Annotated in this window: 59 protein-coding genes and 1 riboswitch (2 of these 60 cut by a window edge); of the genes, 54 read left to right on the top strand and 5 right to left on the bottom strand. The window is 63.6% G+C overall.

Annotated features, from left to right (window positions below; all coding sequences use genetic code 11):
- The 41 genes from citF to flhB form a co-directional block, all read left to right on the top strand.
- A protein-coding gene (gene citF / locus E8K79_RS12790) for a citrate lyase subunit alpha (protein WP_136515074.1) crosses the window boundary here: on the top strand, positions 1–900 show its 3' portion. It extends 639 nt beyond the left edge of the window; only the last 900 of its 1,539 coding nucleotides appear in the window; its start codon lies beyond the left edge, outside the window; its stop codon occupies positions 898–900.
- The gene (locus E8K79_RS12785; protein ID WP_136515073.1) at positions 875–1,369 is read left to right on the top strand and encodes a citrate lyase holo-[acyl-carrier protein] synthase; all 495 of its coding nucleotides are present in this window, start codon (positions 875–877) and stop codon (positions 1,367–1,369) included. The genes citF and E8K79_RS12785 overlap by 26 nt, the downstream gene beginning before the upstream one ends.
- The gene (locus tag E8K79_RS12780) at positions 1,359–2,165 is read left to right on the top strand and encodes a triphosphoribosyl-dephospho-CoA synthase (RefSeq protein ID WP_136515072.1); all 807 of its coding nucleotides are present in this window, start codon (positions 1,359–1,361) and stop codon (positions 2,163–2,165) included. The genes E8K79_RS12785 and E8K79_RS12780 overlap by 11 nt, the downstream gene beginning before the upstream one ends.
- Positions 2,166–2,246: 81 nt before the next feature.
- On the top strand, positions 2,247–2,540 hold the full coding sequence (locus tag E8K79_RS12775) for a phosphatase PAP2 family protein (protein WP_162604657.1): 294 nt from the start codon (positions 2,247–2,249) through the stop codon (positions 2,538–2,540).
- Positions 2,541–2,542: 2 nt separating this feature from the next.
- Positions 2,543–3,283: a class I SAM-dependent methyltransferase gene (locus tag E8K79_RS12770; protein WP_136515070.1), complete on the top strand. Its 741-nt coding sequence runs from the start codon at positions 2,543–2,545 to the stop codon at positions 3,281–3,283.
- A 139-nt stretch (positions 3,284–3,422) separates the two neighbouring features.
- Positions 3,423–4,316, top strand: a complete 894-nt coding sequence (locus tag E8K79_RS12765) for an ATP-binding protein (protein ID WP_136515069.1) — start codon at positions 3,423–3,425, stop codon at positions 4,314–4,316.
- Positions 4,317–4,628: 312 nt separating this feature from the next.
- Entirely contained in the window at positions 4,629–5,972 is a 1,344-nt protein-coding gene (locus tag E8K79_RS12760) for a TolC family protein (protein WP_136515068.1), read from the top strand.
- The gene (locus tag E8K79_RS12755) at positions 5,969–7,066 is read left to right on the top strand and encodes an efflux RND transporter periplasmic adaptor subunit (protein WP_136515067.1); all 1,098 of its coding nucleotides are present in this window, start codon (positions 5,969–5,971) and stop codon (positions 7,064–7,066) included. Before E8K79_RS12760 ends, E8K79_RS12755 begins: the two co-directional genes overlap by 4 nt.
- Positions 7,067–7,209: 143 nt before the next feature.
- Entirely contained in the window at positions 7,210–7,596 is a 387-nt protein-coding gene (locus E8K79_RS12750; protein ID WP_136515066.1) for an endonuclease domain-containing protein, read from the top strand.
- Between the two features lie 65 nt (positions 7,597–7,661).
- A complete protein-coding gene (locus E8K79_RS12745) occupies positions 7,662–10,871 on the top strand; it encodes an efflux RND transporter permease subunit (protein ID WP_136515065.1) in 3,210 nt (1,069 codons plus the stop codon).
- 9 nt (positions 10,872–10,880) lie between these two features.
- Positions 10,881–11,309, top strand: coding sequence for a C-GCAxxG-C-C family protein (locus tag E8K79_RS12740; protein ID WP_198419818.1), 429 nt, complete (start codon positions 10,881–10,883; stop codon positions 11,307–11,309).
- A 17-nt stretch (positions 11,310–11,326) separates the two neighbouring features.
- Positions 11,327–11,539 carry a YgaP family membrane protein gene (locus E8K79_RS12735; protein WP_129124860.1) on the top strand — a complete coding sequence of 71 codons (213 nt, stop codon included), beginning with the start codon at positions 11,327–11,329 and terminating at the stop codon, positions 11,537–11,539.
- Positions 11,536–12,366 carry an MBL fold metallo-hydrolase gene (locus E8K79_RS12730; RefSeq protein ID WP_135869190.1) on the top strand — a complete coding sequence of 277 codons (831 nt, stop codon included), beginning with the start codon at positions 11,536–11,538 and terminating at the stop codon, positions 12,364–12,366. The genes E8K79_RS12735 and E8K79_RS12730 overlap by 4 nt, the downstream gene beginning before the upstream one ends.
- A 25-nt stretch (positions 12,367–12,391) precedes the next feature.
- Positions 12,392–12,778: a rhodanese-like domain-containing protein gene (locus E8K79_RS12725; protein ID WP_136515064.1), complete on the top strand. Its 387-nt coding sequence runs from the start codon at positions 12,392–12,394 to the stop codon at positions 12,776–12,778.
- 387 nt (positions 12,779–13,165) lie between these two features.
- Complete coding sequence (locus E8K79_RS12720; RefSeq protein WP_136515063.1) at positions 13,166–14,212, top strand: sensor histidine kinase; 1,047 nt, start codon at positions 13,166–13,168, stop codon at positions 14,210–14,212.
- 127 nt (positions 14,213–14,339) lie between these two features.
- Positions 14,340–14,702 (top strand): response regulator, encoded by a 363-nt coding sequence (locus tag E8K79_RS12715; RefSeq protein WP_129124856.1) that lies wholly within the window; start codon positions 14,340–14,342, stop codon positions 14,700–14,702.
- The gene (locus E8K79_RS12710) at positions 14,699–15,208 is read left to right on the top strand and encodes a chemotaxis protein CheX (RefSeq protein WP_407925344.1); all 510 of its coding nucleotides are present in this window, start codon (positions 14,699–14,701) and stop codon (positions 15,206–15,208) included. Before E8K79_RS12715 ends, E8K79_RS12710 begins: the two co-directional genes overlap by 4 nt.
- A 12-nt stretch (positions 15,209–15,220) precedes the next feature.
- A complete protein-coding gene (locus E8K79_RS12705) occupies positions 15,221–16,222 on the top strand; it encodes a response regulator (RefSeq protein ID WP_136515062.1) in 1,002 nt (333 codons plus the stop codon).
- Between the two features lie 226 nt (positions 16,223–16,448).
- A complete protein-coding gene (locus E8K79_RS12700) occupies positions 16,449–18,485 on the top strand; it encodes a tetratricopeptide repeat protein (protein WP_246043818.1) in 2,037 nt (678 codons plus the stop codon).
- Positions 18,486–18,598: 113 nt separating this feature from the next.
- Positions 18,599–19,018, top strand: coding sequence for a flagellar basal body rod protein FlgB (gene flgB / locus E8K79_RS12695; protein WP_136515060.1), 420 nt, complete (start codon positions 18,599–18,601; stop codon positions 19,016–19,018).
- Complete coding sequence (gene flgC / locus E8K79_RS12690; protein ID WP_135869197.1) at positions 19,018–19,455, top strand: flagellar basal body rod protein FlgC; 438 nt, start codon at positions 19,018–19,020, stop codon at positions 19,453–19,455. Before flgB ends, flgC begins: the two co-directional genes overlap by 1 nt.
- 20 nt (positions 19,456–19,475) lie before the next feature.
- Entirely contained in the window at positions 19,476–19,781 is a 306-nt protein-coding gene (gene fliE, locus E8K79_RS12685) for a flagellar hook-basal body complex protein FliE (protein ID WP_136515549.1), read from the top strand.
- Between the two features lie 21 nt (positions 19,782–19,802).
- On the top strand, positions 19,803–21,377 hold the full coding sequence (gene fliF / locus E8K79_RS12680; RefSeq protein ID WP_136515059.1) for a flagellar basal-body MS-ring/collar protein FliF: 1,575 nt from the start codon (positions 19,803–19,805) through the stop codon (positions 21,375–21,377).
- Positions 21,378–21,406: 29 nt separating this feature from the next.
- The gene (gene fliG, locus E8K79_RS12675) at positions 21,407–22,399 is read left to right on the top strand and encodes a flagellar motor switch protein FliG (RefSeq protein WP_135869199.1); all 993 of its coding nucleotides are present in this window, start codon (positions 21,407–21,409) and stop codon (positions 22,397–22,399) included.
- A complete protein-coding gene (locus tag E8K79_RS12670; protein ID WP_136515058.1) occupies positions 22,386–23,096 on the top strand; it encodes a FliH/SctL family protein in 711 nt (236 codons plus the stop codon). The genes fliG and E8K79_RS12670 overlap by 14 nt, the downstream gene beginning before the upstream one ends.
- The gene (gene fliI / locus E8K79_RS12665) at positions 23,086–24,393 is read left to right on the top strand and encodes a flagellar protein export ATPase FliI (protein WP_246043817.1); all 1,308 of its coding nucleotides are present in this window, start codon (positions 23,086–23,088) and stop codon (positions 24,391–24,393) included. The genes E8K79_RS12670 and fliI overlap by 11 nt, the downstream gene beginning before the upstream one ends.
- A gap of 179 nt (positions 24,394–24,572) precedes the next feature.
- Positions 24,573–25,013 carry a flagellar export protein FliJ gene (gene fliJ, locus E8K79_RS12660; RefSeq protein ID WP_136515056.1) on the top strand — a complete coding sequence of 147 codons (441 nt, stop codon included), beginning with the start codon at positions 24,573–24,575 and terminating at the stop codon, positions 25,011–25,013.
- Entirely contained in the window at positions 25,010–25,510 is a 501-nt protein-coding gene (locus E8K79_RS12655; RefSeq protein ID WP_136515055.1) for a MotE family protein, read from the top strand. Before fliJ ends, E8K79_RS12655 begins: the two co-directional genes overlap by 4 nt.
- A gap of 89 nt (positions 25,511–25,599) precedes the next feature.
- Positions 25,600–27,615: a flagellar hook-length control protein FliK gene (locus tag E8K79_RS12650; RefSeq protein WP_136515054.1), complete on the top strand. Its 2,016-nt coding sequence runs from the start codon at positions 25,600–25,602 to the stop codon at positions 27,613–27,615.
- Between the two features lie 13 nt (positions 27,616–27,628).
- A complete protein-coding gene (locus tag E8K79_RS12645) occupies positions 27,629–28,294 on the top strand; it encodes a flagellar hook assembly protein FlgD (RefSeq protein ID WP_136515053.1) in 666 nt (221 codons plus the stop codon).
- 1 nt (position 28,295) lies between these two features.
- Positions 28,296–28,688 (top strand): TIGR02530 family flagellar biosynthesis protein, encoded by a 393-nt coding sequence (locus tag E8K79_RS12640; RefSeq protein ID WP_135869206.1) that lies wholly within the window; start codon positions 28,296–28,298, stop codon positions 28,686–28,688.
- A gap of 97 nt (positions 28,689–28,785) precedes the next feature.
- On the top strand, positions 28,786–29,670 hold the full coding sequence (locus E8K79_RS12635) for a flagellar hook-basal body protein (protein ID WP_136515052.1): 885 nt from the start codon (positions 28,786–28,788) through the stop codon (positions 29,668–29,670).
- A gap of 453 nt (positions 29,671–30,123) precedes the next feature.
- Positions 30,124–30,654: a flagellar basal body-associated FliL family protein gene (locus E8K79_RS12630; protein WP_136515051.1), complete on the top strand. Its 531-nt coding sequence runs from the start codon at positions 30,124–30,126 to the stop codon at positions 30,652–30,654.
- A 10-nt stretch (positions 30,655–30,664) separates the two neighbouring features.
- Entirely contained in the window at positions 30,665–30,799 is a 135-nt protein-coding gene (locus E8K79_RS21600; protein ID WP_281276075.1) for a hypothetical protein, read from the top strand.
- A 12-nt stretch (positions 30,800–30,811) separates the two neighbouring features.
- Positions 30,812–31,789 carry a flagellar motor switch protein FliM gene (gene fliM / locus E8K79_RS12625; RefSeq protein WP_135869209.1) on the top strand — a complete coding sequence of 326 codons (978 nt, stop codon included), beginning with the start codon at positions 30,812–30,814 and terminating at the stop codon, positions 31,787–31,789.
- Positions 31,786–32,091, top strand: coding sequence for a flagellar motor switch protein FliN (fliN, locus tag E8K79_RS12620; protein ID WP_135869210.1), 306 nt, complete (start codon positions 31,786–31,788; stop codon positions 32,089–32,091). The genes fliM and fliN overlap by 4 nt, the downstream gene beginning before the upstream one ends.
- Positions 32,088–32,555 (top strand): flagellar biosynthetic protein FliO, encoded by a 468-nt coding sequence (gene fliO / locus E8K79_RS12615; RefSeq protein WP_136515050.1) that lies wholly within the window; start codon positions 32,088–32,090, stop codon positions 32,553–32,555. The genes fliN and fliO overlap by 4 nt, the downstream gene beginning before the upstream one ends.
- Complete coding sequence (fliP, locus tag E8K79_RS12610) at positions 32,552–33,310, top strand: flagellar type III secretion system pore protein FliP (RefSeq protein ID WP_281276074.1); 759 nt, start codon at positions 32,552–32,554, stop codon at positions 33,308–33,310. Before fliO ends, fliP begins: the two co-directional genes overlap by 4 nt.
- 10 nt (positions 33,311–33,320) lie before the next feature.
- A complete protein-coding gene (gene fliQ / locus E8K79_RS12605) occupies positions 33,321–33,590 on the top strand; it encodes a flagellar biosynthesis protein FliQ (protein WP_129124837.1) in 270 nt (89 codons plus the stop codon).
- Positions 33,591–34,376: a flagellar biosynthetic protein FliR gene (fliR, locus tag E8K79_RS12600; protein WP_136515049.1), complete on the top strand. Its 786-nt coding sequence runs from the start codon at positions 33,591–33,593 to the stop codon at positions 34,374–34,376.
- 9 nt (positions 34,377–34,385) lie between these two features.
- Positions 34,386–35,444 (top strand): flagellar biosynthesis protein FlhB, encoded by a 1,059-nt coding sequence (flhB, locus tag E8K79_RS12595; protein ID WP_136515048.1) that lies wholly within the window; start codon positions 34,386–34,388, stop codon positions 35,442–35,444.
- Positions 35,445–35,454: 10 nt separating this feature from the next.
- On the opposite strand, the gene glgP is transcribed toward flhB, so the two are convergent.
- Genes glgP through E8K79_RS12580 form a run of 3 tightly spaced genes read right to left on the bottom strand, consistent with a single transcriptional unit; the run spans position 35,455 to position 40,881 of the window.
- On the bottom strand, positions 35,455–38,007 hold the full coding sequence (glgP, locus tag E8K79_RS12590; RefSeq protein ID WP_136515047.1) for an alpha-glucan family phosphorylase: 2,553 nt from the start codon (positions 38,005–38,007) through the stop codon (positions 35,455–35,457).
- Positions 38,008–38,023: 16 nt separating this feature from the next.
- Positions 38,024–39,391, bottom strand: a complete 1,368-nt coding sequence (locus tag E8K79_RS12585) for a sigma-54-dependent transcriptional regulator (RefSeq protein ID WP_136515046.1) — start codon at positions 39,389–39,391, stop codon at positions 38,024–38,026.
- A 41-nt stretch (positions 39,392–39,432) separates the two neighbouring features.
- Positions 39,433–40,881 carry a sensor histidine kinase gene (locus tag E8K79_RS12580; protein ID WP_136515045.1) on the bottom strand — a complete coding sequence of 483 codons (1,449 nt, stop codon included), beginning with the start codon at positions 40,879–40,881 and terminating at the stop codon, positions 39,433–39,435.
- Between the two features lie 189 nt (positions 40,882–41,070).
- Here E8K79_RS12580 and E8K79_RS12575 point away from each other — a divergent pair, with 189 nt between their 5' ends.
- A complete protein-coding gene (locus tag E8K79_RS12575) occupies positions 41,071–41,256 on the top strand; it encodes a hypothetical protein (RefSeq protein WP_136515044.1) in 186 nt (61 codons plus the stop codon).
- Here the strand turns inward: E8K79_RS12575 and E8K79_RS12570 are convergent.
- Positions 41,253–42,104 carry an HDOD domain-containing protein gene (locus E8K79_RS12570; RefSeq protein ID WP_136515043.1) on the bottom strand — a complete coding sequence of 284 codons (852 nt, stop codon included), beginning with the start codon at positions 42,102–42,104 and terminating at the stop codon, positions 41,253–41,255. The two genes, E8K79_RS12575 and E8K79_RS12570, sit on opposite strands and share 4 nt — an antisense overlap.
- A 152-nt stretch (positions 42,105–42,256) precedes the next feature.
- On the opposite strand from E8K79_RS12570, the gene yihA reads away from it, so the two are divergent.
- From yihA to E8K79_RS12515, 11 genes are all read left to right on the top strand, one after another.
- A complete protein-coding gene (yihA, locus tag E8K79_RS12565; RefSeq protein WP_136515042.1) occupies positions 42,257–42,892 on the top strand; it encodes a ribosome biogenesis GTP-binding protein YihA/YsxC in 636 nt (211 codons plus the stop codon).
- A gap of 42 nt (positions 42,893–42,934) precedes the next feature.
- Positions 42,935–43,115, top strand: a riboswitch (cobalamin riboswitch).
- Between the two features lie 89 nt (positions 43,116–43,204).
- On the top strand, positions 43,205–43,726 hold the full coding sequence (gene cobU / locus E8K79_RS12560; protein ID WP_136515041.1) for a bifunctional adenosylcobinamide kinase/adenosylcobinamide-phosphate guanylyltransferase: 522 nt from the start codon (positions 43,205–43,207) through the stop codon (positions 43,724–43,726).
- Positions 43,727–43,755: 29 nt separating this feature from the next.
- Positions 43,756–44,808 carry a nicotinate-nucleotide--dimethylbenzimidazole phosphoribosyltransferase gene (gene cobT, locus E8K79_RS12555; RefSeq protein WP_136515040.1) on the top strand — a complete coding sequence of 351 codons (1,053 nt, stop codon included), beginning with the start codon at positions 43,756–43,758 and terminating at the stop codon, positions 44,806–44,808.
- Between the two features lie 15 nt (positions 44,809–44,823).
- Positions 44,824–45,570, top strand: a complete 747-nt coding sequence (cobS, locus tag E8K79_RS12550; protein ID WP_136515039.1) for an adenosylcobinamide-GDP ribazoletransferase — start codon at positions 44,824–44,826, stop codon at positions 45,568–45,570.
- Positions 45,571–45,592: 22 nt separating this feature from the next.
- Positions 45,593–46,186 (top strand): histidine phosphatase family protein, encoded by a 594-nt coding sequence (locus tag E8K79_RS12545; protein ID WP_136515038.1) that lies wholly within the window; start codon positions 45,593–45,595, stop codon positions 46,184–46,186.
- A gap of 13 nt (positions 46,187–46,199) precedes the next feature.
- Positions 46,200–47,582 (top strand): cobyrinate a,c-diamide synthase, encoded by a 1,383-nt coding sequence (locus E8K79_RS12540; RefSeq protein ID WP_136515037.1) that lies wholly within the window; start codon positions 46,200–46,202, stop codon positions 47,580–47,582.
- Entirely contained in the window at positions 47,579–48,886 is a 1,308-nt protein-coding gene (gene thiC / locus E8K79_RS12535; RefSeq protein ID WP_136515036.1) for a phosphomethylpyrimidine synthase ThiC, read from the top strand. The genes E8K79_RS12540 and thiC overlap by 4 nt, the downstream gene beginning before the upstream one ends.
- Positions 48,887–48,990: 104 nt before the next feature.
- Positions 48,991–49,713 (top strand): energy-coupling factor ABC transporter permease, encoded by a 723-nt coding sequence (locus E8K79_RS21510; protein WP_136515035.1) that lies wholly within the window; start codon positions 48,991–48,993, stop codon positions 49,711–49,713.
- Entirely contained in the window at positions 49,706–50,017 is a 312-nt protein-coding gene (locus E8K79_RS21505; RefSeq protein ID WP_136515034.1) for a cobalt ABC transporter permease, read from the top strand. Before E8K79_RS21510 ends, E8K79_RS21505 begins: the two co-directional genes overlap by 8 nt.
- Entirely contained in the window at positions 49,989–50,750 is a 762-nt protein-coding gene (gene cbiQ / locus E8K79_RS12520) for a cobalt ECF transporter T component CbiQ (protein ID WP_136515033.1), read from the top strand. Before E8K79_RS21505 ends, cbiQ begins: the two co-directional genes overlap by 29 nt.
- 9 nt (positions 50,751–50,759) lie before the next feature.
- Positions 50,760–51,611, top strand: coding sequence for an energy-coupling factor ABC transporter ATP-binding protein (locus E8K79_RS12515; protein ID WP_136515032.1), 852 nt, complete (start codon positions 50,760–50,762; stop codon positions 51,609–51,611).
- Positions 51,612–51,644: 33 nt separating this feature from the next.
- Here E8K79_RS12515 and E8K79_RS12510 read toward each other — a convergent pair whose 3' ends face one another.
- Positions 51,645–53,078: a transglutaminase-like domain-containing protein gene (locus E8K79_RS12510; protein WP_136515031.1), complete on the bottom strand. Its 1,434-nt coding sequence runs from the start codon at positions 53,076–53,078 to the stop codon at positions 51,645–51,647.
- A gap of 389 nt (positions 53,079–53,467) precedes the next feature.
- Between E8K79_RS12510 and E8K79_RS12505 the strand changes: the two genes are divergently transcribed.
- Positions 53,468–55,668, top strand: the 5' portion of a protein-coding gene (locus tag E8K79_RS12505) for a sigma 54-interacting transcriptional regulator (protein WP_136515030.1). The gene runs 82 nt beyond the window's last position; the window shows 2,201 of its 2,283 coding nt (coding positions 1–2,201); its start codon is at positions 53,468–53,470; the stop codon falls past the right edge of the window.

Below are 55,668 nucleotides of genomic sequence, written 5' to 3'. Positions count from 1 at the left end.
CCGGCGATTCCCGTTGGCATCCCGCAGACCCTCGTCGACTACGTCGTGGTGGTCGACCGACTGGGGGACCCGGCGAAGATCGTCTCCACTACCACGCGGGTCACCACGGACCCGGTCGGCCTGCAGATCGCGAGCTACGCCTCGCAGGTGATCGAGGCGTCGGGGCTTTTGCAGGACGGTTTCTCCTTCCAGACCGGCTCGGGCGGGATCTCGCTCGCCGTCGCGGAGAAGGTGCGTAACGCCATGCGCAAGGGGTTCATCAAGGGGAGCTTCGGCTGCGGCGGCATCACCGGCTACTTCGTCGAGATGCTCGAGGAGGGGCTTTTCTCGGCGCTCATGGACGTGCAGTGCTTCGACCAGGAGGCGGTACGCTCCATCGGCGTGAACCGCGCGCACCAGGAGATCAGCGCCGACATGTACGCGAACCCCTTCAACGCAGGGAGCGTGGTGAACCGGCTCGACTGCGTCATCCTGGGCGCGACCGAGGTCGACACCGCCTTCAACGTGAACGTGAACACCGAGTCGAACGGCTACCTTCTGCATAACACCGGTGGGCACTCCGACACCGCGGCCGGGGCCAAGCTCTCCATCATCGTCGCCCCCTCGATCCGCGGGCGGCTCCCCATCGTGCGCGACCGGGTCACCACCATCACCACCCCCGGGGACACCATCGGCGTCGTGGTCACCGAGCGCGGCATCGCGGTGAACGACAAGCACGCGGAGCTCAAGGAGGAGCTGATCAGAAGGAAGCTCCCGGTGAAGGATATCGCCGACCTGCAGCGAGAGATTTGCCGCGTCACCGGTACGCCGCGTCCCCTTGAGTTTGCGGACGAGGTGGTGGCGGTCATCGAGTACCGCGACGGGAGCATCATCGATGTCGTCAGACGCGTTAAGGAATAGCCTTCTCGCCGCGCGGGATCGCCGCCAGGAGCTTTTGGACACCCTGTTCCCGACCCCGTTTTCCGCGACGGTGATGCTCTCCTTGAACCTCCCCGGGGCGGAGAAGACCGGCGCGCGGGCCGACCGGCTCTTCGCCTGGGGGGAACGGGCGCTTCTTGCCGCGATGAACGGGAGCGCCGCCGCGCGCGGTCATGACGCCCTCGGCCCCTTCGCGCTGTACCGCACAAGGCTTCTCGCCACCCAGGTGAAGCGCCTTGGGATCGCCCTCGAGGGGGCACACCCGGCGGGAAGGCTCCTCGACCTCGATGTCTACGATCACGCCGGCAACCAGATGGGGCGCGCGGACCTCGATGTCGCCCCCAGAAGCTGCCTCATCTGCCGCGAACCGGCGCTCGCCTGCATCCGCGCCGGGCGCCACTCGAGCGACGAGCTCGCGCGCGCGGCGAGGGCCCTGATCGATGCGCTCTGAGCTCACCCTTTTCTCGCGCAGCCTCGTGCGCGGCGCCTTTATGGAGCTCTACCTCACGCCAAAACCGGGGCTCGTCGACCTGAACGACTCCGGATCCCACCGCGACCTCTCCGTCCCCCTCATGGAAGCTTCCCTCTCCGTCGTCTCCGGGTACCTGCACCGGGTGAGCGCGTCGCTCGCCGCTGGGGAGGAACTCGCGCAGCAGGTGCGTCTGGGGGTGGAAGCCGAGCGGGCCATGCTGGAGGAAGCCGGCACCAACTGTCACCGGGGGTACATTTTTTTGAGCGGTCTGCTGCTCTGCGCGAGCGCACGCATCGGCCGCCGCGACGAGGCGGCGCTCGGCGCGGCGGTGGCGCGGCTTGCCGGGGAACTCTTCGATCCGGCGGACGACTCGGGGAGTAACGGCAGTCGGGCGCGCGGTGCCTACCGGGCCGAGGGGATCCGTGGCGAGGCGCTGCGCGGACTCCCGGCGCTTTTCGGTGAGGCGCTGCCCGCCTTCAGGCGCGAGATGGCAGCGGGCGGCAACCGGGGAAGCGCCACCTTCGCGATGCTGGGGCGGCTCATGGCGAGCGTCGAGGACACCACCGCCCTGCACCGTTGCGGGCGGCAAGGGCTGGAAACGGTGCGCAAAGACGGTGCGACTCTGGAGTGCCTGGTGGCGCAACGCGCCGACTTCATGGCCTTTCTCGCCGAAAGAAACGCCTACTACGTGAGCCGAAACCTTACCATGGGGGGCGTGGCCGACATGCTAGCGCTCTCCTTCGCCTGGCTGAGCCACACCGGAGAGCTTGAGTAGGGGGGGCGCTGCGGTTTGACAAGGCGTCGTTGGTAATCTTTAATATCGCCTATGGTCAAATCCGCCCTGCACCATATCGCGATGGCTCTTCTTCTCACTCCCGCCACGGCTACCCTGCCGGGGCCGGCTGCGGCGCTCCCCGATGCCGCGGGCGTCGCCCGCATCACTGCCGACCACCACTACGCCACCGATGTTCTCGCCGGAGCCGCCACCGTGCTCTTCTCCGGCTACCTCCTTCCGAGACTCCTGCACTACGCCCAACTGCGCCCTTCGGCCACAAAGACTGCGGGCGTCACCTCGCTTTTCAAAAAACTTTCGCTGCGCCCGCAGGTCACCGGCTCCGGCGCCGGCTTGAACTGCGAGCTGAGGTTTTAGCCGTGGCTCCCGGCGACGAGGCGGCAGTAAACGCGAGGGGGCCGTGGGAGGTGGCGCGGGCGCGCGCCGTCGCGACGCTGCTCGGGGGAAATCTGCGCGACGGCATGAGTATCCTCGACGTCGACTGCGGGGACGGATACCTCAGCAGGTCTCTCTGTTCGGTCTCGCCCGGCATTCGCGTCACCGCCGTGGTCAACGACCTTACCGAAGCGACGGTCGCGCGGCTGGTGCCGGCTCGGGGGGTGATCTACGTGCCGGACCTCCCCGCTGCGGGGAGGCGCTTCGAGCTTACCCTGCTGGTGGACGTGCTGGAGCGCGTCGAAGAGGACCGGCGTTTTCTCAAACGGCTGGTATGGCAGCACGTTGCGGCCGGGGGGCATGTCCTCATCACGGTGCCGGCCTTCCCGTCGCTCTTTAGCGGAAGGGACTGGTTCCTCGGTCGCTACCGGCGCTATCGCCTTAAGGAACTGAGGGAGGTCGCTGCAGCGTCCGGTCTCGCCGTCCTCTCATCGGGCTACCTCTTCGGCTCCCTCCTCATCCCGAAGTTCCTGATCGACCGGTGCACCAAATGGGAGGGGACGCGGGACCCGGGCGCTTCCCCCCTCGGCGGACTCGTAAGCAGGCTCCTCGCCTGTCTTTTGCAACTGGAGAACGCCATGATGATCGTTCTTGCCCGCACCGGCCTCGTCCTGCCCGGGGTGAGCGCTTGGGTCCTCTGCCGCAGCCGGGTTCCATCCAATTGACACATTGTTTTAATTTGACACGCCCATGCCCGATAACGTATACAGAATGGACAAAATTACCGGGGGTTACCGGGACGCGGTTGTTTCATGTCAGCAAACAGCCGGTCCGGGACCCACCACACGGGGGACGGAAACGTACATGCTGAATCTGAAACCGGAAGTCGTGGCCCAGCTCGAACGCGTGCTGAGCTCTGTAGAAATGTTACTCCCCAAGGCCGTGAAGGCGGTCAACTGGGAAACCTGCCACGCCGCTAACTGGCGTCGTCACTCCTTTTCGGGTTACCTCGAGGCGGTGAAGGTCACCGACCAGACGAAGCTCGACGACCTTCTCGGGTGCGAGAAGCAAAAGGAGATCATGGTCAGCAACACGCGCCAGTTCGTGAAGGGGCTCCCGGCCAACAACGCACTCCTTTGGGGCTCGCGCGGCACCGGCAAATCCTCCATGGTCAAGGCGCTCCTGAACGAATTCGCCGCTGAGGGGCTGCGCGTGATCCAGGTAGAGAAGGAGGACCTCATCTACCTCTCCGAGATTTTCAGTGCCGTCGAGGATCAACCCTACCGTTTCATCCTTTTGTGCGACGACCTCACCTTCGAGATCGGCGAACTCTCCTACAAGATGCTGAAAAGCGCCCTGGACGGCTCGGTTTACTGCGCGCCGGAAAACGTCCTCATTTACGTCACCTCGAACCGGCGCCACCTGCTCCCCCAATACAACACCGACCTGCTCGGCGGCAAATACGTGAACGGCGAGCTGCAGGAGAGCGAGGCGATGGAGGAGAAGGTCTCCCTCTCGGACCGCTTCGGCCTCTGGGTCGCCTTCCACGTCTTCACCCAGGACCGCTACCTTGACGCGGTGCGCCAGTGCGTCGAGCGCGAGGCTAAGAGCCGCAGCGTCACCATTCCCTGGAGCAAGGAGCTGGAGCTGGAAGCAATCCAGTGGTCACACGACAAGACCAAGCGCTGCGGCCGCACCGCGCTGCAGTTCTCCAAGAACTATGTCGGACACTACCTGCTCGACCAGCCCGGCGCCTGATCCCTCCCGAAAACCGTTAGGACCGGCGCGCTCACCTGCGGAGCGCGCCGTTTTTTTTGTTTGGCTTTCCTAAAATCCACCTCCCCCTTGCGAAAGTTCCCTTTCCGCCACGACTTCCGCCACATTTTTCATGTGGAAAGCGCGGTGCCCTTTCTAAGCTGTTACAATATTTCGGTCGGGAAAACCGACATAGGCTACTTAACCTATGCTTATAAGGTTATTACCTTGACAATTGACCGCGGAGTATATATATAAGAATTCGAATATATCTTAACGCAAAATAGTGACTATGCCCGCAAGGAGGTTTTCCGGGTGAATAGAAGGTTTGCACCGCTGCTCGCACTGCTCTTTTCCGTCCTGACGACGCCCGCCTTTGGTGAGGTGGTGACGTTGCAGCAGGCGGTAAAGCGCGCCCTGGAAAGCAACCATCTGCTCAAGGCCGCCTCGCTGGAGAGGGGGGCCGCGGAAGAGGGCGTTGCGGCGAGCCGTAGCCGTTACCTCCCTCGCGTGTCGCTGGAAAGCGGCGCGGTCCTCTCCAATACCCCGAGCACCGTTTTCATGATGAAGCTGGACGAAGCCCGCATCAGCCCCGCCAAGGACTTCGCCGCCGACACACTGAACAACCCCTCGCCGCGCGGCGACTTCAAAACCGCGGTGACGCTCGAGCAGCCGCTGCTCGATTTCGGCATCTCCAACGGGGTCGCAATGGCCGGCAAGGGGGCCGAGGCGGCGGCGCTGTCCGAAGAGGCACGGCGCGAGGAAATCGCCTTCCGCGTCTACATGGCCTACCTCGAAGTGCGCAAGGCCCAGGCCTACCGCGAGGTTGCGGAGCAGTCCGTCATCAACGCGCGCGAGCACGACCGGCTGGCGGCCTTACGCGAGAAGGACGGCATCGGCCTCAAATCGGAGCGCCTGCGCACGGCAACAGCCGTGGCCGAGGCGGAGCAGCGCGTGGTGGCTGCGAAAAACGGCCTGCTCATAGCGCGCATGCGGCTGAACCTCGTCGTTGGTGGTGCGCAGGGGGGGGCGCTGGACATCGGCGACATGCCGCGCATGGAGGAGCCGTCGCCGGAAATGGAGCAGTTGATCGCCCTCGCGCAAAAAAGCCGTCCCGACCTAAAGGCCGCCGAGAACGCGGTCGAGCGGGGCGAGCTCGCGGTGAAGCAGGCGAAAAACGCCTACCTCCCCACCCTCTATGCCCGCGGCAGCTACCAGTTGAACGACCGCGACATGCCGCTTGGCACCGACAAGGATTCGTGGAACGTCGGCGTCAACCTACGCTGGGAGCTCTTCGACGGCATGCGGCGCTCGCATGAGAAGACGCAGGCGGAGCTCTCCAAGAGAAGCGCCGCCGAGATGCTGGAAAACGAGCGGCGTGAAGTCGCGCTCCAGGTGACCGAGAGCGTGCTGCACCGCCAGGAGGCGATGCTCAAGCTTGAGAGCGCCCGTTCCGCGGTGCGGGACGCCGAGGAGAGCCGCCGCCTGGTGACGCTGCGTTTCGGTAACGGCCTCTCCCCGCTTGTCGAGGTGATGGATGCCGAGACCGCCCTGGACCGCGCCCGGGCAAACCTTGTCGAAGTTGAAAACGCCAGTTACGCCGCCACGGCAGAGGTCTATTTCCGTACCGGCGTCTTAATACAGGAGGTCATGCGATGAAAGCCTACCGGGCAGCCCTTTTTGCCCTTGCCATAGCAACAGGTTTCGGTTGCGGCGCGAAGAAGGAGCAGAGCGTCGCCCCCGCGGCACCACCCGTGGTGCAGGGAGCCACCGTGGTTACCGTGGCGGCCGAGGATCTGGCCGACGTCCAGGAGGCGGTCGGCACGGTGAAGGCACGCAACACCGCGCTCATAGCCGCGCGTATCGCCGGGAGCGTGAGCCGGGTGTACGTGAGGGAAGGGGAGCGGGTCGGTCGCGGCAAGCTTTTGGCCGCCATCGATGCGGTCGAGAGCGGAGCGGCGGCAGCGGGAGCGGTCTCAGGCGTCGAGGAGGCGGCACGCGCGCTCTCCGAGGCGCAGGCCCAGAAGCGGCTCGCCGATGTCACCTTCGAGCGCTACTCCCGCCTCGTCGCGGAGCAGGCGGTGACGCGCCAGGAGTTCGACACGAAAAAGACCGAGCAGGAGGTTGCCGCCCAAGGGGTGGCGCGGGCCGAGGCGAGGCTCGCCCAGGCGCGCCAGGGTGCGAGAGCCGCCGGTGCCGTCGCGGGTTACGGCAGGGTCACCTCCCCCATAGCCGGTGTGGTGGTCGCCAAGCAGGTCGAGGCGGGGCAGACCGTCTTCCCGGGGACGCCGCTTCTGACCGTTGAAGGTGACGACGGGTACCGTCTCGAGGTTTCCGCCCCGGAGACGCTGCTCGGCAAGGTTAAGGCAGGCGAGGAGCTTGGTATCGCGGTAGAGGGGGGGGCGGCGACCGGGCGCGTCTCCGAGGTGGTGCCCGTGGTCGATCCCGCGACGCGGACCTTCACCGTCAAGGTCGATCTTCCCTCCCATGGGCCTCGCTCCGGGAGCTACGGCAAGGCCTTTTTCAAGACCGGATCCAGGAAGGGGATTGCCGTTCCCGAGGCGGCCGTTGTGCAGCGCTCCTCGCTTACCTCGGTCTGGGTGGTGTCGCCCGATGGCTTCGCCCGCTTGCGTCTGGTGAAGCCCGGGCGCGCCCAAGGCGGTCGCGTCGAGATCCTTTCCGGCCTCGCCCCCGGTGAGAAGGTGGTCACCGCCGGGATAGAGAAGATGGTCGACGGCGCGAAGGTTCAGTAAACCTGGGCTGCTGGAGGTTCCCGAGTTCACCAGCCTGAGGCGCGCGACAGGCGCACACGACCTTTGGTGTGTATTGATTGGCAGTGGTTCGTCGTCATCCCCCTCCCTTGACGGGAGGGGGTTAGGGGGTGGGTGAGGCTGCCATGGACAAGACCGTCGCCAAAACCAGATCTCGCCTCCTGCGGAGCAACTGCACGCAGGCGGAAGCCAAGTTGTGGCACTTCCTCAGGCACAGTCAGATCGAGGGCATCAAGTTCCGTCGGCAGCAGGTCATAGAGAACTACATAGTCGATTTCGTCTCGTTTTCTCCAAAGCTGATAATAGAACTCGATGGCGGGCAGCATCAGGAACAAAGAAGCTATGATGCACGGCGCGATTCGTGTTTGCGCCGGAACGGCTTTACCGTACTGAGGTTCTGGGACCACGAAATCTTCAAGAACATCGAGGGGGTGCTGGAGGTGATCCGGGCTCGTTGCCTAGGCCATCTTCCCCCACCCCCCGCCCCCCTCCCGCAAGGGGAGGGGGAGTAGAACCGCAGCCCCTGACTCCTTCTCCGGAAGGGGAGCAGAAAGGTACCGCCATCATCGGAGATAGCATGAACAACCTGGGTTTCGCGGGGAAGATCGCCCGCGCCTTCATAGATTCCAAGCTGACGCCGCTCATCGTGGCCGCTTCGCTTTTGATCGGGCTCTACTCGGTCTTCGCGACGCCGCGCGAGGAAGAGCCGCAAATCAACGTCCCCATGGTGGACATCTACCTCCCCATGCCCGGCTCTTCTCCCAAGGAGGTCGAGGAGCGGGTGGTGACCACCTTCGAGAAGAAGATCTGGGAGATCAACGGGGTCGAGTACATCTACTCGGCAAGCCGCCAGGGGATGGGGATCATCACGGTCCGCTTCCTGGTCGGCGAGAGCATGGAAGACTCCCTCGTCAAGCTCTACAACAAGGTGATGAGCAACCGAAACCTCCTCCCGCCGGGCGCGGGGGAGCCGCTCGTGGTGTCGAAGTCGATCGACGACGTCCCGATCGTTTCGCTCACCCTCTGGTCGGACCGTTACGACCACCATGCCCTGAGAAAGGTGGCCCGCGAACTCTGCGACGACCTCCAGAAGGTGGAGAACGTGGCGCACTCGGAGATCAAGGGGGGACTTTCCCGCGAGCTCAAGGTCCGCCTGGACCCGGTGCGGCTCTCCTCCTACGGGCTCACCCCGCTTGCCGTCGCCTCGGCCCTCGAGAAGGGGAACGTCTCGCAGCGCGCGGGCTCGTTCGCCTCGGGTAACCGCGAGTACAGCCTGGAGGCGGGGGGCTTCATCTCCGACCCCGCCGACGCCGGAAGGCTCGTCGTCAGCGTGAAGGACGGTCGCCCGGTGTACCTCTCGGATGTCGCCACGATCACCGACGGGGTTCAGGAACCGAAGGACTACGTCTTCTTCGGGCTCGGCCCCGCGGCTGCGCAGAAACACCTGAAAGGCGGCGCGGCCGACTACCCGGCGGTCACCGTCTCCATCGCCAAGCGCAAGGGGGCGAACGCGACCTGGGTCGCCGAGGACCTCCTGAAGCGGGTCGAGTTCCAGAAGGGGAAATTGATCCCTTCCGAGATGCAGGTGACCGTCACCAGGAACTACGGCGAAACCGCCAAGGACAAGAACAACGAGCTCCTGTTCCACATGTTCTTGGCCGCGATCTCGGTAACTCTGCTGATCGCCGTCTTCATGGGATGGCGCGCCGGCGCCGTGGCGGCGATCGCGATTCCGGTCACCCTCGCGCTCACCATGTTCATTTTCAACCGGATCGGCTACACGCTGAACCGGATCACCCTGTTCGCACTCATCTTCTCGATCGGGATCCTCGTCGACGACGCCATCGTGGTGGTGGAGAACATCCACCGCTACTTCACCACGACGAAGTTCAAGCCGCTCGAGGCCGCGGTGCGGGCGGTGGACGAGATCGGCAACCCGACCATGCTGGCGACCCTCGCCGTCATCGCCTCCATCCTCCCGATGGGGTTCGTAGGGGGCCTCATGGGGCCGTACATGCGCCCGATCCCGGTCGGCGCGTCCATGGCCATGGTCTTCTCGCTTCTCATCGCCCTGACCGTCACGCCGTACTTCGCCTACCGCTTCATGAAGGGTGAATCGCATTACGGCACCGAGGCGCCGCCGGAAGAAAGCTGGATGACGGGCTTTTATCGCCGCATGATGGGGAGGCTTTTGCACGACAAGAAGGTGCGCTACGGCTTCCTCTCCACGGTGGTGATCCTGCTCCTCGTCTCCTGCTCGCTCATCTACTTCAAGGCGGTTACGGTGAAGATGCTGCCGTTTGACAACAAGAGCGAGCTGCAGCTCATCATCGACGCCCCGGAGGGAACGACGCTCGAGGACAACGCGCGCATGGTGGCCGAACTGGGCGACGCGCTCAGGAAGGTTCCCGAGGTGACCGACTTCCAGAGCTACGTGGGGACGAGCTCACCGTTCAACTTCAACGGCCTCGTGCGCCACTACTACCTGCGCCAGGGGCCGAACGTCGCCGAGATCCAGGTGAACCTGGAAGGGAAGGAGGCGCGCTCCGCCCAGTCGCACGACATCGCGAAGAGGATCCGTCCGACGCTCAAGGCGATCACCGACCGCTACGGCGCGCGCCTCAAGGTGGCAGAGATCCCGCCGGGACCGCCGGTCCTCTCGACGCTCGTCGCCGAGGTGTACGGGCCGGACCAGAAAACCCGCGTAGACATCGCGAAGAAGATCCGGGACATCTTCAAAAACACCGCCGGGGTCGTCGACGTCGACTGGTACCAGGAGGACGACCAACCCACGCTGCGCTTTGAGGTGGACCGTGAGAAGGCGGCACTCTCCGGGGTGGACGCGGCCCAGGTGGTACAGACCCTGAAACTCGCCGTGGGCGGGACCGACGTGGGGATCATGCACGTGCCGCAGGAGAAGGAACCTGTGCGCATCAACCTGCGCCTGCCGGTCGGCTCCCGAAGCGACGTCTCCTCGCTCTCCTCCATCTATGTCGCGGGTAGCAAGGGTAACGTCCCTCTTTCCGAGCTGGTCCGCGTGGTGCGCGGGGTGGAGGAAAAATCGCTCTACCGCAAGAACATGAAGAGCGTGGTGTACGTGATAGGCGACGTGGCCGGGGTGATCGAGGCGCCGGTGTACGCCATCCTCAAGATGCACAAGGACATCGACAACATAGCGCTTCCCGGCGGCTACCACATCGAGCAGCGCGCTGCGACGCAGCCCTGGAGCGAGGAGCGCCCCGGCATCAAGTGGGACGGCGAGTGGCACATCACCTACGAGGTATTCCGCGACCTGGGCGCCGCCTTCGCCGCGGTCATGGTGCTCATCTACGTCTTGGTGGTGGCCTGGTTCAAGGACTTCACCACGCCGCTTGTGATCATGGCGCCGATCCCGCTCACCCTGATCGGCATCCTGCCCGGACACGCCATCATGGGGGCTTTCTTCACGGCGACCAGTATGATAGGCTTCATCGCCCTGGCCGGCATCATCGTGCGAAACTCCATCATCCTCATCGATTTCGCCGAGCTGCGGCGCCGCGAGGGGATGCCGCTGGACGAGGCGATCATCGATGCCGGCGCGGTCCGCTTCCGTCCCATGCTGCTCACCGCCGCCGCCGTTGTGGTGGGGAGCTTCGTCATCCTGTTCGACCCGATTTTCCAGGGGCTCGCCCTCGCCATGATGTGCGGCGAGATCGCCTCGACGACACTTTCCAGGATCACCATTCCGATCCTTTACTTCATGGTGCAGTCCTGGAAGGAAAAACATCAAAAAAAGCTTGCAGCTTAGGAGGTTGTAGTGTTTTGGCTTAAAAAGAACGTTGCTGAGGATGTGGAAGGCGCATCCGTTGCGGAAAAGGTCTCCACCGAGGCCGAAGGGTTCTACCGTTCCGGCAAGATGCATTGCGCCGAGGCGGTGCTCGCTTCGGTGAAAAATGAATTTCTCCCCAATGCTGGGGACGAACTGGTGCATCTGGCTTCCGGTTTCGGCGGCGGCTCCGGGGCGGGATGCATCTGCGGCGCGGTGGCCGGCGGGACCATGGCCATAGGCCTCGTGGTCAAGGACCGGAAGCTTTCCGCCGCGCTCACGAAGGAGTTGCACCACTGGTTCAAGGAGCAGTACCGGGTCACCTGCTGCAAGGCCCTCACCGCCAACGGCAAGAAGCGCTGCGTCGAATTCACCGCCAACACCGCCGGCAAGGTTGCGGAACTCTTGCAGAAGAAGTGACCGGACAAGGAGGTTGTATGTACATCGACAGACTGCTTAGACTCATCGCCGGCACCTTCACCCTGATCTCCCTGGCGCTGGCCCATTACCACGATCCGCGCTGGCTCTGGTTTACCGCTTTCATAGGCCTCAACCTTTTGCAGTCGGGTTTCACCAACTGGTGCCCGATGATGACCATCCTGGACAAGCTTGGCGTCCCGAAGCTCCCTCCCAGGGAGTGCGGTAAATGATCTGCCGCATCAAGGTCCTTTGCGACAACACCGCCGGTGCACTCTCCGGCACGCTGGGCGAACACGGTTTCGCCGCGTTGGTGCAGGCGGGGGACCGCTCCCTTCTCTTCGACACCGGGGCGGGGCACACGCTTTTGCACAATGCCCAGCGCATGAACGTCGACCTGAAGGGGATCGACCAGGTCGTGCTGTCGCACGGGCACTGGGACCACGCAGGCGGTCTCTGGCCGCTTCTGCAGGTTGCCGGCCCGAAAAGGATCCTCGCCCACCCCGGCATCTTCACCCGGCGCTACTCCGTGCGCGAAGGGACCGCCCGCTCGGTGGGGGTACCCTACTCCGAGGAATTCCTGGCCGGTCTCGGGGCCGTCTTCTCCTACAGCGACGCATTCCGCGAGGTGATGCCCGGCGTCTTCCTGACCGGCGAGGTGCCGCGCAGGACCGTTTTCGAGGAAGGTGACGCGGGGCTTTTCTGCGACGAGGCGGGGTGCGAGAGGGACGAGATCCGGGACGACCAGTCGCTCGTCGTCGTGACCGGCAAGGGGCTTTTGATCCTCCTCGGGTGCTGCCATGCCGGGATGATCAACACCATCGAGCATGCCCGTGAGAAGACTGGGGTGGACCGGGTCTACGGGGTCGTGGGAGGGTGCCACCTGGCCTTCTCCTCCCAGCCGCAGGTCGATCAGACCATAAAGGCGCTCAAGAAGTACGGACTGAAGAAGATCTGCCCGGGGCACTGCACCGGGTTTCACGCGGCGGCCCGGCTCGCCCAGGCTTTCCCGGCGGGGTTCAAGCCGATGCAGGTGGGGTACGTGCTCGAAGCAGAATAGATGAATTTATAAGTGAGGATTATTGATGAGACTGTTTGCCGTTTTGATTGCCGTAGTCGTACTAACAGCTTCCCTCTCCCAGGCCGTAGGGCTTGCCAACGTGACCTCGAAGCAGGCTCAGGCCGTGATGTCGAAGAACAAGAAGATGTTCCTGCTCGACGTGCGCACCCCGGACGAGTTCCGTCAGGCGCACCTGAAAGGTTCCGTGCTGATCCCGTTGGGCGAGCTGAACCGCAGGGTGCAGGAGATCCCGCGTGACCGGCCGGTGCTCGTGTATTGCGCCGTGGGCGCCCGCTCCGCCACCGCCGCGAGCTTTCTCGCCTCCAAAGGTTACCGCGAGGTCTACAACATGACCGACGGCATCGTCGGCTGGTACCAGAACGGTCTGCCGCTGCAGTTGGGCGGCAAGTAGTTTTCCCCCTCCCGGGCCCTCCCCCGCCTATGTCACCGCAAGGCTGCGGTCCGCAGGCGGGGGAGGGGACGCCGTCGCCTGCTACGCCTTAGCCGCCGTCGGCGCCACACCCACAGCTAAGCCCACCCCACACCCCACACCCGCCACACCCGCCACGCCACCCACGCCACCCACGCGTCGGCCAGCACTGTCCCGCAGTCGGCAAGCCCCTACCAGCATCGACCAGTCGGACCAGTCGGACCAGTCGGACCAGTCGGACCAGTCGGACCAGTCGGCGGCCGAACCTCCTCCCCAAACTCTGGTAAACTTTTGCGGTCCTTTTGGCTCAAGGTATGCAGACAGGTTCCGATAAGCCCAAGCAGGGCCTACGCCCATGGTGGAGGTAGCATGCAGGAGCAACTTGAAAACATAAACGCTTCCCTGCTTGAGGAGATCGATTCGGGGGTGGTCTACCTGGACGCCGGCGGGAAAGTGCTGCTCATGAACCGCCGGGCGGAGGAGATCCTCCACATCGGCCGCGCCGAGGTGGTCGGCAAAAGGGTGGACATGCTGCCGCTTCGGACGCCGGTCTACCGCGTGCTCAGCGAGAACGTGCAGGACGAGCCGGTGGAGGTGAGCATCGACGGCGCCGTGATCCAGGTCCGCTCCTCCAAGCTTCCCGGCGACACCCCGGGCGAACTCTTCCAACTGCGCGACATCAGCGCGGACAAGAAGGAGAAGCGCCAGCGCGAGGAGTTCGTGGCGATGATGACCCACGACCTCAAGTCGCCCCTCACCGTGATCATGGGGTACATGCAGGCGCTCATCGGGGAGATGCCCACCAAGATGGACCCCTCGCTGCACCTGTTCGTGAAGGAGATGGACAAGAGCGCGGCGAAGATGCTCTCCATGATCGACGACGTCCTTGACGCCTACCGCCTGGAGGCGGGCCTTTTGCAGATAGACCGCCAGCCCACCGACACCCGGGCCCTCCTCGAGGGGTGCTGCCGCGACGGAGAACAGGAGGCTGCGGTGCATGGTTCCTACTTCCTGCACGACCTCTGTGACGGAATCCCGACACTCGATCTTGACGCGAAGCAGATCGCCAGGGTCTTCGCCAATCTGATCGGCAACGCGGTGAAGTTCACCCCGCGCCGCGGCACCATCAGCGTCAGCACCACGGTCGAGGACGACCGCCTGCTCGTGGAGGTCGCCGACACCGGCATCGGCATCCCGGAAAACGAGCTGCCGCGCGTCTTCAACAAGTACTTCCGCTCCTCGGCGGCCCGCGGCTTCAAGGGGACCGGCCTGGGGCTCACCATCAGCAAGGCGATCGTCGAAGCACACGGCGGCAGCATCCGTGTCGAGAGCACCGCCGGCAAAGGGAGCCGCTTCACCGTCTTGTTGCCGCTCAAGGGGGAGCGCACCACCTTCAGGCGCCAATTTAAAGGTTAAAGTTTCCAGCGATGACGGCCGATTAGGCACTCATCGGCCGTAAATGAAAGGCCATGCGGGCCAAACCGCAGCAGCAAAATAAAGCCGCCGTGTGCGCGCATAGATAACAGCCAAGGAGGATAACAGCATGGGCAACGTATTGATAGTGGACGATTCCTCGACCATGAGAAAGATCATTTCCCGCAGCCTGCGCCAGGCGGGGCTTCCGGTAGACGACATCTACGAGGCCGGCGACGGCATCGAGGCGCTCTCCGCCATGGAAGGCAAAACCATCGACCTGATCCTGTCCGATATCAACATGCCGAACATGGACGGGCTCGAATTTATCAAGTGTGTCAGGGGCAAGGGAGTGAACACCCCGATCGTCATGATCACCACCGAGGGTGGCGAGGACATCCTCAAGGAAGCGATCAGCAACGGCGCCAGCGACAGCATCAAAAAGCCGTTCACGCCAGACCAGTTAAACGAGAAGCTCGGAGGACTTTTATGATGTCCCTCAACCAGGAAATCGCTACCGCGACACACCTGCAGGAGGCGGACCTGGCCACTTACGTCATCAACGCCACCAAAGAGGTGTTCGAGACCATGGTGATGATGGCCCTTGAGGATAGCTATCCCCTGAAGGAGCCCGTCACCTCCTTTCACTGCTCGGTCACCGGCATGGTCGGCCTGGCAGGGACCTACACCGGCATCCTCTCCATCCACTGCCCGCAGCACCTGGCACTCAGGATCACCTCGAACATGCTCGGGATGGACGTGGACGAGGTGGGGGAGGACGTGAACGATGCCCTGGGCGAGATCGCGAACATGCTCGGCGGTTACGTGAAGCAGATCCTCTCCAAGGGGGGGCTCGACATCAACCTCTCCATCCCGACGGTCATCTCCGGAGAGGACTATACGGTCAACTCGATGGCCGACAGCGACTGCGTCATCATCCCCTTCACCAACGAGGGTGACCGGTTCCTTGTAGGGCTCAAACTCAGGAAGGAAGTCTAGGCGGTAGATTCAATGGCCGGATTCGAAAAACTACAATCGATGCTGGATGCCGCGATGAAACAGGCGGGCGAAGAGAGCGGCATGCTCTTAGGCCAGGCCATGTCCGTGGCGGCTTCCGATGTCCTGAACACCAACCGCAAGAGCTACCTAGGTGACGAGGACAACCCGATCTACGTGGTCGGGGTGGAGTCGCGCGAGGCGTATCCGGGCTTCTTCTACCTCCTCTTCTCGCTGGGCGACACCATCGTGATGAGCTCCATCCTCCTCGGAATCCCGGGGCCCAGGATCCAGGAGAAACGCAGGCTTTCCATCCAGGAACCGGACGACGTGGACGCCTTCGGCGAGATCGCCAACCAGATCATCGGCTCCTTCAACTCGGTGTTCCAGCCGAACCTCCCCGACAAGGTGCACCTGAAGCTCCTTCCGCCGCAGAAGTACGTGCCGGGGACCGACCCCCTCACCGACGACGTCCCCTTCCCGGACGGTGAATACCTGATGTACCGTGCCCCCCTGCAGATCGAGGGGCATGAGATGAACATGGTGGACATCTTGATCCCGCACCCGCTGGCGAACCTGTTCGATCCGCAGCCGGAAGAGGCGGCGGTCGAGGCGGCCGCGCCCGAGGCTGAGGCGGCGGTCGAGGAGGCGGCTCACGTGGCCTCCATCCTGGTGCTCGGGGACGACGACGGGCGCCGGGAGTTGGTGGAAGGGCTTTCCGACAGTGGCATGAACCTCATCGATGCCCCCCTCGGGGCCGATCTGCCGGGCCTCTTCGCCCAGGGGGAGGTGAGGGTCGCCTTCATCTCGCTCAAAAACATCACCGACCGCGACCTCGCCATCTGCAAGCGGGTGGTGCCGCTCGTGGACCGAAGCGGCGGCGCCGTGCTCCTTTGCGCCCACGAATGGACCAGGACCGCGGTCCTCAAAGCGCTCAAGGCGGGCGTGAAGGGTGTGGTGATGCCCCCCTTCGAGCCGCACGAGCTCACCGAGAAGGTGGCGAAATTCCTGCACTGAGACACGAGTCAAAAAAACATCCCCCGCCGCAGTTTTTTTGACTGGCGCGGCGCGCCGAACCCCCTTTCGGCGCCGCCGGAAAAATCTCCCCAGATAAAACCGTGCAGTATCGGCAGCTTAGCGTGTCGGTGCGTCGCGCACTGCTACGGCATGCCTTTTGCCATGCACTTCTCCTATGATCCGCTTCCCGCGCAAAACCAGACCGTGGCTCCTCCTGGGGCTCGTCATGACGCTCTTCGCCTGCGCGCTCCCGACGGGCGCCTTCGCACAGCAGCAAAATCGACTGCTGCGCATCGCCGTATATCCCCACCAAGGGTTCACCAGGGTCAGCCTCTCTTTCCTCTCTCCACCGGATTACACGCTGCGCGTCCTCCCCGGGCGGGTCCGGCTCGAGGTGCGCGATGCCGACGCCCCGAGCTTCAAAAAGCTGCGCAACCTGAACGACCGTCTCATCGCCGGGGTCAACGCCTCCGAGACGCGCGGCGTACTGAACGTCTCGGTCCCGATGCGCGTGGCCGATGCCACGGCGCAGGCGGTCTCCTGCGCCAACCCGAGCGTCCTTTCCATTGACATTGGGCCGGCGATGAAGCGCGTGAATCCGGTGGACATAGCACCGGGGCGCGAGCCGATTCTCTCCGGCACCGAACGCTTCGTGCGCGATTTCGATGCCGAGCCGGGCGGGGTTCCCTTCTCCCCGACGGACGGGAAACTTCTGAAAGAACTCCTCCCCGAGGGGGAGGCGCTTTTGTTCCAGCAGGGGGAAAGCCTCCTGTACCGGGACCGCGCCGAGGAAGCGGTTAACGTCTTCGCCATGTTCGACAAGAAGGGGGACCGCGTGAAGGCGCTCGCCTCTTTCCGCTTGGGCGAGGCATACGAGAAGCTTGGACGGCACCAGGAGGCGCTTGCCTCCTTCCGCAATGCCGAAGCCCTCTGGCCCGGGTACCTGAACCAGGCGCCCGAGCTCATGCAGCCCTACTCCGACGCTCTAGCACGCACCGGCGACTTCCCCGGTGCGAGGAGGATGCTGCTGCACCTGATGGACCGCTACATCGGCACTCCGTACCAGGCCGAACTTTTGAACCGGCTCGCCGACCTGATCGAACGCAACGGACAGAAGGAGGCGGCGCTCGCCATGTACCGCAGCGTCGTTATGTACGCGCATGGGAGCGCCGCCGCGGGTAGGGCGCGCTTAAAGCTTGCCGACCGGGCGCTCTTCTCAATCTCACGCGACCGGTACCGGCAGCTCCTCACCAAGTACCAGGCCATCTACGGTGAGCCCGGGGACCCCTCCTCCCGTGACGAGGCGCTCTTCAAGATGTCGCTGCTGCTGGCGCTCTACGCCCCCCCGAAGGATGCGCTCGAAGCGGCGGTGACCTACAACCGGCGCTACCCCCGCGGCATCTTCTCCACCGTCCTCAGCAAGATGCGCGAGGAGATCCTGTTCCCCGTCTACCAGGAGGCCGCCGCGGCCGGCAACGACGACGCGCTCGTGCACCTCGCCATGGACAACCGCGAGTACCTCTCCCGCTGCTTCGGCGACGCCGGCTTCGCGCCGCGGCTCTCCCAGGCCTTCGAGAAGACCGGGAAGACGGCGCAGGAGCTGGAGCTCTTCAACTACCTTGACGGAAAGAACTGGGCGGCTTCGAGCGCCCCCTTCATGCTTTCGCGCATGGTGGACGACGCGGTCGTTTTAGGGAACGCGCCGCTGGCCGAGTCGACCGCGCGCGGCTTCCTCGGACGCTACCCGCGCGACCCCAATCTCGGTAAGGTGCGGGAGCAGCTCGGGCGGCTCGCCTTCGAGAAGGGGGACCTCCCCGGGGCGGCGGCGCAGTTAGCCTTCCTGAAGGCGCCAAAGGCCAAGGCCTCTCTCCCCGACAGCGAGTACTACCTCGGCAAGGCGCTGCAGGCCGCCAAAGACCACGGCGGCGCGGTGCGCAGTCTCATCCGTTTCACGACGGGCGCGAAAAGCGGCAATCCCCTTCTCCCGGACGCCTACTACAACCTCGCCGTCGAGCTCGCCGAGGTGAAGGACTACCCGCACGCCCTCGCGGCCTGCCAGGTTGGCGCCAGCGTCGCCGGCGGGGAAATGGTGGGTCAGTTCCTGTTCAAGGCCGGGGAGCTGCAGTTAAAGCTCGGGGCGGTGCGCGAGGCGAAGGCGAGCTGGGAGAAAGCGACCGGCATGGGCGGGACCTGGGGCAAGCTGGCCGGCGAGGCGTTGAACGACCTCAACTGGCGCATGAAGATCGCCGGAGAACTTCCCTGACGCTGTCAGAAATATGACTTTGTCGTTGTCGGCGCGTGCAAGCTGCCGATAACACAGACCTGTCGCGCTGGTACGGCTTTTGCTGCTGCAGCTTGGCGACAAGGAGGAAGCACATGCCTGTACAAGGAATTTTCGGGACGACCGTTGAACTTCTGGGGAAGACCCTGGACCTCAGGGCTAAACGGCAGACGATGATCTCGTCGAACCTCGCCAACGTGGAAACCCCCGGCTATACGCCCACCGACGTCTCTTTCGAGAGCCAGTTGAAGAGCGCCCTCAAGGGAGGGGCGAAGGAGAGCGGGGTCACCAACCCGCGCCACATCCCGCTCAAGGGGCGCGCCGCGTCGCTTGAGAGGGTACAAGGGGACGTGGTCGAGGTCGACACGCGCACCACGGGCCCGGACGGCAACGGTGTAGAGATGGAGACCGAGATGGGGCGTCTGGCCGAGAACCAGATCATGTACAACGCCAGTGTGCAGCTCCTCGGCAAGAAGTTCGATGAGTTGAAGCAGGCGATAAGGGGTACCTTATAATGGACTTTTTCACCTCGATGGACATCAGTGCCTCGGCCCTGGCCGCCGAACGCACCAGGATGAACCTCATCTCCTCCAACCTGGCCAACGTCAATTCCACCAGGACCGCGGAAGGTGGCCCGTATCGGCGCAAGGACGCGGTCTTCACCGCCACTCCGCTCAAGGAGGCCGGCTCCTTCGGCGCAGCACTCTCCCGTGCCAACGACGCCCGCAGCGTCCAGGTGACCCAGGTAAACGAGGACCAGCGCCCCCCGAGGCTGCAGTACGAGCCGGGGCACCCGGACGCGGACCCGAACGGGTACGTGGCTTATCCCAACATCAACGTCGTCGAGGAGATGGCGGACATGATCACCGCAAGCCGCAGCTACGAGGCGAACATCACCGCGACCAACGCGGCGAAGAGCATGGCTCTTAAGACGCTCGATCTGCTGCGCTAGCGAGGAGGTAATCAATGGCAATGGAAATTTCGGCACTCACCAAGGTAGACGGCCTCTCGCAGGCGTTTCCCGCCAAAGAGGCGCAGGCCACCCAGGCCAACCCCACCGTCGGCTTCGGCACGTTCCTCGATGAGATGGTTTCCAAGGTGAACGAGCAGCAGGCGACCGCCGATAAGTCGATCCAGGCGATGGCGACCGGCGAGGGGAAAGGGCTGCACGAGGTCATGCTCGCGGTGGAAAAGGCGAACATCTCCTTCCAGCTCCTGACGCAGGTGCGCAACAAGGCGGTCGAGGCGTACCAGGAGATCATGAGGATGCCGGTATAACCTGCATAACTTGGAGACACCATGCCGGAAGGGCTTAAAAAATTGTTGGAACCTTTTCTCGCTCTGTCGACCGGGAAGCGGCTCGTCGTCGGGGGGGTGGCGCTCGTCTCGCTCCTCGCGTTCGCGGCGCTCATCACCGTGGCGAACAAGACGGACTACCGTCCGCTCTTCGCCAACCTGACGAGCGAGGATGCCGGCGAGATCGTCAAAAAATTGAAAGAGCAGAAGGTGCCGTACCAGATCACCGACGACGGCAAGGCGATCATGGTCCCCTCGGACAAGGTCTACGACCTGAGGCTCTCCATGGCGAGCGATGGACTCCCCCAGGGAGGCGGGGTAGGGTACGAGATCTTCGACCGCAAGAACTTCGGCATGACCGAGTTCGTGCAGAAGCTCAACTACCAGCGCGCCCTGCAGGGTGAGCTCTCGCGCACCATCGCCCAGATCGCCGGGGTCGAGTCGGCCCGCGTGCACCTCGCCATCCCGGAGAAGACGCTCTTCAAGGACGCCGAGAAACCGGCCACCGCCTCGGTCGTGCTTAAGATGAAGTCGAACCGCGGCCTCAGGGATGCCGAGGTGCAGGGGATCGTGCACCTGGTCGCCTCCTCCATAGAGGGGATGGACCCCGAGCAGGTGACCGTTCTGGACAGCCGCGGTAAGATGCTCTCCGGCAACACCGCCTCCGACCCCGCCAGCAAGCTGACCGGATCGCGCCAGGAAACCCAGAGGAACTTCGAGAAGACCCAGGAAGACAAGCTGCAGAGCCTTCTGGACCGCGTAGTCGGCTCCGGCAAGTGCGTGGCCCGCGTCACCGCGTCCTTCGACTTCAAGCAGGTCGAGAAGTACGAGGAGCGCTACGACCCCGAGTCCGCAGCGGTCAGAAGCGAGCAGAGAAGCGAGGAGAAGGGGGGCACGACCACCACCGCGAGCGGCGTCCCGGGAGCGCAGACCAACCTCGGGCGCACCGCGCCGGGCGCCGCGGGGCAAAGCGGCGGCGGTTCCAAGACGGACGAGACCCTTAACTACGAAGTGAGCCGCTCCACGGCCCGCATCATCGAGCCGGTGGGGGCGCTTTCCAAGGTGTCGATCGCCGTGCTGGTGGACGGCAAGTACGACCTCCCCGTCGGCGCCAAGCCCGGGGCGACCCCGAAATACCAACCGCGCACCCCGGACGAGATGCAGAAGATCGAGGCGCTGGTGAAGAGCGCGGTCGGCTTCAACGCCGAGCGCGGCGACCAGGTGACCGTGGCCAACATCCCCTTCCAGGAGACCGGCGAGGGCGCGGGTGAGAAACCCCAGTGGTACGACGCCCCCATCGTGCAGGCCCTGATCAAAAACGGCCTGATCGGGCTCGGTTTCCTCGCCCTGATCCTGTTCGTGATCCGCCCGCTTCTGAAGACGCTCAAGGTGGAGAAGAAGCCCGCTTCCTCCTTCATGCCGATCCAGGACGACGCCGAGCAGGCGCACATGCTCGAGATGCAGAAGCTTGCCCAGGAGAAGATGCGGGTCACCCAGATCGAGCTGGTGGAGAAGGTCAAGCAGGACCCCTACCAGGCCGCCCAGATCCTGCAGAACTGGCTGACGCGCAAGGACTAGATGAAATCCACGACCCCTAGAGGTGCAGCATGACCGGAGCCGAAAAGGCCGCCATACTCCTTTTATATCTGGGCCCCGAGGCGACCGCCAAGGTCTTCGGCCACATGGACGACGGCGACATAAAGAGGATCAGCCAGAGCATGTCGAAACTTGGCCACGTGCCGCGCGAGGAGATCGCGTCGGTGGTGGAGGAGTTCACCGACATCACGAACCCCGAGACCGGCTTCTTCTCCCAGGGGGAGGAGTTCGTCAAGAAGATCCTCGAGAAGGCGCTCGGCCCCTTGCGCGCCGAGACCCTGTTGCAGGAGATCCGCACCTCCGGCATCGGCGACATGGCCGACCTCCTCTCCACCATGGACCCCCGCACCATCGCGAACTTCTTTTCCCAGGAGCACCCGCAGACCATCGCCGTGGTGCTCGCCAAGCTGAAACCTAAGCAGACCAGCGAGATCATCTCGCTCCTGCCGCAGGAGCTGCAGGCCGAGGTGGTGATCAGGATCGCCGAGGTCGACCAGGTCTCCCCCGAGATCCTCGCCGAGATCGACGAGGTGATCCGGGTGGAGCTGACCGCCCTGGGCGGCGTGCAGCGCTTCAAGGTGGGGGGCGTCGAGAAGGTGGTCGACATGTTCGCGCATCTCGACAGAAGCCGCGAGAAGAAGATCCTGGACAAACTCGATACCATGAACCCGCCTCTGGCCGAGGTGATCAGGAAGCACCTCTTCACCTTCGAGGACATTTTCAAGCTGGACGATCGCGCCATCCAGTCCATCATGCGCGAGGTCTCCAACGATACCCTGACCCTCGCCATGAAGACTTCGCCGGACGAGGTGAAGGACAAGATATTCCGCAACATCTCCAGCCGTGCGGCGGAGATGATCAAGGAGGACCTGGAGGTCATGGGGCCGGTACGCCTCTCCGACGTGGAGAAGGCGCAGAGCGAGATCATCAAGATCGTCCGGAAGATGGAGGAGGAAGGGAAGGTGGTCATCGCCGGACGCGGGGCGGAAGATGTCCTCGTCTAAGATCATCAGGAAGGGGCTCGAGTCCCAGACCTTCATCCTGGAGCCGCTCGGCAACGAGCTGGTCCCCCCCCCGGGGCAGGACGTGTTCCGCCAGGTTTCCCTGGCCGGCGAGGAGCCGCTGCCGGCCAAGGAAGAGGAACCGGAGGTTCCCCCCGTCATGGTCCCCGAGGAGGATGCGCTCAGGAGGATCCAGCAGGCGCACGCGGAAGGGATGAAGAAGGGGAAGCAGCAGGCCGAGGAGGATCTTGCCAAGGTGAGCGAGGCGATGGCCCAGGCCCTCCTCGCCACCGGTGCGGTGCGCGGCCAGCTCATGCACGAGGCGGAGGAGGACCTCCTGAAGCTCTCGGCGATGATCGCCCGCAAGGTGATGATGCGTGAGCTCACCATCGATCCGGGGCTGATCGCGAACCTCGTGCACGGCGCGGTGGAGCTTGCCGCCGACGAGGGGGAGATCGTGGTCCGGCTGAATCCGGAGGAGTACCAGGTGGTGGCCTACTCGCCCCAGTTCCAGGCACTCACCCGGGACCGCAAGAAGATAGTCCTGCGTGAGGACCCGACGCTTGGCCCCGCCGCGTGCGTGGTGGAGACGGTGCGCGGCAACATAGACGCCGGCTTCGACGCCCAGCTCGAGGAGATCATGCGCCGGCTTTCCGAGGAGAGAAACGCGCGGCGGGAGGATGAAAACGGTGGGGATTGATCTTGCACGCTACCTACCGGTGGTCGAGGCGGCCAAGCCGGTGCGCTTCAACGGAAAGGTGACCCAGGTGGTGGGGCTCGTGATCGAGGGGTTTTGCCCGGAGACCGCGGTCGGCAGCGTCTGCGAGGTGCACTCCGAGGGGCACGTGCCGATTCCCGCCGAGGTGGTCGGCTTCCGCGAGAACAAGACCCTGCTCATGCCGCTTGGCGAGCTGAGGGGGGTGGGGCTTGGCAGCGTCATCTCGGTCCGGCGCGAGAAGGCGGCCCTGGGGGTGGGACCTGCCCTTCTGGGGCGGGTCATCGACGGTCTCGGCGACCCCATCGACGACAAGGGGCCCATCGAGACGGTGGACGAGTACCCGATCTACGCACTGCCGGTGAACCCGATGAAGCGCCGCCCGATCAGGAAGCCCTTGAACCTCGGCATCCGCGCCATCAACGGCCTTTTGACCTGTGGCGAGGGGCAGAGGGTCGGCATCATGGCGGGCTCCGGCGTCGGCAAGTCGACCCTTCTCGGCATGATCGCCCGCTACACCGAGGCGGACGTCAACGTGATCGCCCTGATCGGCGAGCGCGGCCGCGAGCTGCGCGAGTTCATCGAGAAGGACCTGCAGGCGGAGGGGCTCAGAAAATCGGTGGTCGTGGTGGCAACGAGCGATCAGCCGCCCCTGGTGCGCATGCGCGGCGCCTACATAGCGACCACCATCGCCGAGTATTTCCAGGCGCAGGGGAAGAAGGTGCTCCTCATGATGGACTCCGCCACCCGTTTCGCCATGGCGATGCGCGAGGTGGGTCTTGCCATCGGCGAGCCCCCGACCACCAAGGGGTACACCCCGAGCGTCTTCGCCGCGCTCCCGAGGCTTCTGGAGCGGACCGGCAACTTCCAGGGGGGTAGCATCACCGGCCTATACACCGTCCTCGTCGAGGGGGACGACTTCAACGAGCCGATCTCCGACGCGATGCGCAGTATCCTCGACGGGCACATCATCCTCACCCGCGAGCTTGCCGCTCGCAACATCTACCCACCGATCGACCTCTTAAACAGCGCGAGCCGTGTCATGAGCGATGTGACCACGAGGGAACACCGGGCGCTTGCCGGGCAGTTCAAGGAGACCCTGGCGACCTATCGGCAGGCCGAGGACATGATCAACATCGGCGCCTACAAGGCGGGGAGCAACCCGAAGATCGACACGGCGGTGGCGAGGATGGACCGGATGGTCGCGTATCTGAAGCAGGACGTGGCCGACGAGGTGAATTTCGAGGAATCGATCGAGGCGCTCGCGAGGATCTTTGAGTAGCACGCTTTATGCAGCATGCTCTGCGGCCCCGGCCGCGTGCCGGGATTTTGACACGCTGCCCTCAGCAGTCTCAGGAAATAGTTGAACGCCAAATGGGTGGGCTGAACACACCCCGCGGCGCTTGCCCACCGTAGCCTTGGCGAAGGTGGGTAGCCTTGGCGGAGGTGGGAGGAAAGACCATGGCAGGACAGGAATTCAGACTCGAACAGGTGCTCAAGTTCCGCAAGGAAGTGGAGAAGATGCACCAGTTGGAACTCGCTGCGGCGAAGCAGCAGCACGAGAACGCCAGGGATCGGCTGAAAAACGAAAAGGCCATGATGGAGCAGCGGGAAAAGGAATGCGCCGAGCGCCAGATGAACGGCATCGAGGCGAAGGACCTGCAGCTATACGGTGACTTCTCCAGACGCAAGAGCCAGGAAATCCTGCAGTTGCGGGAGAGCCTGGTGGTTCTCGAGAAGGCGGTGCAGGAAAAGCGCGAGGCCCTTTTGGCCGCGGCGAAGGAAAAGAAGGCCCTTGAGGTTTTCAAGGAGAAGAAGATGCGGGACCTGAGGATGGAACAGCAGAACCGGGAACGCGCCTTCCTGGACGAGATCGCGGTCCAGGGGAGGGGGCGTAAGTGAAAGGGGTGTTACGGACCGCCGCCGTCGCGCTCGTCGCGCTGCCGCTTTTAAGCGGTGGTGGGGAAGGGCCATCGGTGCAGGCGGCCGAGGTGAAGAACGCTCCCCGCTCCGCGGCTTCCACCGAGGCCGCGGCACTCGAGGCGAAACGGCAGCAGCTGGCACAGAAGGAAGCGGCGCTGAACGCGAAGGAGGCCGAGCTGAACCGCCTCTCCGCCAAGCTCGACGCCCGGGTCGCAGAACTGAACGCGGCCAAGAAGGGGCTTGAGGAGTCGCTCACCGCGAAGAACAAGCAGGACGACGAGCGCTACAAGAAAATGATCAAGATCTACAAGGGGTTGAAGCCGGAGGATGCGGGTAACCTGCTCAACAAACTGAACGAGAAGATGGTGATCCAGATGCTGAACCAGATGGATCAAAAGACCGCCGTCAAGCTCATCCCCTTCATCAGCCAGCCGCGGGTCCTTGAATGGACCAGGCTGAACCTCGCCGGCAAGTAGGCGAAGATACTGAATGAACCGCTCGTCAGGGCGGATTCGACCGGCGGTGAATACCGCCGTAATGCCAAACAAAAAGGAGGTGATACGAGATGATGATTCAAAACGCAGCATTTATTCCAGACGCCTTCCCGGCGGCTCCGGCTGGGACGGCAGCACCCGCGGCACCTTCAGGTGCAGTAGGCTTCCAGCAGATGCTACAGGGGAAACAGGCGCAGGCCTCAACCAAGGACAAAGCGGAGGCGAAGCAACCGGCGGCGGAAAGCAAATCCGCGAAGGAAACCGGTGCGAAGGCCGAAGCGGCGTCGCAAGCCGCCCCCCGCAAGGGAGCGGTCTCCCAAGAGGCACAGCCGGGGGCTACGGTTGCGGCAAGGCAACGCCCGGCGCAGGATACCTCCGACGGCGCGGTGCGGGAAGCGACCGCGGCCACCGCAGAGCCTGCGGGCAAGGCGCCTTCCGAAAAGGCAGGAGCCCCGGAGGAAGCGGTAACACCCGCGCAGGACACTAACTCTGCCGACCTGGTGCGGTCGGCGCAGGAAAACGTCCCGGCGGGGCTCAACCCGGACCCTAACCCGGGACTGGTCGTGGCGATGGCGCAAGTGGCGTCACACCAGGAGCAAAACAAAGGTGTGGGCAACGCCGACGAGGCGGGCGCTCAGGCGCTCTCCATACTGGAAGCCCTGCAGCAGCGGCTGCAGCAGCCTGACGTCGAGGCAAAAGGTCCCCAGGCCGGGGAGCCCGAGGCGGCACAGGCCGCGAAGCCGGAAGTTGAACTGGAAGCTAAGCAGGAAAAAACGGGAGACCGGCCCCTTGCGGGCGCGGCAACCGGAGCCGAAACAGGCCAGAAGGCCGAGGCGGCGCAGCTTACCCGTGAGGAGCGGGGAGCAAAGGTTATCACTCCGACGGGCGCCACAGAAAGGGCGCAGGTCGAGGAGCCCCAGGCGCAGGAGGAGGCGTCCGGGAAGGTGGCGCAGCCTAAGGAGCTTCCCGAGGCGGCCAAAACATCCGTCGTTGCCGATCAGACGGCAGCGGCAGAGCGTCTCTCCGCGCGGCAGCAAGGGGAGGGGCGGTTTGTCGCCATGCCGGTACGCGACCTCTCCGGGCAGACGGCGGAGAACGCGAAGGTGGCGACAACTGCTGTTACCGACGACACGGCAACCGAGGCGACGGCCCCGACACAGGGGGACGCTGCCACGGCTACTAAGGAAACCTCCAGCGCCGTTGACGGCGCGACCCGGGAAACGACGGCAAAGCAGGCAGCGGTCGAGGTCAAGGTGGCCTCCGGCGAGGGCAAGATGGAGAACGTTGCCGGCGCGGATCAGCAAACGACCCAGGCTTCCGCCGACGCCGATCCCGCGACTGGGAAGGCCCCGCAGCACAGGGAGATGCGCCACGGCGAGTCCCCCGCAGGCAAGGAAGGGCGCGGCGCTGAGCAGGCTTTGCAGGCCGGCGCGGCGAAGAACTCCGGCGAAGAGGTTTCCGGCACCGGACGTGCAACACCCGCGGCAAGCAAACTGACCCCGGAAACGGGTGCGCTTCGTGAGGCTTCGGAAGGCCATGGCGGCGGGACGCAGCAAAAAGGAGAGCAGCAAAACGGGCACATGCTCGGCGCCGGGGTAGTGGCGCAGGGTAACGCCGCCGACACGGTGCCTGTCGAAGCGAAACAGGCGCAGGCAAGGACCCCGCTGCACGAGAGTATACTGGCGCAGGTAAAGGAAGGGGTGGTGACCCATGACGGCAAGGGGAACGGCCAGATGAGCATCCGGCTGAACCCGGGTGAACTGGGCGAGTTGAAGATCCAGGTCCGCATGGAGAACAACAGGCTGAACGTCGAGATCCAGGCCGACAACCGGATGGTCAAGGACCTGCTCCTTGGCAACCTCGACTCCCTCAAGGAGGCCCTTTCCGGCAAGAATCTCACCATGGACGGTTTCAACGTCTCCACCGGCGGTGGCGGCTTCAACGGCCCGCTCAACGAGGAGAGAGGGAACCAGAAACAGCAGCAGCCCCAAAGGTTCGCCAGGGGTGCAGGGTACGACGGCCAGGATGCACCGCGAGTCAATTATCTGACTGCCGAGGTCAACAGCCTGCTCGACGTGAGATTCTAAAAAGGAGGAAGGCATGATTACCGATGCAACATCGGCGGCAAGTACCTCGCAGGCGGCGGCCGCCATGAAACAGGCAACCGGGATGAACAAGGACGACTTCCTGAAGTTGTTCGTGACCCAGCTGCAGAACCAGGATCCCCTGAATCCGCAGGACGGCACGCAGTTCATCTCCCAGCTGGCCCAGCTGACCCAGGTCGAGCAGGCCTACAACACCAACACGAACCTCCAGAGCCTCTTGTCCCAGGGGAACAACGCGGGAACCCTCGCGGCGGTATCCCTGATCGGCAAGGAGGTGGAGGCAGCCGGTTCGCAGGTGGAACTCAGCTCCGGGAGCGCTTCCGCGGTCAACTACAACCTGGCAAGGAGCGCCACGACGGTCACCGTCTCGATCCTCGACGCCAACGGCAAGGTGGTGAAGACCATCGACGGCGGGTCGCAGGGCATCGGGAACAACAACGTGAGCTGGGACGGCACCGACAGCTCCGGCGCGACGCTCACCCCGGGTGCCTACAGCTTCAACGTCTCGGCAAAGGATGCAACCGGCAACACGGTCACCAGCACGGGGCTGGTGCGCGGCAGGGTGAACGGCGTGGACATGTCCGGAGCCACACCGGTACTCTCCGTCGGATCGCTCAAGCTGAACCTTACGGATGTCACTTCGGTAGCCGAGGGGGCCTAGGATGATCGACAACAGCATCCTCTTTCCCCAACCGATCCAGGCACCGGTAAAGCCCAACGCGAACGGGAACAAGCCCGCCGCCAAGGGAACCGGCAGCGGCACAGCGTTCGCCCAGGTCCTGGACCAGAAACTCCCGGGTCAGCCGGTAAAGCTGTCGCAGCACGCCCAGGAGCGCCTGAAATCCCGCGGTATCACCCTCTCCGACGCCGACATGAAGCAGTTGGAAGGGGCGGTGGACAGCGTTGCGCAAAAAGGCGGCAGGGAGTCCCTGATCCTGATGGGGGACGCGGCCCTCGTGGTAAGCGTCAAAAACCGGACAGTGGTCACCGCCATGGATCGTCAGGGGATGAAAGGAAACGTTTTCACCAACATCGACTCGGCAGTATTTTTCTAAACACGACAAACGAAACGGGCTGGCCCTCCAGAAGGAAAGCCCGCGGGACACCGACCGACAGAGGGGTCCCACAACCTAAGCCCAAGGAGGCAAAAAAATGAGCGTTACTTCCGCACTGTTTACCGGCGTTACCGGTCTCATCCAGAACGGCGAAGCGATGAACGTTATCGGCAACAACATCTCCAACGTCAACACCGTAGGCTTCAAGGGGGCAAGGACCCTCTTCTCCGATATGCTCTCCCAGAACGTAGGCGGGGGCTCCCAGATCGGTAAAGGCGTGCAGATGCAGGTAGTGCAGAACATGTTCAGCCAAGGCTCCACCCAGACCTCGGAGAACGTAACCGACCTCTCCATCCAGGGGAACAGCTTCTTCGCGCTGGCACCGCCGACCGCGACCTTCCCCATCGGCACCCAGAATTCCGCTTTTCTCTCCCGCGCCGGCGCCTTCCAGGTGGACAACAACCTGACCCTGGTGAACCCGGACGGCTACCAGGTGCTCGACACCCAGGGTAACCCGATCAAGTTCGTGAACTCCGGCACCGCACCGACCACCGACTTCGGCAAGATCATCAGCGTCGACAACTCGGGGCTCATCACCTACCTCGCGACCGACGGCATCACCCAGAACTACTACAACACCTCCGGGGCGGTCGGTGTCCCTGCGACCGTCGCGAACGCGGCCACCGTGCAGCGCCTTGCCCTGGTCACCGCTTCCGATCCGACCGCCCTCACCAAGATGGGGGGCTCGCTCTACCAGGCGAGCACCGACGCCGGCGTTCCGACCACCGCTTTCTCACTCGCCTCCAACAAGGCCAACGGCGTGAGCGAGAAGATCCTCTCGAACAGCCTCGAACAGAGCAACGTCGACATGGCGAGCGAGTTCGTCAAGATGATCATCACGCAGAGGGCCTACTCCGCCAACTCCAAGACCATCACCACCACGGACCAGATGACGCAGGAAGTCCTGCAGCTGATCCGCTAGCGAAACCGGGGGCGCGGCGCAAGCCGCGCCCCCAATCCTTCCCCGCGTCAAAGCCGCCCCCGACGTCGTAGCTCTGACACCCGCGTCCCGCTCACGCGCGCCCGCTCTTTCCGCGCTCCATCCCCTTCGTTTCCGCTCCCGTATCCCGCATGCCGCGGGAAATGCGCTCCCTGCGTCGCGTGCGCCGCACCGGTAGCCTGGAGCAACTGCGTGCCGGTCAAAAAGTTGACCCGGTTCCGGCCGCCGCATAGGGGGGGCTCATTCCCCGGCACATCACGATACATAGTGATATGGTGCAACGCGCCGTAACATAAGGGTTTGCAAGGCGTTCAGCCGGTGCCGCCCGGCGCCCGTGCCGTCATAACAGGCGCGGCTTCGCGGATCTGGCATCTCGGTTGCAAGGGTGTTCAAACCGAATACACCAGCTCTCGCTGTTTAAAAGGAGAACCCAGCATGGCCGAACCGGCAAAGGCCCCAGAGACCCCAGAAAAGAACAACAAGAAGCTCTTCATCATCATCGGCGCCGTGGTGGCGGTCCTCGCCATCGGCGGGGCGGCCGCCTTTTTCATGGGAGGAAGCAAGAAGGAGAAAGCTCCCGAAGGCGCAAAGGTCGAGGCGAAGGCGGAAGGTGGGGAGCATGGAGCACCGGCCAAGGAAGGGGGCGAGGGTGGGGCTGCCGTCGGTGGCACCATCTATCCCCTGGAGCCCTTCATCGTCAACATCTACGACGGTCAGGAACTGCGCTACCTGAAGATCAAGGTGGAGTTCGAGATGGCCAACCCTCAGGCCAAGGCCGAGCTTGACGCAAAGCTCGCACCGCTTCGGGACGCCATCCTCATCCTCCTGACCACGAAAACCATGCAGGAGATCCAGGACCTGCAGGGTAAAAACCAGCTGCGCGAACAGATCCTCGCCGCCGTTTCCAAGGTGGTGCCGCCCAGCAAGATAACCAAGGTCTACTTCACCGACTTCGTTGTGCAGTAGGGGGCTCTCGATGGAAAAAATCCTCACCAAGGCAGAGATCGACGCCCTCGTGGCGGCCGTGTTCAGCGGGACCCTGGTCCTCGAGCGCGAGCTCCACTCGGAAAAGACCGCGCGGGTTCGCCGCACCGAATACGTGGTGCAGTAAAAGGTGCCATCGATGGAAAAACTCCTCACCAAGGAAGAGATTGACGCCCTCGTGGCGGCCGTTTTCGACGGGACCCTGGTCCCGGAGAACGAGCTCGCCAAGGAAGGGCCTCAGGCGGAGCAGTTCGACCTGCTCGACATCGAGGCTCATCGCGCCATCCCGAACCTTGACATCGTCTACGACGGTTTCATCCGCTACAACCGGGTCACCATGTCGAACCGGCTCGGGCGGATGGTGGACATCAAGAAGGAGGAGGCGGTCCCCTACAAGTTCGGGGATTTCCTGAGCGTGCTTCCTTCGCCGGTCTGTATGGCGATCTACAAGATGGACCCCCTGAAGGGTGCCGCCCTCATCGCCTTCGACAGCACCCTGGTCTTCACCATCGTGGACAGCATCCTGGGTGGCTCCGGTGTTCCGTCCGGGCAGGGGATGAACCGCCTGTTCACCTCGATCGAGCTCCGCCTCGTCGAGAAGATCGTCAAGGATGCGCTGGCCGACCTGGAGCGCGCCTGGGCGCCGCTTTGCCCGGCGAGCATGAACCTGTTGCGCCTAGAGATGAACCCGCGCCTGGTGAACATCGTCCCCCCCGAATACCAGGTGGTCACCATGAGCATGAAGATCCAGATCGAGGAGACGGTGGGGAACATGATCCTCGCCATCCCTTTCCTGACCATCGAGCCGATCCGCGACAAGCTGAAGCGCGGGGTGCAGATGGACATGATGGTGGTGGACCCGCTCTGGTCCTACCGCCTCTCGGAGGAACTCATGGGGGCGCCGATGGACATCTCGGTCGAGATGGGTGGGGCGACCATATCGCTCGCCGACCTTACCGGCCTTACGGCGGGTGACGTGGTCATGCTCGACACAAGCGGCAAGGATGAGCTCGTGGTGAAGGTGGGGGGGACCAAGAAGTTTATGGGAATTGCCGGGGTAAGCGGCGGCAACAAGGCGGTACAGATCACGCGTACCCTGACTGGAGGTGAGGATTGAGCGAAAAACTCGCTTTGGACGAACAAAAGGAAGTCCCGCAGGTGAAGAACCTGGACTTCATCATGGATATCCCGCTGCAGCTGACCGTCGAGCTCGGGCGCACCAAGCTCCTCGTGCGCGACGTTTTGCAGCTGAACCAGGGGTCGGTGGTGGAGCTCACGAAGCTTGCCGGCGAACCGCTGGACGTCTTCGTGAACTCGAAGCTCGTGGCGCGCGGCGAGGCGGTGGTGGTGAACGACAAGTTCGGCATCCGGCTCCTCGATATCGTGAGCCCGAACGAAAGGGTGGACAAGGTGCTATGAGAACGCTTGCCGCAGTAACCGCCCTCTTTTTCGCCCTCCCCGGGGCGGCGCACGCCGAAGGCGGGCCCGACCTGGTGGGGAGCATGGCTCAGATGGCGGGATCGCTCATGCTCGTGATCGGGATCATCCTGATCCTCTATTACCTAGCCGGGCGCCTGCTGAAGATGCCGCAGGGGAACCGGGGCGGCTACATCCGGGTGGTGGAGACGAAGCACCTGGCGCCTAAGAAGTCGCTCATGCTGGTGGAGGTGGGGGGAGAGTACCTGCTCCTCAGTAACAGCGGCGAGGGGGTCACCCTGATCAAGCAGGTGGAGATGCTGGAGGAGATCGAGGTGGTCCCCGAAGGCGTCGGCGGGCTGGTCGTACCGGACCGGCTCAAGGACAAGCTGGCGGCGCTCAAGGGTGTGCTCCCGCGCAGGGAGGCGCCGCTCGCACAGTTAAGGAAAAGCGGTGGATGTGCGTGAAAGCTGACAAGATCCTCGGGGTTGTTCTTCTGGCGGCCCTCTCCCTCGTTCTGGTCGCGACTGCGGGTGCCGAGCCCCTCTCCCTCCCCACGGTAAGCGTCGGGGTCGGCAAGGTGAGCAAGCCCGGCGACGTCTCCGTGGTGCTGCAGATCTTCTTCATGATGACGGTCATCTCGTTGGCGCCAAGCCTCCTGATGATGACCACCTCCTTCACCCGCATCGTCGTGGTGCTCTCCTTTCTCCGTTCGGCGCTCGGGACGCAGCAGGCCCCCTCGAACCAGATCATCGTCGGGCTGTCGCTGTTTCTCACCTTCTTCGTGATGGCGCCGGTCTGGCAGCAGGTGAACACCCAGGCGCTGCAGCCCTACAAGGCGAACACGATCACCCAGGAGGAAGCCCTCAAGCGCGGCGTGGCGCCGCTTAGGAAGTTCATGCTCTCCCAGGTGCGCGAGAAGGACCTGGCGCTCTTCATCAGCCTATCCAAGCTCCCGAGGCCCCGTAACGCCGACGACATCCCGACCATGACCCTGATCCCGGCCTACATGGTGAGCGAGCTGAAGACCGCGTTCCAGATCGGATTCCTCATCTTCATCCCGTTCCTCGTGCTGGACATGGTGGTCGCCTCGGTGCTCATGTCGATGGGTATGATGATGCTGCCGCCGGTGATGATCTCGCTCCCCTTCAAGATCCTCCTCTTCGTGCTGGTGGACGGCTGGGGGCTCGTGATCGGATCGCTGGTGAAGAGCTTCGGATAAGGAGTTAGTAATGACCCCGGAAATGGTAGTGCAACTCGGCAGGCGGAGCTTCGAGGCGGTGATCCTCCTCTCGGCGCCGCTTCTCATCTGCGCCCTCGTCGTGGGCCTTCTCGTCAGTATCTTCCAGGCGGTAACCTCCATCAACGAGGCGACACTCGCCTTCGCTCCCAAGATCATCGCCGTCATGGTCGCCATGGTCGTCTTCTTCCCCTGGATGATGATGTACATGAGCGACTTCACGCGCGAGATCTACGGCATGATCGCCAACATGAGGCACTAGGTGTTCGGCTCCCTCCCCTTAAGCACCCTGGCCGACCTGATCCCCTTCGGCCTCGTCCTTGCCCGGGTGTCGGGGCTCTTCATGGCGATCCCGATCTTCGGCGCCCGCGTGGTACCGAACCGGGTCAAGGCGGTGCTCATCTTCGCCCTGACCCTGCTCATCTTCCCGATCATCCGGCCGCAGGCGATGACCGCGGCGAACGACTCCATCTCCCTCATCCTCCTGGTGGTGCAGGAAGCGCTCATCGGGCTCACCCTCGGGGCGATGTCGCAGTTCGTCTTCGCCGCGGTGGAGCTCTGCGGCCAGCTGGTGGGGACCCAGATGGGGATCTCCATCGCCGCACAGTTCGACCCGACCACCCAGAACAACGTCCCGACCATGGCGATCTTCCAGGGAGCGCTCACCACCCTCATCTTCCTCTCGCTCGGCGTGCACCACTTCTTCATAAAGGCGATGGTGGAGAGTTACCAGGTGATCCCGCTCGGGGCCTGGCACGTGAGCGGGGGGCTTTTGAAGTTCATGAGCCAGGCGAGCACCGGGGTCTTCGTCATCGCGATCAAGCTCGCGGCGCCGGTCTCGGTGGCCCTTTTGGCGACGACCGTGGCGCTTGGCATCGTGGCCAGGAGCTTCCCGGCCATGAACGTCTTCATGGTGAGCATGCCGCTAAACATTGGTATCGGTTTCCTCCTCCTCGGCATCTCCCTCCCCATCTTCCTCAGGGTGCTGCAGGGAAGCTTCGCCAACTTCACGGACCAGATGCGCACGCTCTTCAGGCTACTCGCCTAAGGCCCTCCCATGTCCGACGACAAACACTCCAAAACAGAGAAGCCGACAAGCAAGAAGATCTCTGACGCTAAGAGCAAGGGACAGGTCGCGCGCAGCCGCGAGATGACCTCGGCCTTCACCCTCATCGCGGCCATGATCGGTCTCTACGCGAGCTCGGGGCTCATCCTGAAGACGCTGCAGGGGACCATGAGGGACATCTTCGGCGGGCTTGCCACCATCGAGGTGACCACCGGCGGGGTGCATCACCTGATGATGAAGGAGTTCGGCAACCTGGCCATCATGGTCGCCCCGTTCATGCTGGTCTGCCTCATTGCGGGGATGGCGGTGGAGATCGGCCAGGGTGGGATCAACCTGAGCTCGGAGAAGCTGAAGTTCGACCTGGGGCGCCTGAACCCGGTGCAGGGGGTGTCGAGGCTCTTCAACAAGGACTCGGTCTTCGAGGTGGCCAAGTCCTTCATGAAGATGGCGATCGTGGGGTACATGGCCTACAAGATCCTCGCCGAAGAGATGGAGGGGATCGTCTTCCTGGTGGACCAGGACCTGCAGGGGATCCTGCTGTTCATAGGGCACCTTGCCTTCAAGATCGTGCTGCACACCTGCGGCGTGCTGATACTCCTCGCGGTCCTCGACCTTGCCTTCGTGAAGTGGCGCTTCACAGAGAACCTGATGATGACCAAACAGGAGGTGAAGGACGAGCACAAGAACACGGAGGGGGACCCGGCCATCAAGGGGAAGCAGCGCCAGAAGGCCTTCCAGATGGCGCGCCGCCGCATGCGCCAGATCGTGCCGACCGCGGACGTCGTGGTCACCAACCCGACCCACTACGCCGTCGCGCTCAAGTACGACCGCTTCAAGATGTCCGCCCCGATGGTGATCTTCAAGGGGGTCGACGAGATGGCGCTGCAGATCAAGATCGTGGCGCGGGAGAACGGAGTGACCCTGGTGGAAAACCGCTTCCTAGCCCGCGAGCTCCATGCCCAAGTGGACGAGGGGGGCGAGATCCCGGAGGGGCTCTACGCCGCGGTAGCCGAGATCTTGGCCTACGTTTACAGTTTGAAGAAGAGGTGAGGCGGCCGCCTCACCCCCAAAGGATCAGCCCCGGGTCGTACACGGTCCCCAGTTCCGGGTGCCGCGGCATGACCCTCAAGAGAAAGCCGTGCCGCCCGCAAAAACGGCACTCCAGCTCGCCGCCGAAGTGACCGGCCCGTTCCGGGTCGGGGGCGGGGGCGAGCGGCACCACTTCCCCTCCCACGATGGATCCCCTCGAATCGAGCACCCCGAAGTACACCTCGACCGCGATCTCGGATAGCGGCACCTCGCCTGGGGTGATCTGCACCGAGATGGGGACCCGCTCCCCGACGGTCACCTCCCGCGCGCACGTCGCCTCCACCGCCACGATGGAAAGCCCGCCCCATACGCCGTGCAGCCGCTCCTTCCAGCGCGCGAGTTCGACGGCCAGCCTCAGGTCGTCCCGGTTCAGCCGCTCCCAATGCTCGAAGGCGGGGAGGTAGCAGCGACGGGCGTACTCCTGCACCATGCGGTGCGTGGAGAAAACCGGGCAGAGGGTCTCCATCGACGTCTTCATGAAGGCGGTCCAGCCGCGCGGCACGCCGTCGCTCCCCCGGTTGTAGAAAAGCGGCACGATCTCCTTCTCCAAAAGGTCGTAGATGGCCCGGCTCTCCACCTCGTTCTGGTAGGTGAGATCGTCGTAGACCTCCCCCCTGCCGATGGCCCAGCCGTTGTTCCCGCGGTAACCCTCGCACCACCAGCCGTCCAGGATGCTCATGTTGAGCCCGCCGTTGAAGGCGGCCTTCATGCCGCTCGTGCCGCTCGCCTCCAAAGGTCTGAGCGGCGTGTTGAGCCAGATGTCCACCCCCTGCACGAGGCGCCGGGCCACCGAGATGTCGTAGTCCTCGAGGAAGAGGATGCGGCGCCGGAACTTCTCCTCTTTGGAGAGCTGCACGATTTGCCGGATGAGCTCCTTCCCCTGGTGGTCCGCGGGGTGTGCCTTGCCGGCGAAAACGATTTGCACCGGGCGCTCCGGGTGGTTCAGAATCCGCTCCAGGCGCTCCTTGTCGTGCAGAAGGAGCGTGCCGCGCTTGTAGGTCGCGAAGCGGCGCGCGAACCCGACGGTGAGGATCTCCGGGTCGAGTACGTCGCCGGCGCGATCGATCTCCTTGGTGCTCGCATCGAGCTTCTGCAACTGGGTCTTGAGCGAGTTTCTCGCGTAGTCCACGAGGCGCTCGGTGCCGCGGCGGTGCGTGCGCCAAAGCTCGGCGTCCGGGATGCGCGTGACCTTGCGCCAGAGGGCGTCGTCGCTCTGCTCGATCCAGCGGGTCCCGAGGTAGCGGGTCAAGAGGCCGCTCATCTCCTCGGAGAGCCAGCTCTTCTGGTGCACCCCGTTCGTTACGTAGGTGAGGGGGAGTTGTTCTTCGGGCAGGTCGGGCCAGACGTCGGCCCACATGCGGCGCGAGACCATGCCGTGCAGCTCGCTCACGCCGTTTGAGTGCAACGAGAGCTTCATGGCGAGGACCGCCATGCAGAAGTTCTCGTTGTTCCTGCCGTGGTTCTGCATCCCGAGGGCCATGAACTGCTCTCGGGAGAGACCCAGGCGGCGGTAGTACTGCCCGAGGTAGCGCTCGAGAAGATCGGGGGGGAAATGGTCGATGCCCGCCTCAACCGGCGTGTGGGTGGTGAAGACGTTGCCGCCGCGCACCGCCTCCATCGCCTCGCCGAAGGTGAGCGAACGCTCCTCCATCAGGAGGCGGATGCGCTCCAGGGCGAGGAAGGCGGCGTGCCCCTCGTTCATGTGGCAGACGTTGGGCTCGACCCCGAGAAGGCGCAGCGCCCGGACTCCGCCGATGCCGAGCAGGATCTCCTGGCGGATGCGCATCTCCTGGTCGCCGCCGTAAAGGCGCGTCGTGATCTCTCGGTCCGCGGGGGCATTCTCTTCCAGGTTGGTGTCGAGCAGGAACAGGCGCACCCGTCCCACGATGACGCGCCAGATCTGCACCAGTACCGTGCGCCCGGGGTACTCGACCTCGAAGGCGAGCGGGTTGCCGTCCGCGTCGCGCTCGAGAGCGAGGGGAAGGTTGTAGAAGTCGTTTTCGGGGTAGATCTCCTGCTGCCACCCCTCGAGGTTCAGGTACTGGCGGAAGTACCCCTGCCGGTAAAGGAGCCCGACGCCTACGAGTGGAAGCCCCAGGTCGCTGGCGGATTTCAGGTGGTCGCCGGCCAGGATGCCGAGCCCCCCCGAGTAGATCGGGAGCGACTCGTGCAGGCCGAACTCCATGGAGAAGTAGGCGATGCGGGCGCGCGGGTTGCCGTGCCGCTCGTACCAGGTGCGCGTGGCGAGGTACTCGTTGAGCCGCTCCTCCACGTGGCAGAGGTGCGACATGAACCCCTCGTCCAGCATCAGGCTCTCGTAGGTCGCCTGCTGGAGGGAGCCGAGCATCTCGAGTGGGTTGTGGCGCGTGGTGCGCCAAAGCTCCGGGTCGAGCCGTTTGAAGAGGCCGATGGCCTCCGGCTCCCAGGTCCACCAGAGGTTGTATGCGATCCGTTGCAGCCCGGTGAGCTCCTTGGGGAGCGAGGGGACAACGGTGAAGCGGTGCAGCGTCGAGAAGAGGTTCATACCGCCTCCTCGCTACTTACTCCGGCCTCCCGATACCGAACTTCTCGAGCCGGTATTGTAGCGTCTTGTAGCTCATGCCAAGAAGTGGTGCCGCTTTTGCGATGACCCAGTCGGCCCGTTCCATGGCCTTCGTGATCAGGTCGCGCTCCAGGTTGTCGATGGATATCCCTTCGGCGGGGAAGTCGAAGGGGAGCGACCCCGCCGGGTTCGCCTCGTTATGCACCTCGGCCGGCAGGTCCTCGGGCTGGATGTAATCGCTTTCCGCCATGAGGACGCCGCGCTCGATCACCGACTCGAGCTGGCGCACGTTGCCGGGCCAGTTGTAGTCCAAAAGGATCTTGAGCGCCGGTTTGCCGATCCCCTTGACCGGTATCCCCGACGCCGCGCTGTACTTCTTCAGGAAGAAGTGCGCGAGCGTCACGATGTCGTTCCCCCGTTCGCGCAGGGGGGGGAGGGTGATACGGATCACGTTCAGACGGTAGAAGAGGTCCTCGCGGAAGTTGCCGCGCTTGGTTTCCTGCTCGAGGTCCTTGTTGGTGGCCGAGATGATCCTCACGTCGACCGGGATGTTGATCTTGCCGCCGACTCTGCGGATCTCCTTCTCCTGGATGGTGCGCAAAAGCTTCGCCTGCATGGCGACGTTCATCTCGCCGATCTCGTCCAGGAATACGGTGCCCCCCTCGGCCGCCTCGAAGATGCCGATCTCCCGGCTCCCGGCGCCGGTAAAGGACCCCTTTTCGTGCCCGAAGAGCTCGCTCTCAATGAGCGCGTCGGGGATGGCGGCGCAGTTGATGGCGAAGAACGCCTTGTCCTTCCTCTGGCTGCCGTCGTGGATCGCGCGTGCCACCAGTTCCTTGCCGGTTCCCGACTCGCCGTAGATGAGGACCGTGGTGGAGGTGGGGGCGATCTTGTGGATGATGCGGGCCACTTCCATCATCTTCGGGTGCTCCCCGATCATGTTCGGCAGTGTCCTCGTCTCGGCGAGCTTTTTCTGCAGCACCCGGTTTTCCTTCAGGAGCATGATGCGTTCGAAGGCGCGCTGCACGGTGAGGATCAGGTTCTCGCGTTCGAGGGGCTTTTCCAGGTAGTCGAAGGCCCCCTTCTTCATCGCCTCTACCGCCGAATCGATGGTGCCGTGGGCGGTCATCATCACCACGCATTGGGCGGGATTTTCGCCGAGCACCTGCTCCATGAGCTCCATCCCGGTCATCCCCTGCATCTTGAGGTCGGTGAGCAGGAGGTCGTACTCCGCTCGCTCCAACTCCTGCAGCGCCTCCTCCGCGCTCGGGACGGTGCAGAGGCGGTACCCCGCCTTGGTGAGGATCGCGCTCAGGATATCCCGCTGCCCTTTCTCGTCGTCTACTACAAGGATGCTGCCGCTCATTACCACTCCTGTTTCGTTCATGTCTTTATCGATGCCGCGGCTTACGCCTGCGCCGCCGCTTCCCGCGTTTCCTGCCTCTGCTGCGCCGCGCCGGGCGCCGGAAGGATCACGGTGAAGGTGGTCCCTTCTCCCTTACGGCTAGCCACCGAGATGCTGCCGCCGTGCTCCTTGATGATGCGCTCGGTGATGGCGAGACCAAGACCAATGCCGGCCTCGCGCGTGGTGAAGTAGGGCTGGAAGACCTTCTCGAGGTCCTGCTCCTCGATCCCGGTGCCGTGGTCGCTGAAGGTGAGGCGGAAAACCCCGTTGTCGGCGTCGAGCGCCGCCCCCAGGGTGATGGCGCCACCTTCGGGCATCGCCTGTGAGCTGTTGCTTAAGAAGTTGCAGAGGCAGTTGCGCATCAGTTCCGGGTCGATTTGCAGCGGGGGGAGGTCCGCCGGGATCTCCCTGACCACGGTGATGTTGCGCTCGACGAGCCGGTCCTGCATGATCTGCATCGCCTTGCTGACGAGGTCGTTGTAGCTCACCTGCTGCAGCTTCAGCTTGAGCGGCCGCCCGTAGTTCATGAAGTTGAGGACCATGTAGTTCGCCTTGCGGACCTCTTCCTTGATGTTGTCCGCGATCGAGGTGAGCTCGCCACCCTTGTCGCGGCAGGTCGGCAGCAGCTCGCTCTTTAAGTGGTCGATGGCTAAGCTTATGTAGTTCAGCGGGTTGCGGATCTCGTGGGCGATGCCGGCGGCCAGCTGCCCCACCTTCGAGAGGTGTTCCGCCTCGTAGAGCCTTTTTTCCAGCAGCTCCTTCTCCTTCAGCTTCTTCACCATCTCGTTCAGGTTCGCGGCAAGCTCGCCGATCTCGTCGCCGCTTCCCGCCTCGAAGGTGACGCTCAGGTCACCGGCGGAGACCTCCTTGACGCTCGTGGCCAGGCGACGGATCGGGCTCGTGTAACGGCGCGCCAGGAAGATAATGAGGATCATCCCCGCCATGAAGACGAGCACCGTGGCGGAAAGACGCCGGACGAAGTTCGCGTGCTGGATGTCGCGGATGTTGTCCAAAAGGAGGTTTATCTGTACGTAGCCCAGCTGCTCGTCCCCAACGATGACCGGCACGACGAGGTCGTAGGGTTTAAGCGATCCCCCTCCGCCGCCGCGGCGTGATGCCTTGAGACCCTTCTCGAGTTTCTTGATCTCGCGCTTCTTGCCGACCTGTGCCGGGTCGGAGGAGTTGATGATCTCCCCCTCGTTGTTGATGATGTTGATCTCGTTGATCCCTTTGTTCTTGGCGTGGCTTAGGTACTCGGAGAGGCGGGAGGACTCCTCTTCGGAGGTGAGGTCCTCCACGCTCAGCTGAATCGCCTTGGAGACCACCGTGGAGCTCTCCTGGATCTCCTGCACCAGGTCGTTCTGGCTGAACTGGTTCAGGAGGAAGAGTACCAGCGTGGCGACTACCAGCATGGTGAGCATGATCATCACCAGCTTTGTATTAAGTTTCATAACACCCTTTCCAGACGGTGAGTTTTCACTAAGCTCCGAAGTATACTGCAGCGCCTTCACCCAGACAAGAGCGATCTCTCGCTGGGGGGCGGTTGTGACTTCGGTTAATTAACTTCCATTAGCGTGAACTTGCTGCTAAGATGCCGGTCGTTGATATTCATGACCAGAGGCGGCGGGAGGATCGGGAGCATGAGTTACATCGTCGACAGGATTTCGAACAACCTCAGGATCGACCCGGACGCGGGGGGGCAGGAGCATCGACGCAAGCGGGAAAAGCCTGGCCACAAGGCGGATCAGGCGGACAGCGTCAGCATCTCCGACGAGGCGAAAAAGCTGCTGCAGGAGGCCGAGGTGGAGGAGACTCCCGAGGCCTAGCTGGTGAAGAGGGCCTTGTCCTCGCCGAAAGCCTTGTCGAAGATATCCAGCATCTCCTCGGCCTTTTGCTCGCTTAAGTTCAGCATCTGGCCAGCCTTCGAGCCGGCGAGATCCACATCTTCCCGCGGCTCCCTGATGCCGATGCCGAGCTTGAGGCAGAACTGGTCCGCAAGCGAGGTGACCGCGGTGAGGTTCACCACCGCCGGGTCGTCCAGTTCGGTGAAGTCGAGGTTGTGGTGCTGCAGTATGGCGCTGGTCAGTATCTCCGGGAAGTTCCACTTCTTTATCACGTATGCCCCCACCTCGTCGTGGGTGAAGGGGTATATCCCGCGTTCCGCCTGCCCGAAGGTGATCCCCTCGTTGTAACAGTGCTGCATGACCTCCTGGAACTTGTCGCGGTCCAGGGTGTTCATGATGATCTTGCCGATGTCGTGGAACAGGCCGGCCAGGAAGGCCTCCTCCTCGTTGGCGGCGCGGGTGCGGTTAGCGATGATTCTGGCGGCGAGGCCGGCGGCGAAGGAATGCTCCCAGAGCATCTTCTCGGTGAGCCCGTACGGCTTGTACACCTGTTTCACCGAGGCGGCTACGACGAGGCTTCGTAAGGTGCTGAAGCCCAGGATTACGATGGCGCTTGATAGGGTCTGGATCTGGCGGCGGCAGCCGTAGAAAGAGGAGTTGGATATCTTGAGGACACGGGCCGCGACGGCCGGGTCCGAGGAAACAATCTTGGCCAGTTCTTCTGCCGTTGCCGTGTCACTCTCGATGAGCTGCATAACCTTGATGGCGACGATGGGGATGGTGGGGAGGTCCGCTGCGGTCATGATCGCAGTTTCGAGTTCTTTGTTCATGCCATGAGATCCTTGCGTGGGCTGGGACGGCGGGTTTCAGTTAGGTTCCAAAATATACCAAATTGTTAGCTTTAAGCAAGCGGGGATTTAATGATTGAAAGGGGGGGCTGCGCGGTCTATACTGCGGCGAAAAAACAGGATAGGTCGGTACATTGATCGTTAAGACGACGCAGTTTATTAAGAGTGCAACGAGACCCGCCCACTACCCCGAGGGTGACCTCCCCGAGATCGCCTTCGCCGGCCGTTCCAACGTGGGGAAATCTTCGCTGGTGAACGTGCTGGTGAACCGCAAGAACCTGGTGCGCACGAGCTCCACCCCGGGGCGTACCCAGCTCATCAACTTCTTCCAGGTGAACGACGACTTCATGCTGGTCGACCTCCCGGGGTACGGCTACGCCAAGGTGCCGCTTGCCGTGAAGAAGGACTGGCGCCCGATGATGGAGACCTACCTCGCCAAAAGGAAGAACCTGCGCGGCGTGGTGCTCATCCTGGATATCCGCCGGGTTCCGACCGAGGACGACCTGCAGATGCTCGCCTGGCTCAGGGCCTATTCCGTCGCCCCGATCCTCGTGGTTACCAAGTGCGACAAGCTCTCCAAGAACGAGCGCGCGCGGCAGACCGCGGTGATCGCCGAGAAGCTCGGCGTGGCGAAGGGAGAACTCACCTTCTTCTCCGCGCTGAACAAGGAAGGACGCGACGCGGTATGGGCCCGCATCGATGCCCTTTTGGCGCCAGAATACGCCGAAACCGGCGAAATAGCGCCGGAAGCCGAGCCGGTTATTGATTGACAACCAGCGGCGCCTCTGTTAGTAAACATGGCGCTGTATTAAAATCGAGACGTTTGTCCTGGTGCCCCGAGTGGGGTTAAAAGGGAAGAGGGTGTGAATCCCTCGCTGTCCCGCAACTGTGAACGGAGATGAAAGCCGCAACAACGCCACTGATCGTATCGGGAAGGCGCGGCGAGTAAGACGACCCGTGAGTCAGGAAACCTGCCAGGATAGAAGCTTACCGCAACCTCCGTGGCAGAGGGGCTAAAGCCGGAATCGCGCCCGCAGTGCGATTTTTGACCCGCCTTCCGTCCATGGAAGGGGGGTTTTTTTATGTCCAAAACGGTCCTGGTCACCGGCGGTGCGAGAAGCGGCAAGAGCCGGTTCGCCGAGGGGCTCGCCGAGAGCTACGCGCCCATGCGCGGCTACCTCGCCACCGGGGAGGCGGGCGACGCCGAGATGGCCGAGCGCATCGAGCGGCACCGGGGAAGGCGCGGGCCCGAGTGGCAGACAGTAGAGGAGCCCGTCGGGGTGGAGGCAGCGATCCGCGCCCACGAGCACCGCTTCAACGTGATCCTTATGGACTGCGTCACCCTCTGGGTCACGAACCTCCTCTTCCGTTGCGAGGGGGGCGCGCAGGAGGCCCTGGCGCAGGTGAAGAGCTTTGCCGGAAGCTTCCCTATTTTAAATACACCACTCATCATCGTCACCAACGAGGTCGGCATGGGGATCGTCCCGGAGCACCCGCTCTCGCGGACCTTCCGGGACCTGGCGGGTGAGGCGAACGAGATCATAGCCGCGGCGGCCGACGAGGTGTACGTCACCATCTCCGGGCTGCCGCTCAGGCTCAAATGAAAGTTGCGATGACGCACAAGGAGGCAGGCATGACACTTCTGGAGGCCACCCTGGCCAAAATTCAGCCCGTGGACGAGGCGCTTCTCGCCAAGGCCCAGGCCAAACTCGACAACAAGACCAAACCGCAGGGCTCGCTCGGGCGTCTGGAGGAGGTGGCGCGCCGTTTCGCCGCCATCACCGAGGACCTTTCCCCCGATACGACGAAGAAGGTGATCTTCACCTTCGCGGGCGACCACGGCATCGTCGAGGAAGGGGTCTCCCTCTTCCCGAAAGAGGTCACACCGCAGATGGTGCTTAACTTCCTGCGCGGCGGCGCCGGGGTGAACGTGCTTGCGCGTCACTCGGGCGCGGAGGTGCGCGTGGTGGACGTCGGCGTCGACTACGACTTCGAACCCGCCCCCGGACTCATCATCAGGAAAGTGGCGAAGGGAACGCGTAACTTCGCTAAGGGCCCCGCCATGACCACCGAGGAGGCGGTCGCCGCCGTCGAGGTCGGCATCGCGCTTGCCGAAGAGGCCAAGAAGGAAGGGGTCGCCATGGTCGGCACCGGCGAGATGGGGATCGGCAACACGAGCCCCTCTTCCGCAATCATCGCCGCCATCGCCGGGTGCACCGTCCGCGAAGTGACGCACCGCGGCACCGGTATCGGCGACCAGGCGCTTGAGAACAAGATCCGGGTGATCCAGGCCGGCCTTGACCTGAACCGCCCCGACCCGCAGAACCCGCTCGAAGTCCTTACCAAGGTCGGGGGGCTGGAGATCGCCGGGATCGCAGGGCTCGTGCTCGGCGCCGCCGCGAACCGCCTGCCGGTCGTGGTGGACGGCTTCATATCTACCGCCGGCGCGCTCATCGCCTCGGAGATGCATCCCTCGGTGCGCGACTACATCTTCACCGCACACACCTCCGTGGAGATCGGGCACCAGATGATGATGGAGCGGATCGGCGTGAAACCGCTTCTCGACCTGCAGTTCCGTCTCGGCGAGGGAACCGGCGCGGCCCTCGCCATGGGGCTCATCGAGGCAGGTGTCAAGGTGTTGAAGGAGATGGCGACCTTTGAAGAAGCCGGGGTGGCCTCCTCTTAGGAGGCGGGAGGACCGATGCGTCTCTTCATCATCGCCTTCCAGTTCCTCACCATCGTGCCGCTGCCGGTAACGGTGCGCTGCGAGGAGGAGGACCTGGGGCGTTCCATGGCCTTCTTCCCGCTGGTGGGGCTCGCGGTCGGAGCCCTCATGGCGGGGGCGGATTTCCTGCTCGCGCCGCTGCTGCCGCGCCCGGTGGGCGACCTCGTGCTCGTCGCCCTTTTGAGTGTCGTGACCGGGGCGCTGCATCTGGACGGCCTCTCCGACGTCTGCGACGGGCTAGCGGCGCGTGGCCCGAGGGAGCGCTTCCTCGAGATCATGAAGGATTCGCGCGTCGGCGCGGTCGGTGCGGTCGGCCTCGTGCTCGGGCTCATGCTCAAGTACCAGGCGCTCCTGGCGCTCCCCTTGGAGCACAAGCGCGCGGCGCTCCTCTTCTTCCCGATGGCGGCGCGCTTCGCCCAGGTGCAGATGACGGTCGGCTCGAAGCGGGCGAGGAAGGACGGCCTCGGGCACGCCTTCGTCGGGGGCGCTGGGGCACTGCAGCTCGTCCTGGCCGGTGCCTGTACCGTGGCGGTCGCAGCTCTCCTTTTGGGGCTTTCGGGCCTCGTCACCCTGCTCCTTTTGTTCGTGCTCACCTTAGGCGTCAAGGGGTGGGCGCACCGCAGGCTCGGCGGCGTCACCGGTGACGTGATCGGCTGCGCGAGCGAGCTGAACGAGATCTTCTCCCTGATCTTCCTGCTGGCCCTTCTCGGGCGGCTTGGGTAGGCCCGGGATAAAGGACGTGACCATGGAAAGAACACGCATACATCTGATCCGCCACGGCGAGGTCGAACGCTCCCACTGCTACAACGGGCACTTCGACGTCCGCCTCACCCCGCGCGGCGAGGAGATGTACCACCAGATGAAGCCGCGCCTCGACCCGGACCGGATCACCGCCCTCTACACGAGCGACCTTTACCGCACCGTGCGCGGCGGGGAGATCCTCGGGCCGTACCTCGGCGTGGCCCCGGTAAAGGTGCCCGCCCTCCGGGAGCTGAACTGCGGGGCGTGGGAGGGACTCTCCGTGGCCCAGATCCAGGAACAGCGCCCGGACGAGTGGGCGGCAAGGATTGCTGACCTGGAGCACTTCTGCGCACCCGGTGGGGAAAGCTTGGGCGCACTCGCTGCCCGCGTGCTGCCGGCCCTGAGGGCGATCGTGGAGCGGCATCGCGGCGAGGACGTGCTCGTCGTGGCGCACGGCGGCGTGAACCGTATCGTCCTCCTGGACGCGATAAAGGCGCCCTTGGGATCCTTCTTCAGCATCGACCAACAGTACTGCGCCATGAACATCATCGACTACTGGGCCGACGGCAACACCGTGGTGCAGTTGGTCAACGGGTGACGGGGCGGCTTCCATGAAACGATTCGTCATCGCGGCACCGCACAGCGGCTCGGGGAAGACCACGGTCACCCTCGGCATCATGGCCATTCTGAGCCGGCGCGGGTTTAGCGTCGCCCCCTTCAAGGTGGGGCCGGACTTCATCGACCCCGGCTATCACCGGCTGGTGACCGGCGCACCTTCCGTGAACCTGGACGGCTGGATGTGCCCCCCGGGCTTCGTTCGCGACACCTTCGTCCGCCATGCGGCCGGTGCCGACGTCGCGGTGATCGAGGGGGTGATGGGGCTCTTCGACGGCATCGACGGAGTATCCGAGTCAGGGAGCACGGCGCAGGTGGCGAAGCTCCTCGCGGCGCCGGTCGTGCTTGTCGTGGACGCCCGGAGCCAGGCCCGCAGCGCCGCCGCCCTGGTGCACGGCTTCGCGAGTTTCGATCCCGGCGTCAAGGTTGCCGGGGTCATCTTCAACAACGTGGCGAGCGCGAACCATGAGGCGATCCTGCGGGAGGCCGTGACGGCTTCCCTGCCGCACGTCGCCGTCTTAGGCTGCCTTCCGAAGGACCCCGCGCTCGGCATCCCTTCGCGCCACCTGGGGCTGACGACGGCGGAGGAGAACCCGCTCTCGGACGAGTTCCTCGACCATCTGGCCCGGGTCATGGAGCGGCATCTCGATCTGGAGCGCCTGCTCGATACGGCGCCGGAAGAATTCCCGGTTCAAGGAGAGCAGACCTGCGCGAGGGTCGATGACGACTTCGGCCCGGTGCGCATCGCGGTCGCCCGCGACGCCGCTTTCTGTTTCGCCTATCCGGACAACCTGCGTCTTCTGGAGGAAGCGGGCGCCGAGCTTTGCTACTTCTCGCCCCTTGCCGATGCGGCGCTCCCCGACGGCGTCGACGGCATGTACCTCCCGGGGGGCTATCCCGAACTCTTCGCGGCGCGGCTCGCGGAAAACGTGGCGATGCGGCAGGCGATCCTGAGCGCGGTGGAGCGGGACATGCCGGTGTACGCCGAGTGCGGCGGCTTCATCTACCTGACCGGCGCGGTGGCCGCCGACGAAGGGAGCCACCCCATGGTGGGGGTCTTTCCGGTGCAGACCCGCATGCTGGCGCGCAGAAAGGCGCTCGGCTACCGCGAGGTGGAGCTTTTGACCGACGGCATTGTAGGGAAAAAGGGTGCCGTCGCCCGCGGGCACGAATTTCATTATTCAGAGATGGAGGAGGTGCCGCAGCGTTTCGAGCGGCTCTACCGCGTCAGCAGGAAGGGGATCGACCTCGGCTTCGAGGGGTACCGCTACCGCAACTGCCTCGCCTCCTACATACATTTACATTTCGGCAGCGCGCCGGGTATCGCACGGGACTTCGTGGGGCACTGCAGGGCATACCGGACCAGGAGTCTTACATGAAAACGCAGATCGAATCGGCGCGCGCGGGCATCGTCACCGCGCAGATGGCGCAGGTGGCATGTGACGAGAACGTGACGCCGGAGTACGTCAGGGAAAAAGTGGCGCTGGGGCAGATCGTCATCCCCTGGAACCACGTCAGAAAACCGAAGGTGGCCGGCATCGGCGCCGGGCTGAGGACCAAGGTGAACGCCTCCATCGGCACCTCCTCCGACATCATCGACTACGAGGCCGAGGTAAGAAAGGCGCGTGCCGCGCAGCAATCCGGCGCCGACACCCTCATGGAGCTCTCCGTCGGGGGGGACCTGGACCGGGTGCGCCGCGAGGTGATCGCCGCGGTCGACCTGCCGGTCGGCAACGTGCCGCTGTACCAGGCATTCTGCGAGGCGGCGCGCAAATACGGCGACCCGAACAAGCTCGACGAGGAGATGCTCTTCGATATCATCGAACGCCAGTGCGCCGACGGCATGGCCTTCATGGCGGTACACTGCGGTATCAACCTCTACACCTTGGAGCGGTTGAGAAAGCAGGGGTACAGATACGGCGGGCTGGTCTCCAAGGGGGGCGTCAGCATGGCCGCCTGGATGCTCGCCAACAACCGCGAGAACCCGCTCTACGAGAAGTTCGACCGCGTGGTCGAGATCCTGAAGCGCTACGACACCGTCCTTTCGCTCGGTAACGGCCTCAGGGCGGGGGCGATCCACGACTCGAGCGACCGCGCTCAGATCCAGGAACTCTTGATCAACTGCGAGCTCGCCGAGATTGGCCGCGACATGGGGTGCCAGATGCTGGTGGAAGGCCCGGGCCACGTACCGCTGGACGAGATCGAGGGGAACATAAAGCTGCAGAAAAGGATGAGCGGCGGCGCACCGTACTACATGCTGGGGCCGATTGCCACCGACGTCGCCCCCGGTTTCGACCACATCACCGCCGCCATCGGGGCGGCCCAGTCCTCGCGCTACGGCGCCGACCTGATCTGCTACATTACGCCTGCCGAGCATCTCGCCCTCCCCAACGAGGAGGACGTGAAGATGGGGGTCAAGGCGGCCAAGATCGCGGCCTACATCGGCGACATGAACAAGTACCCGGAGAAAGGGAGGGAGCGCGACAAGGAGATGAGCAAGGCGCGCCGCGACCTGAACTGGCAGCGCCAGTTCGAGCTCGCCCTTTTTCCCGAGGACGCGGCCGAGATAAGGAAGAGCCGCGTTCCCGAGGACGAGCAGACCTGCACCATGTGCGGCGACTTCTGCGCCTCCCGCGGCGCCGGAAAGATCTTCGCCGCCGACCTGCGCGGAGACAAGATTTGATGCGTAACACTGCACGTCGCGAAAATGATGGCACACTCCCCCACCCCCCTTCCCCCTCCCGCAAGGGTAGGGGGAGAGCCGGGATATGGGCGCTACCAACGGGAATGCTTTTTACCTTGCTGTTGGCCTCCCCCGCGTTCGCGATGCACATCTCGGAGGGGATCCTCCCGTTTTCCTGGGCGCTCGCCTGGTACCTCGTGCTCGTGCCGTTCCTGGCGCTGGGTGCGAGGCGGCTGAACACACTTGCGCGCGAGGACCTTTCCCTCAAGCCGCTGGTGGGGCTTTTGACCGCCGTCGTCTTCATCATCTCCTGCATGCCGATCCCGGTTCCCACCGCGGGGACCTGCTCGCATCCGTGCGGTACCGGCGTGTCGGCGATCCTGGTCGGTCCCCTGATCAGCGTGGTCGTCGCCGCGGTGTCGCTGCTGATCCAGGCGCTCTTTCTCGCTCACGGCGGCCTGTCCACCCTGGGCGCCAACGCCCTTTCCATGGGTGTGATCGGCTCCTTCGCCGCCTGGTTCACCTTCCGGGCCCTGCGCCGCATGGGCGGGAGCCTCGGCGTCGCCGGTTTCTTCGCGGGAATCGTTGCCGACTGGGCCACTTATACGGCAACTTCCCTCTTCCTCGCCCTGGGGATCCGGGGGGACGCGCCTCTCTGGCCGCTCTTTGCCAAGGTCGTGGTGGCCTTTCTCCCCACCCAGCTTCCCTTGGGCATCCTCGAAGGGGTGATCACCGCCGGGATGGTCACGCTTCTCTACCGGAAACGGCCGGACCTGCTGGTCAGGATGAGGGTGATCACGGAAAAGGAGGGGGCCGTCAATGGGTGACCGGAAACAGTGGAAAAAAACGCTCCGCTCTGCGATTATGCTCCCCGCGCTGCTGCTTGCCCTCGCTTGTTTCTCTTCCGTTTCCCAGGCCTGGGACGGGGTCGACGAGGCCGTGGTGGAGAAAGTCGCCAAGGAGCACGGCCGGGAGGCGAAACCGCCCCTTCTCGATCTATCCGGCGACCTGCTGTTGTTCGCCTTTCTCATGGCGGGAGCGGTGGGGGGCTTCGTGGCGGGATACTATTGGCGTGACCTGACGGCCCAAAAGCCGAGGAAAGATGATGCATCATCACTTAAGCACACATAGCTTTCATGGCGCGCATGCCCTGGTGCAGGTCGACGCCCGGGTGAAGCTTTTGAGCGCGCTCGCCTTGCTGGTCATGGTGATCACCTCGCAAACGGCTGCGTTCCCGCTCCTCGTTGCCGCCGCGGGCCTCGTTTTCTGTCTGCGCCTCGGGACGCCGGTGCGCCTGTTGGCGCTGCGCTTTTCCGAGCCGCTCTTCATCGCGATCGTCGTGCTGCTGCTTAAGACCTTCTTCTCGGGTAATGCTCCCCTTTTCAGCTTCGGCCTTCTGGGGTATGAACTAGTGGCGCACCGCGATGGCCTGGATGCCGGGCTCCTCATCGCCGGGCGCATACTGGGAGGGGTTACCCTGCTGGGGGTGGTCGGATTCTCGACGCCGTTCACCGAGCTGATGGCCGCCCTTTCCTGGATGAGGGTACCCCAGGTGCTTGTCGACGTTGCACTTTTCGCGTGGCGCTACCTCTTCCTGCTTCTGGAGGATGCCCAGGTGGTTTACCACGCCCAGAAAAACCGGCTCGGCTACGTCGGCTGCCGTCGTGCCCTTGCTTCCTTCGGCACCCTCGCCGGCGTGATGGTGATCAAGGCGTTCGACAACAGCCAGAGCATCACGACGGCGATGGTGCAGCGCGGCTACGACGGCGTCATGCCCATGTCGATGCACCGGCCGCTGCGCGTAGCCGAGGTCGGGTCGGCGCTTCTTTTCGTCGGCGCCATGGCCGTCATCAGGCTCATCTAGAGGGGTATCGTGGATACGAGAATTTCGGTCGACCTGGAAAGCTACAAATACCCCGACGGGACCGTCGCGCTTGCCGAGATGCGCCTTGAGATCCGCCGCGGCGAGTTCACCGGGATCCTCGGATCCAACGGCTCGGGGAAGACGACGCTTTTGAAGGTCATGGACGGCCTGATCAAGGGGTACAAGGGCGAGGTGCTGCTCGACGGGGAGAACGTGCTGAAGCTGCATCCGCGCGACATCTACCGCAAGGTGGGGCTCGTGTTCCAGAACCCTGACGACCAGCTCTTCGCCACCACCGTCTTCGAGGACGCCGCTTTCGGACCGCGCAACATGGGGTGCGGCGACGCGGAGGTGAAAACCCGTGTCGAGGCCGCGCTCGCCAGCGTCGACATGGCTGAGTTCGCTGGCAAAGGGATTCACAACTTGAGCTACGGGCAGAAAAAGCGCGTCTGCATCGCGGGACTTCTGGCCATGGGGCACGAGATCCTGCTCCTGGACGAACCTACCGCAGGGCTCGATCCCATGGGGGAGTACCGGATGATGGAACTCCTGACCCGGCTGAATCGGGACCAGGGGGTTACCATAGTCATGGCGACGCACAGCGTCGATCTTGTGCCGATCTTCCTGCATCAGCTTCACATCTTGAGTCGCGGGCGGCTGATCCGCGGCGGCGCTCCCGAGGAGGTCTTTACCGCTCCCGATGAGCTTGCCAACGTGAAGTTGCGCCTGCCCCACATCGCCGAGCTCATTTACCAGTTGAAGCACGAGGAGGGTTTCTCCTTCAGCCGGCTCCCCCTCACCATCGGCGAGGCGCGCCGCGAGATGGTGGAGGCGATGCAGCGTTCCCGTTCCGGGAATTAAGCTTCACCGCAATGTGCCATCTGCACTTCTGGCTCAGTAGCGCTTTTCCAATACTGTGGCGCGCGTCCTGCCTATCATGCCGGCGACGCTACCCATCTCGTCCACGGAATCACCTTCGATCAGCTTTATGTGCGTCAGGCCGGCCGGTATTTCGTTGAAGGTCGGGTCGATCGGCATCCAGCTCCCGTTCAAATGGCTTTCGGCCCAGCTGTGGTAGAGAAAGCCGTCCCCCTGGTAGACGAGACCCGAGACGAAGCGCGTAGGTATGCCTGTGGCGCGGGCGAGCGAGGTGTAGAGACGAGCATGGCTTTGGCAGTTGCCGCGCCCCTTTTGTAGAGTTTCCAGCGGTGATTGTGCGTCGGTTACATCGGGCTTGATCTCCGCCGCGACCCACGCGGCCAAAAGGCCCGCTTTCTTTGCCGGGTCCTTCTCGTCCCCTACGATGGCCTTCGCGCGGGCGACGATTTCGGGGTTGTCGCTGGGCGTCCGCGCTCCCGGCTGCACGTCCGCCTCGGCGGGAGGTGCAGCTGCCGCAGGGGCCGGGTTTGGCAGGGTGAAGACGACGCTGCCGTCGGGCGACCGTTCCGCCTTCTGCCTCACACCCTGCAAGAGTGGCTGCTCAGCAGGGATGCCGGTCATACGGACGACCAGTTTCTGCAGCCGCTCCGGATGCTCGATCGGGGGGGTGACCCGTATGAGGCTCAGGTCGAAGACGAGGTCCTTCTTCGCCATGGCAGCCTCGGCGAGCTCGGCCCTCGCCGTCGCCTCGTCCCTGGCGAGCGTGACCACGAGCCCGTCCCGCACGGATTCCTTCAGGACGTTCCCCTTCAAGTCGATCCAGATGTCGTTGTCCACCATGGGGTAAAGGTTGTTCCTGAGGTGCACCACCGCCTTCCCGTCCAGGGTTTCCTGCCCGACCACTTCCACCTTCGCTTGCTTGACCTTCACCGCCTCTACGTCGAGGTACTGGATCTTGTAGGTCTTACCGGGCACCGCCCCATGCATGAGCGGGTAGAGGTTCAGTGCGTGCGGCGGGTAGACGACGCCTTTCACCTTGAGAGTATGCTCCTTCGTGCCGTTCCCGGAGCGGGTTACGACGCTGATCCCTTTGGGCGTGACCTCACCGCTTACCGCCGAGGGGCTGCCGTCGATACGCGTTTCCGCCTGGAAGGAGCGCAGTGCCAGGTTCGGCGCGACCTGGTAGGTCTCGGTGGAGCTTGCTTCTCTCGAAAAGCCCATCACCTTCATCTTTACGCTGCCGCGCGAGGCGAACTGGTAACCATCTGTAGTACGGGTCACGGTGGTTTGGCCGAAACCGACCTGCTCGTCCCCCATGATGATGGCAAACCAGTGCTCCCCTTCCGGGAGGGAAGCAAGTTGCGGCAGGGGGGCTGCCAACAGGCGCAGCGGCAGAAGAAGCATGATGAAGGTGGCCAGCAACTTCCCGTATTTGATATGGCGCGACATGGGCGGCTCCTCGAGAACTTTGATGATTTACTGCGGTGCGTGCGGGGGAATTTATACCACACAACCCGCGGCATGCGCAACGCGCTAACCGGTCGGTAATTCAGATGAATGCCGGTGTGGTGCAACCTCATGAGATTGATGAGAAATATAATCCTTTGATTAAATATAGTTAAGCTGTTGCAGTCTAAAAACGGGACAAGTATAATGGGGACATAGATAAGAGTTGCGGGGGATCGTAGGATCCCCCTTCCCCTAGCTGACTTGCCCTCCTAGTCGCTAGGGTTTTTTTTGCCCGGAATCCTGCCCCTTCGAGTGTGCCAACTGTTGCACACTTTTGCCGAATCCTATACAATCCGTTCGTCCTGTAATTCCATATCATGCGAGGAAAGATGTACCCGATAGTCACCATTACCGACCAGTGCCGTAAATGTTACTCCTGCGTGCGCAGTTGCCCGGTCAAGGCGATCAAGGTGGAGAAGAGCTACACCGAGATCATCCCGGAACGTTGCATCGGCTGCGGCAACTGCCTGAGCAACTGCCCCCAGCATGCCAAGGTCATCTCCGACAACGTCACCGTCTCTGAGGCGCTGCTCACCTCCGGGGAGCCGGTCATCGCCGTTCTGGGCTGCTCCTTCCCGGCGTTCTTCCACTACTGCTCCCCCGGTCAGCTCTCCGCCGGCCTGCGCCAGCTTGGCTTTGCCGAGGTGCACGAGGGCGCGAGCGGGGTGGAGCTCATCGCGGACGAGTACAAGAACGCGATCAGCAACGCGAACCTGCCGCTCATCTCCTCGCACTGCCCGGCCGTCGTCGACCTGGTCGAGCGTCACTACCCGCAGCTTATCGAGAACATGGTCGGGGTGGTCACCCACATGGTTGCCATGGGGCGCTACCTGAAGCACGTACTCGGCGACCACGTGAAGGTCGTCTACATCAGCTCCTGCATCGCCGGCAAGTTCGAGGTGCAGGCTGAGCAGACCAAGGGGGCGGTAGACGTCCTTTTGACCTACCGGGAGCTTGAATCGATCTTCAAGGAACGCGGCATCGACCTCACCGCGCTGGAAGAGGAGCCTTACGATGGGCGCGAGCCGCACATGGGGCGCGTCTTCTCGCTCTCCCAGGGATCCTTCCAGGCTTTCGGCATCAACCCGGACCCGCTCGATACCGATATCGTAACCGCCGAGGGGGAAGTGAACGTCATGGGGATCATCAAGGACCTGGCCGCAGGGCGCATCAGCCCGAAGCTTGTCGATCTGCGCTTTTGCTACGACGGCTGCATCGGCGGCCCGGGGCGCAACAGGGAGCTCACCGAGTTCTCCAGGCGCAACATGGTGATATCCCATTTCCGCCGCGAGATCCCCTACCGGCTGGCGCCGCACTACCAGAAGGATTGGCAGATCGATTTCTCCCGCACCTTCTCGGACAAGTACGCGAAGCTCCCCATACCCAAAGGTGGGGACGTGAAGAAGATACTGCAGGCGACCAACAAGTTCACCCAGAAGGATGAGCTTAACTGCCGCACCTGCGGCTACCGGACCTGCCGCGAGTACGCCGTCGCCGTCTTCCAGGGGCTGGCGGACCTGGAGATGTGCCTGCCGCACAACCTGCAGCAGCTCGAGGAGGAGCGCGGGCGCCTGATCCAGAAGTACGAGCTTGCCAAGAGGGAGCTGGACCGCGAGTACGGCGACGAGTTCATCGTGGGGAGCGACAGCCAGACCCTGGATGCGCTGGACCAGATCAAGCAGGTCGGACCGACCCCGACGACGGTGCTCATAAGGGGCGAGTCTGGTACCGGCAAGGAGCTCGCGGCGCGTGCGATCCATCGCTACAGTAAGCGAAACGACAAGCCGCTCGTTACCGTGAACTGCACCACCATCACGGACTCGCTCCTTGAGAGCGAACTCTTCGGTCACAAGAAAGGTTCCTTCACCGGCGCGATAACCGAGAAGAAGGGCCTTTTCGAGGCCGCCGACGGCGGTACCATCTTCCTGGACGAGATCGGCGACATCACCCCAAAACTGCAGGCGGAGCTCTTGCGCGTGCTTGACCTGGGGGAGGTGCGGCCGGTGGGTGGGACCGTGGCACGCCGCGTGGACGTCCGTCTCATCGCCGCGACCAACAAATCGCTTGAGGACGGCGTACGCGACGGTTGGTTCCGCGAGGACCTCTATTACCGTCTGAACGTTTTCTCCATCACCATGCCACCCCTGCGGGAGCGGGTGGAGTCGATTCCGCAGCTTGCGCACCACTTCCTGGAGAAGGCCCGCAACAAGCTGAACAAGCACATCATCGGCATCGAGGAGCGCGCCATCAACGCCATGGTGAAGTACCCCTGGCCGGGTAATATCCGCGAGATGCAGAACGTCATCGAACGAGCGGCGGTCCTGACCCACGACGATATCGTAAAGCTCGGCAACCTTCCCCTTGCCTTCGCGGAAAGCTACGCCGACGAGGGTGAGGATGTCATCGACCTCCGCTCCTTCAAAAAGGAGCGCGAGCCGCACGTACTGCGCGTAGAGAAGAAGCTGATCCAGCGCTATCTGGCGGACGCGGGAGGCAATGTGTCAAAAGCGGCACAACTTGCAAACATCCC

The organism is Geomonas edaphica (assembly GCF_004917075.1).
Lineage (GTDB): Bacteria > Desulfobacterota > Desulfuromonadia > Geobacterales > Geobacteraceae > Geomonas > Geomonas edaphica.
Note: the sequence above shows the minus strand (reverse complement) of the source record. Positions and strands in the feature narration are given on the sequence as shown.

Excerpts from the sequence above, each read along its gene's own strand:
- E8K79_RS12570 (WP_136515043.1), bottom strand. The coding sequence starts at position 42,104 with ATGAACAAAGAACTCGAAACTGCGATCATGACCGCAGCGGACCTCCCC.
- E8K79_RS12725 (WP_136515064.1), top strand. The coding sequence starts at position 12,392 with ATGAGACTGTTTGCCGTTTTGATTGCCGTAGTCGTACTAACAGCTTCC.
- cobU (WP_136515041.1), top strand. The coding sequence starts at position 43,205 with ATGTCCAAAACGGTCCTGGTCACCGGCGGTGCGAGAAGCGGCAAGAGC.
- E8K79_RS12700 (WP_246043818.1), top strand. The coding sequence starts at position 16,449 with ATGACGCTCTTCGCCTGCGCGCTCCCGACGGGCGCCTTCGCACAGCAG.
- E8K79_RS12640 (WP_135869206.1), top strand. The coding sequence starts at position 28,296 with ATGATCGACAACAGCATCCTCTTTCCCCAACCGATCCAGGCACCGGTA.
- glgP (WP_136515047.1), bottom strand. The coding sequence starts at position 38,007 with ATGAACCTCTTCTCGACGCTGCACCGCTTCACCGTTGTCCCCTCGCTC.
- E8K79_RS12635 (WP_136515052.1), top strand. The coding sequence starts at position 28,786 with ATGAGCGTTACTTCCGCACTGTTTACCGGCGTTACCGGTCTCATCCAG.
- thiC (WP_136515036.1), top strand. The coding sequence starts at position 47,579 with ATGAAAACGCAGATCGAATCGGCGCGCGCGGGCATCGTCACCGCGCAG.
- E8K79_RS12775 (WP_162604657.1), top strand. The coding sequence starts at position 2,247 with ATGGCTCTTCTTCTCACTCCCGCCACGGCTACCCTGCCGGGGCCGGCT.
- fliM (WP_135869209.1), top strand. The coding sequence starts at position 30,812 with ATGGAAAAACTCCTCACCAAGGAAGAGATTGACGCCCTCGTGGCGGCC.
- cobS (WP_136515039.1), top strand. The coding sequence starts at position 44,824 with ATGCGTCTCTTCATCATCGCCTTCCAGTTCCTCACCATCGTGCCGCTG.
- E8K79_RS12510 (WP_136515031.1), bottom strand. The coding sequence starts at position 53,078 with ATGTCGCGCCATATCAAATACGGGAAGTTGCTGGCCACCTTCATCATG.
- fliF (WP_136515059.1), top strand. The coding sequence starts at position 19,803 with ATGCCGGAAGGGCTTAAAAAATTGTTGGAACCTTTTCTCGCTCTGTCG.
- cbiQ (WP_136515033.1), top strand. The coding sequence starts at position 49,989 with ATGATGCATCATCACTTAAGCACACATAGCTTTCATGGCGCGCATGCC.
- fliQ (WP_129124837.1), top strand. The coding sequence starts at position 33,321 with ATGACCCCGGAAATGGTAGTGCAACTCGGCAGGCGGAGCTTCGAGGCG.
- E8K79_RS12780 (WP_136515072.1), top strand. The coding sequence starts at position 1,359 with ATGCGCTCTGAGCTCACCCTTTTCTCGCGCAGCCTCGTGCGCGGCGCC.
- fliG (WP_135869199.1), top strand. The coding sequence starts at position 21,407 with ATGACCGGAGCCGAAAAGGCCGCCATACTCCTTTTATATCTGGGCCCC.
- E8K79_RS12755 (WP_136515067.1), top strand. The coding sequence starts at position 5,969 with ATGAAAGCCTACCGGGCAGCCCTTTTTGCCCTTGCCATAGCAACAGGT.
- fliO (WP_136515050.1), top strand. The coding sequence starts at position 32,088 with ATGAGAACGCTTGCCGCAGTAACCGCCCTCTTTTTCGCCCTCCCCGGG.
- E8K79_RS12585 (WP_136515046.1), bottom strand. The coding sequence starts at position 39,391 with ATGAGCGGCAGCATCCTTGTAGTAGACGACGAGAAAGGGCAGCGGGAT.
- E8K79_RS12540 (WP_136515037.1), top strand. The coding sequence starts at position 46,200 with ATGAAACGATTCGTCATCGCGGCACCGCACAGCGGCTCGGGGAAGACC.
- fliE (WP_136515549.1), top strand. The coding sequence starts at position 19,476 with ATGGAAATTTCGGCACTCACCAAGGTAGACGGCCTCTCGCAGGCGTTT.
- flgB (WP_136515060.1), top strand. The coding sequence starts at position 18,599 with ATGCCTGTACAAGGAATTTTCGGGACGACCGTTGAACTTCTGGGGAAG.
- E8K79_RS12630 (WP_136515051.1), top strand. The coding sequence starts at position 30,124 with ATGGCCGAACCGGCAAAGGCCCCAGAGACCCCAGAAAAGAACAACAAG.
- E8K79_RS12735 (WP_129124860.1), top strand. The coding sequence starts at position 11,327 with ATGTACATCGACAGACTGCTTAGACTCATCGCCGGCACCTTCACCCTG.
- E8K79_RS12705 (WP_136515062.1), top strand. The coding sequence starts at position 15,221 with ATGGCCGGATTCGAAAAACTACAATCGATGCTGGATGCCGCGATGAAA.
- E8K79_RS12650 (WP_136515054.1), top strand. The coding sequence starts at position 25,600 with ATGATGATTCAAAACGCAGCATTTATTCCAGACGCCTTCCCGGCGGCT.
- E8K79_RS12580 (WP_136515045.1), bottom strand. The coding sequence starts at position 40,881 with ATGAAACTTAATACAAAGCTGGTGATGATCATGCTCACCATGCTGGTA.
- E8K79_RS12765 (WP_136515069.1), top strand. The coding sequence starts at position 3,423 with ATGCTGAATCTGAAACCGGAAGTCGTGGCCCAGCTCGAACGCGTGCTG.
- E8K79_RS12670 (WP_136515058.1), top strand. The coding sequence starts at position 22,386 with ATGTCCTCGTCTAAGATCATCAGGAAGGGGCTCGAGTCCCAGACCTTC.
- flgC (WP_135869197.1), top strand. The coding sequence starts at position 19,018 with ATGGACTTTTTCACCTCGATGGACATCAGTGCCTCGGCCCTGGCCGCC.
- E8K79_RS12715 (WP_129124856.1), top strand. The coding sequence starts at position 14,340 with ATGGGCAACGTATTGATAGTGGACGATTCCTCGACCATGAGAAAGATC.
- E8K79_RS12750 (WP_136515066.1), top strand. The coding sequence starts at position 7,210 with ATGGACAAGACCGTCGCCAAAACCAGATCTCGCCTCCTGCGGAGCAAC.
- E8K79_RS12710 (WP_407925344.1), top strand. The coding sequence starts at position 14,699 with ATGATGTCCCTCAACCAGGAAATCGCTACCGCGACACACCTGCAGGAG.
- E8K79_RS12785 (WP_136515073.1), top strand. The coding sequence starts at position 875 with ATGTCGTCAGACGCGTTAAGGAATAGCCTTCTCGCCGCGCGGGATCGC.
- flhB (WP_136515048.1), top strand. The coding sequence starts at position 34,386 with ATGTCCGACGACAAACACTCCAAAACAGAGAAGCCGACAAGCAAGAAG.
- fliJ (WP_136515056.1), top strand. The coding sequence starts at position 24,573 with ATGGCAGGACAGGAATTCAGACTCGAACAGGTGCTCAAGTTCCGCAAG.
- E8K79_RS12575 (WP_136515044.1), top strand. The coding sequence starts at position 41,071 with ATGAGTTACATCGTCGACAGGATTTCGAACAACCTCAGGATCGACCCG.
- E8K79_RS12730 (WP_135869190.1), top strand. The coding sequence starts at position 11,536 with ATGATCTGCCGCATCAAGGTCCTTTGCGACAACACCGCCGGTGCACTC.
- E8K79_RS21510 (WP_136515035.1), top strand. The coding sequence starts at position 48,991 with ATGCTTTTTACCTTGCTGTTGGCCTCCCCCGCGTTCGCGATGCACATC.
- E8K79_RS21505 (WP_136515034.1), top strand. The coding sequence starts at position 49,706 with ATGGGTGACCGGAAACAGTGGAAAAAAACGCTCCGCTCTGCGATTATG.
- E8K79_RS12720 (WP_136515063.1), top strand. The coding sequence starts at position 13,166 with ATGCAGGAGCAACTTGAAAACATAAACGCTTCCCTGCTTGAGGAGATC.
- E8K79_RS12645 (WP_136515053.1), top strand. The coding sequence starts at position 27,629 with ATGATTACCGATGCAACATCGGCGGCAAGTACCTCGCAGGCGGCGGCC.
- cobT (WP_136515040.1), top strand. The coding sequence starts at position 43,756 with ATGACACTTCTGGAGGCCACCCTGGCCAAAATTCAGCCCGTGGACGAG.
- E8K79_RS21600 (WP_281276075.1), top strand. The coding sequence starts at position 30,665 with ATGGAAAAAATCCTCACCAAGGCAGAGATCGACGCCCTCGTGGCGGCC.
- E8K79_RS12745 (WP_136515065.1), top strand. The coding sequence starts at position 7,662 with ATGAACAACCTGGGTTTCGCGGGGAAGATCGCCCGCGCCTTCATAGAT.
- E8K79_RS12545 (WP_136515038.1), top strand. The coding sequence starts at position 45,593 with ATGGAAAGAACACGCATACATCTGATCCGCCACGGCGAGGTCGAACGC.